Annotated in this window: 44 protein-coding genes (1 of these 44 only partly in view); 23 read left to right on the top strand and 21 right to left on the bottom strand. The window is 44.1% G+C overall.

Annotated features, from left to right (window positions below; all coding sequences use genetic code 11):
- Positions 1-92: 92 nt before the first annotated feature.
- On the bottom strand, positions 93-524 hold the full coding sequence (locus tag AB6F11_RS05325; protein WP_102394241.1) for a PACE efflux transporter: 432 nt from the start codon (positions 522-524) through the stop codon (positions 93-95).
- Positions 525-654: 130 nt separating this feature from the next.
- Between AB6F11_RS05325 and AB6F11_RS05320 the strand changes: the two genes are divergently transcribed.
- Positions 655-1,545 (top strand): LysR family transcriptional regulator, encoded by an 891-nt coding sequence (locus tag AB6F11_RS05320; RefSeq protein WP_102394242.1) that lies wholly within the window; start codon positions 655-657, stop codon positions 1,543-1,545.
- An 89-nt stretch (positions 1,546-1,634) separates the two neighbouring features.
- Here the strand turns inward: AB6F11_RS05320 and arsB are convergent, their stop codons facing one another.
- The 5 genes from arsB to AB6F11_RS05295 all read right to left on the bottom strand — a co-directional run bounded on the left by arsB (position 1,635) and on the right by AB6F11_RS05295 (position 5,595).
- Positions 1,635-2,690: an ACR3 family arsenite efflux transporter gene (gene arsB / locus AB6F11_RS05315; RefSeq protein WP_102398425.1), complete on the bottom strand. Its 1,056-nt coding sequence runs from the start codon at positions 2,688-2,690 to the stop codon at positions 1,635-1,637.
- A 109-nt stretch (positions 2,691-2,799) separates the two neighbouring features.
- A complete protein-coding gene (locus tag AB6F11_RS05310) occupies positions 2,800-3,141 on the bottom strand; it encodes a helix-turn-helix transcriptional regulator (protein ID WP_017064015.1) in 342 nt (113 codons plus the stop codon).
- Between the two features lie 192 nt (positions 3,142-3,333).
- Complete coding sequence (locus tag AB6F11_RS05305) at positions 3,334-3,741, bottom strand: glycine zipper family protein (RefSeq protein ID WP_029235181.1); 408 nt, start codon at positions 3,739-3,741, stop codon at positions 3,334-3,336.
- A gap of 31 nt (positions 3,742-3,772) precedes the next feature.
- Positions 3,773-4,435, bottom strand: a complete 663-nt coding sequence (locus tag AB6F11_RS05300; protein ID WP_065583761.1) for an START domain-containing protein — start codon at positions 4,433-4,435, stop codon at positions 3,773-3,775.
- On the bottom strand, positions 4,432-5,595 hold the full coding sequence (locus AB6F11_RS05295; protein WP_017064013.1) for a glycosyltransferase family 2 protein: 1,164 nt from the start codon (positions 5,593-5,595) through the stop codon (positions 4,432-4,434). The genes AB6F11_RS05300 and AB6F11_RS05295 overlap by 4 nt, the downstream gene beginning before the upstream one ends.
- Before the next feature lie 262 nt (positions 5,596-5,857).
- Here AB6F11_RS05295 and AB6F11_RS05290 point away from each other — a divergent pair, with 262 nt between their 5' ends.
- From AB6F11_RS05290 to AB6F11_RS05280, 3 genes are all read left to right on the top strand, one after another.
- Positions 5,858-6,655: a Cof-type HAD-IIB family hydrolase gene (locus AB6F11_RS05290; protein ID WP_102398424.1), complete on the top strand. Its 798-nt coding sequence runs from the start codon at positions 5,858-5,860 to the stop codon at positions 6,653-6,655.
- A gap of 180 nt (positions 6,656-6,835) precedes the next feature.
- Complete coding sequence (locus AB6F11_RS05285; RefSeq protein ID WP_017060931.1) at positions 6,836-7,483, top strand: DsbA family oxidoreductase; 648 nt, start codon at positions 6,836-6,838, stop codon at positions 7,481-7,483.
- 34 nt (positions 7,484-7,517) lie between these two features.
- Complete coding sequence (locus tag AB6F11_RS05280; protein WP_017072304.1) at positions 7,518-8,726, top strand: winged helix-turn-helix domain-containing protein; 1,209 nt, start codon at positions 7,518-7,520, stop codon at positions 8,724-8,726.
- Positions 8,727-8,754: 28 nt separating this feature from the next.
- On the opposite strand, the gene AB6F11_RS05275 is transcribed toward AB6F11_RS05280, so the two are convergent.
- On the bottom strand, positions 8,755-9,612 hold the full coding sequence (locus tag AB6F11_RS05275) for a LysR substrate-binding domain-containing protein (RefSeq protein ID WP_017069718.1): 858 nt from the start codon (positions 9,610-9,612) through the stop codon (positions 8,755-8,757).
- Between the two features lie 106 nt (positions 9,613-9,718).
- Between AB6F11_RS05275 and AB6F11_RS05270 the strand changes: the two genes are divergently transcribed.
- The 4 genes from AB6F11_RS05270 to AB6F11_RS05255 all read left to right on the top strand — a co-directional run bounded on the left by AB6F11_RS05270 (position 9,719) and on the right by AB6F11_RS05255 (position 14,221).
- Positions 9,719-10,042, top strand: a complete 324-nt coding sequence (locus AB6F11_RS05270) for a putative quinol monooxygenase (protein WP_017060928.1) — start codon at positions 9,719-9,721, stop codon at positions 10,040-10,042.
- A 3-nt stretch (positions 10,043-10,045) separates the two neighbouring features.
- Complete coding sequence (locus AB6F11_RS05265) at positions 10,046-11,020, top strand: Gfo/Idh/MocA family protein (protein ID WP_102398423.1); 975 nt, start codon at positions 10,046-10,048, stop codon at positions 11,018-11,020.
- Positions 11,021-11,219: 199 nt separating this feature from the next.
- Positions 11,220-11,558, top strand: coding sequence for a hypothetical protein (locus AB6F11_RS05260; RefSeq protein ID WP_017060926.1), 339 nt, complete (start codon positions 11,220-11,222; stop codon positions 11,556-11,558).
- 431 nt (positions 11,559-11,989) lie between these two features.
- On the top strand, positions 11,990-14,221 hold the full coding sequence (locus tag AB6F11_RS05255; protein WP_104216190.1) for a hypothetical protein: 2,232 nt from the start codon (positions 11,990-11,992) through the stop codon (positions 14,219-14,221).
- A 43-nt stretch (positions 14,222-14,264) separates the two neighbouring features.
- Here the strand turns inward: AB6F11_RS05255 and AB6F11_RS05250 are convergent, their stop codons facing one another.
- The 4 genes from AB6F11_RS05250 to ulaR all read right to left on the bottom strand — a co-directional run bounded on the left by AB6F11_RS05250 (position 14,265) and on the right by ulaR (position 17,185).
- Positions 14,265-14,726: a hypothetical protein gene (locus AB6F11_RS05250; RefSeq protein ID WP_017069722.1), complete on the bottom strand. Its 462-nt coding sequence runs from the start codon at positions 14,724-14,726 to the stop codon at positions 14,265-14,267.
- A 204-nt stretch (positions 14,727-14,930) separates the two neighbouring features.
- Positions 14,931-15,173 (bottom strand): hypothetical protein, encoded by a 243-nt coding sequence (locus AB6F11_RS05245; protein ID WP_017064006.1) that lies wholly within the window; start codon positions 15,171-15,173, stop codon positions 14,931-14,933.
- Positions 15,174-15,241: 68 nt separating this feature from the next.
- Positions 15,242-16,309 carry an L-ascorbate 6-phosphate lactonase gene (ulaG, locus tag AB6F11_RS05240; protein ID WP_102394249.1) on the bottom strand — a complete coding sequence of 356 codons (1,068 nt, stop codon included), beginning with the start codon at positions 16,307-16,309 and terminating at the stop codon, positions 15,242-15,244.
- Positions 16,310-16,429: 120 nt separating this feature from the next.
- Positions 16,430-17,185, bottom strand: a complete 756-nt coding sequence (gene ulaR / locus AB6F11_RS05235) for an HTH-type transcriptional regulator UlaR (RefSeq protein WP_017064005.1) — start codon at positions 17,183-17,185, stop codon at positions 16,430-16,432.
- A 339-nt stretch (positions 17,186-17,524) separates the two neighbouring features.
- Here ulaR and AB6F11_RS05230 point away from each other — a divergent pair, with 339 nt between their 5' ends.
- The 6 genes from AB6F11_RS05230 (at position 17,525) to AB6F11_RS05205 (ending at position 23,057) form a co-directional block, all read left to right on the top strand.
- Entirely contained in the window at positions 17,525-19,363 is a 1,839-nt protein-coding gene (locus AB6F11_RS05230) for a PTS ascorbate-specific subunit IIBC (RefSeq protein WP_017060920.1), read from the top strand.
- Between the two features lie 66 nt (positions 19,364-19,429).
- Positions 19,430-19,897 carry a PTS sugar transporter subunit IIA gene (locus AB6F11_RS05225; protein ID WP_017064004.1) on the top strand — a complete coding sequence of 156 codons (468 nt, stop codon included), beginning with the start codon at positions 19,430-19,432 and terminating at the stop codon, positions 19,895-19,897.
- Positions 19,898-19,907: 10 nt separating this feature from the next.
- Positions 19,908-20,606 carry an L-ribulose-5-phosphate 4-epimerase gene (locus tag AB6F11_RS05220; protein ID WP_017064003.1) on the top strand — a complete coding sequence of 233 codons (699 nt, stop codon included), beginning with the start codon at positions 19,908-19,910 and terminating at the stop codon, positions 20,604-20,606.
- Between the two features lie 87 nt (positions 20,607-20,693).
- Positions 20,694-21,515 carry a pyridoxal phosphatase gene (locus tag AB6F11_RS05215; protein WP_017064002.1) on the top strand — a complete coding sequence of 274 codons (822 nt, stop codon included), beginning with the start codon at positions 20,694-20,696 and terminating at the stop codon, positions 21,513-21,515.
- A gap of 4 nt (positions 21,516-21,519) precedes the next feature.
- Positions 21,520-22,167 (top strand): 3-keto-L-gulonate-6-phosphate decarboxylase UlaD, encoded by a 648-nt coding sequence (locus AB6F11_RS05210; protein ID WP_102394250.1) that lies wholly within the window; start codon positions 21,520-21,522, stop codon positions 22,165-22,167.
- A gap of 8 nt (positions 22,168-22,175) precedes the next feature.
- Entirely contained in the window at positions 22,176-23,057 is an 882-nt protein-coding gene (locus tag AB6F11_RS05205; RefSeq protein ID WP_017065671.1) for an L-ribulose-5-phosphate 3-epimerase, read from the top strand.
- Between the two features lie 163 nt (positions 23,058-23,220).
- On the opposite strand, the gene AB6F11_RS05200 is transcribed toward AB6F11_RS05205, so the two are convergent.
- Entirely contained in the window at positions 23,221-23,430 is a 210-nt protein-coding gene (locus tag AB6F11_RS05200) for a hypothetical protein (RefSeq protein ID WP_009845895.1), read from the bottom strand.
- A 293-nt stretch (positions 23,431-23,723) separates the two neighbouring features.
- Here AB6F11_RS05200 and AB6F11_RS05195 point away from each other — a divergent pair, with 293 nt between their 5' ends.
- The 3 genes from AB6F11_RS05195 to AB6F11_RS05185 all read left to right on the top strand — a co-directional run bounded on the left by AB6F11_RS05195 (position 23,724) and on the right by AB6F11_RS05185 (position 27,754).
- Positions 23,724-24,926 (top strand): glycerate kinase, encoded by a 1,203-nt coding sequence (locus AB6F11_RS05195; protein ID WP_102398421.1) that lies wholly within the window; start codon positions 23,724-23,726, stop codon positions 24,924-24,926.
- A gap of 286 nt (positions 24,927-25,212) precedes the next feature.
- Positions 25,213-26,664: a catalase gene (locus tag AB6F11_RS05190; RefSeq protein WP_102398420.1), complete on the top strand. Its 1,452-nt coding sequence runs from the start codon at positions 25,213-25,215 to the stop codon at positions 26,662-26,664.
- A 217-nt stretch (positions 26,665-26,881) separates the two neighbouring features.
- Positions 26,882-27,754, top strand: a complete 873-nt coding sequence (locus AB6F11_RS05185) for a patatin family protein (RefSeq protein ID WP_065583767.1) — start codon at positions 26,882-26,884, stop codon at positions 27,752-27,754.
- 120 nt (positions 27,755-27,874) lie between these two features.
- On the opposite strand, the gene AB6F11_RS05180 is transcribed toward AB6F11_RS05185, so the two are convergent.
- Positions 27,875-28,867, bottom strand: coding sequence for a 2-hydroxyacid dehydrogenase (locus tag AB6F11_RS05180; RefSeq protein WP_102398419.1), 993 nt, complete (start codon positions 28,865-28,867; stop codon positions 27,875-27,877).
- 612 nt (positions 28,868-29,479) lie between these two features.
- Entirely contained in the window at positions 29,480-30,280 is an 801-nt protein-coding gene (locus AB6F11_RS05175) for a ferredoxin--NADP reductase (RefSeq protein WP_017058858.1), read from the bottom strand.
- 331 nt (positions 30,281-30,611) lie between these two features.
- Here AB6F11_RS05175 and AB6F11_RS05170 point away from each other — a divergent pair, with 331 nt between their 5' ends.
- Entirely contained in the window at positions 30,612-31,556 is a 945-nt protein-coding gene (locus AB6F11_RS05170) for an acyltransferase (RefSeq protein ID WP_017063993.1), read from the top strand.
- Positions 31,557-31,661: 105 nt separating this feature from the next.
- Here AB6F11_RS05170 and AB6F11_RS05165 read toward each other — a convergent pair whose 3' ends face one another.
- The 3 genes from AB6F11_RS05165 to glgX all read right to left on the bottom strand — a co-directional run bounded on the left by AB6F11_RS05165 (position 31,662) and on the right by glgX (position 36,490).
- Positions 31,662-32,390 (bottom strand): tRNA (adenine(22)-N(1))-methyltransferase TrmK, encoded by a 729-nt coding sequence (locus AB6F11_RS05165; RefSeq protein WP_017069730.1) that lies wholly within the window; start codon positions 32,388-32,390, stop codon positions 31,662-31,664.
- A 131-nt stretch (positions 32,391-32,521) separates the two neighbouring features.
- On the bottom strand, positions 32,522-34,264 hold the full coding sequence (locus AB6F11_RS05160; RefSeq protein WP_102398418.1) for a diguanylate cyclase: 1,743 nt from the start codon (positions 34,262-34,264) through the stop codon (positions 32,522-32,524).
- A gap of 240 nt (positions 34,265-34,504) precedes the next feature.
- Complete coding sequence (glgX, locus tag AB6F11_RS05155; RefSeq protein ID WP_104216189.1) at positions 34,505-36,490, bottom strand: glycogen debranching protein GlgX; 1,986 nt, start codon at positions 36,488-36,490, stop codon at positions 34,505-34,507.
- A gap of 434 nt (positions 36,491-36,924) precedes the next feature.
- On the opposite strand from glgX, the gene lamB reads away from it, so the two are divergent.
- Together lamB and AB6F11_RS05145 are read left to right on the top strand one after the other, a co-directional pair.
- Positions 36,925-38,208 carry a maltoporin LamB gene (gene lamB, locus AB6F11_RS05150; protein ID WP_170964252.1) on the top strand — a complete coding sequence of 428 codons (1,284 nt, stop codon included), beginning with the start codon at positions 36,925-36,927 and terminating at the stop codon, positions 38,206-38,208.
- A gap of 165 nt (positions 38,209-38,373) precedes the next feature.
- Positions 38,374-39,198 carry a MalM family protein gene (locus tag AB6F11_RS05145; protein ID WP_104216187.1) on the top strand — a complete coding sequence of 275 codons (825 nt, stop codon included), beginning with the start codon at positions 38,374-38,376 and terminating at the stop codon, positions 39,196-39,198.
- 102 nt (positions 39,199-39,300) lie between these two features.
- On the opposite strand, the gene AB6F11_RS05140 is transcribed toward AB6F11_RS05145, so the two are convergent.
- The 3 genes from AB6F11_RS05140 to AB6F11_RS05130 form a co-directional block, all read right to left on the bottom strand.
- Positions 39,301-39,630 (bottom strand): hypothetical protein, encoded by a 330-nt coding sequence (locus AB6F11_RS05140; RefSeq protein ID WP_104216186.1) that lies wholly within the window; start codon positions 39,628-39,630, stop codon positions 39,301-39,303.
- A gap of 434 nt (positions 39,631-40,064) precedes the next feature.
- Positions 40,065-43,769 carry a pullulanase-type alpha-1,6-glucosidase gene (gene pulA / locus AB6F11_RS05135; RefSeq protein ID WP_104216185.1) on the bottom strand — a complete coding sequence of 1,235 codons (3,705 nt, stop codon included), beginning with the start codon at positions 43,767-43,769 and terminating at the stop codon, positions 40,065-40,067.
- A 353-nt stretch (positions 43,770-44,122) separates the two neighbouring features.
- Complete coding sequence (locus AB6F11_RS05130) at positions 44,123-45,895, bottom strand: alpha-amylase family glycosyl hydrolase (RefSeq protein WP_102394258.1); 1,773 nt, start codon at positions 45,893-45,895, stop codon at positions 44,123-44,125.
- Between the two features lie 156 nt (positions 45,896-46,051).
- On the opposite strand from AB6F11_RS05130, the gene AB6F11_RS05125 reads away from it, so the two are divergent.
- On the top strand, positions 46,052-46,441 hold the full coding sequence (locus AB6F11_RS05125; RefSeq protein WP_102320678.1) for a DUF1294 domain-containing protein: 390 nt from the start codon (positions 46,052-46,054) through the stop codon (positions 46,439-46,441).
- A 52-nt stretch (positions 46,442-46,493) separates the two neighbouring features.
- Here AB6F11_RS05125 and AB6F11_RS05120 read toward each other — a convergent pair whose 3' ends face one another.
- A complete protein-coding gene (locus tag AB6F11_RS05120; protein WP_102320677.1) occupies positions 46,494-47,078 on the bottom strand; it encodes a LysE family translocator in 585 nt (194 codons plus the stop codon).
- 141 nt (positions 47,079-47,219) lie between these two features.
- Between AB6F11_RS05120 and AB6F11_RS05115 the strand changes: the two genes are divergently transcribed.
- Positions 47,220-47,660: an Lrp/AsnC family transcriptional regulator gene (locus AB6F11_RS05115; protein ID WP_009845852.1), complete on the top strand. Its 441-nt coding sequence runs from the start codon at positions 47,220-47,222 to the stop codon at positions 47,658-47,660.
- A gap of 26 nt (positions 47,661-47,686) precedes the next feature.
- Positions 47,687-48,068, top strand: the 5' end (the start) of a protein-coding gene (locus AB6F11_RS05110; RefSeq protein ID WP_102394259.1) for a LysR family transcriptional regulator. 548 nt of this gene lie beyond the right edge of the window; the window shows 382 of its 930 coding nt (coding positions 1-382); it begins with the start codon at positions 47,687-47,689; its stop codon lies beyond the right edge, outside the window.

Genomic DNA, 48,068 nt, shown 5'->3' with positions numbered 1-48,068 from the left:
GCTTGTACGGTGGTGTGAGAGGACGGAGGCCGTGAGGCCTCCTCCTACTCGATTGGGTGTATGTTCTTGTTATACGAGACGAACTTACCGCTCTAAACCAGAGCTGCCACTTTTCCTTTCGCAACCAATTGATATCGAACCGAGTCATACGCCCAGTTGAACCCAATCGCGTACAAAACAAAGAAAATAACCAAGCCGATATCCATGATCAGAACGGTGAGGAAATCGAGTTGAAGTATCCACATTAATACAGGCAGTGTTACCGTCATCAAACCTAACTCAAAACCAAGCCCGTGTAGCAGCCGTGTTTTCGTGGTTCTTTTGCTTCGGTCTGTTCCGTAAATTTTGTCGTAGCCATAGTTGTAAACGTAGTTCCAAGCCATTGCTATCAATGATATTGCGAGCGCTAAGCCTGCCATTTCACCTGCGCCGTTTCCTGTAATATAGGTTGCAAGCCCTGCCATCAAAACCAAAGCAACCAATTCAAATAGCACCATGTGCAACATGCGTTCTTTATGTGACATTTTTCTAACTCTCTTTACGATTAAATAGCCGCCGATGGGCTAATGACTTGACTAGATAATATCTACTTAAGTGATAATATAAAGATAGTTAGCATCACATATAGTGATAGTAAGTTTTGGGAGACACCGAATGTACAACATTGAACAACTGAAAATGTTTGTGTATGCCGTTGAATTAGGGTCATTTTCTGCCAGTGCTCGTCATTTGGGGAAGGTGCAGTCGGCGGTGAGCCAAGGCATCAGTAATCTTGAAATAGATTTTAATGTTGAGCTTTTTGATCGTTCGACTCGAAAGCCTTCACTAACCAAAGCGGGCGAGCAGTTATTTAAACAGGTGAAAGCGATCGTGCTTCAGGTTGAAGATCTGAATGTGACGGTTAGTGCGATGGGCAGTGGTGAAGAGGGGCTCATCAAAATTGCATTAGATGATTCACTATTGGTCCCGAATCTATCTAAGATCCTTAGTCAGTTCAGTCAACAATTCCCTGCGACTGAAGTGGAACTGGTTGCGTGTACCACGACAGAGGTCAATCCGTTAATTATCGAAGAGAGGGCCGACATTGGATTAATGTTTACTAACTTGGCTTTTGATGTCGGTTCTGAGCCTTGCTTTATCGGTCACTTACCGTTTATTGCTGTGTGTCATCCAAGTCATGCGCTCGCAAAAACAGGTGTGGCGAAACTCTCTGACTTACTCCCGCATCGTCAGTTAATGTTGAGGGGAGACAAAGGTAAGGTGATGGATCCGTTTCCGCTGATTGCCGGAAAGGTATGGTGGTCAAACAGCTTTATCGTCATTAAAGAGATGATTCTTGGTAGCGATATCGGTTGGGCATACTTACCGAAACACCTTGTTGAAGAAGAGCTTATTAAACAGCGCTTGGTAGAGGTGAATGTGTCATTTGACCATAAAACTTGGTCGCCTCCGGTTGATCTTGTTCTGTCTAAAACACGCTCAAAAGGTCCTGCATTACTTTGGCTTGAACAAGCATTGAAAGGCCTATTAGACGAAACTGAATAAAGAAAAGGCTCACCGTTTAACGTGTGAGCCTTTCTGTTCAAAGTGATGCTGCTTTTTGTTAGTTCTAGTTCTAGGTGTAGACGTAGATGCTATACGCTAGGTTTAACCGTCTGACCGTTGTAGTACTTGTCTTTCATCTTAAGCGCCACGTTCACAAGGTAAATCAGCACAGGGACTTCAATCAGTGGACCGATAACGCCTGCAAACGCTTGGTCTGAGTTGATACCGAATACTGAGATAGCCACGGCAATCGCTAGCTCGAAGTTGTTACCTGTTGCTGTAAATGCAATTGATGCGTTCTTGTCGTACTCGATGCCCATCTTTTTACCGATGAAGAAACTGATGAAGAACATCGCAGTGAAGTAGATAGTCAGTGGAACCGCAATTAATAGAACGTCCATTGGCAGTTCAACAATCATTTCACCTTTTAGGCTGAACATCAGAACGATGGTTGCCAGTAGTGCAATCAGTGTGATTGGAGAGATGTGTGGAATAAATACGTCGTTGTACCACTGCTCGCCTTTCATCGACACAAGGATCTTACGGCTTAGGAAGCCCGCTAGGAATGGGATACCTAGGTAGATAATTACACTGTGTGCAATGTCGATCATCGAGATATCAACCAACATGCCTTCGTAACCAAATACTGGTGGAAGAACGCTGATGAACAACCACGCCATAAAGCTGTAGCTCACCACTTGGAATGCACTGTTTAGAGCAACCAATGCCGCGCCGTACTCTTTGTTACCGCCGCCGATGTCGTTCCAAACCAGAACCATCGCCACACAACGAGCAAGACCAATCAGAATCACCCCAACCATGTAACCTGGGTGGTCTCCCAAGAAAGTTAGTGCCAATACAAACATCAGAATTGGACCAACGATCCAGTTCATGATCAAAGAGAGCTTAATGGCTTTCTTATCTTTTACCACAGTGCCTAGCAGGTTGTAGTTAACCTTAGCCAGAGGTGGGTACATCATTAAGATAAGGCCAACCGCAAGCGGAATGTTAGTGGTGCCAACAGACATTGAATCGTTCCACTGTTCGATCTGTGGGAATAGGGTGCCGAGTAGTACACCAAGGCCCATGGCAATAAAAATCCACAGTGTTAAGTAGCGATCTAGAAAACCTAACTTTGGTTTCATGATAATCTCTCTTAGTTGATATCGTAAATCGTCGAAAAACGATTGGTTGTGGCAAAAAAACACGCTTAAAAGTAAAGGCTATCAAAGCCGATCATTCAAGCGTGAACTTCTATTTTAAAATGCTGTTAAATATCGATTCGAAGCGTTGAATATTGTCGCGGTCGATGCGGTAACACATCTTCGGCGGAATCGACTCAGCCGTAATAAAACCTGAGGCTTTCAATATTCTTAAGTGCTCTGATACCGTTGATTGAGCTAAACCCAATTCACTCACCAGATCACTGTTCAAGCAGCCGCCCGATTTTTCTAACGTGGAAAGGATACTCAATATACGTATTCTTGCTGGGTGAGCGAGTGCTTTCGCCAGTGCGGCCATTTGCTTTTCTGCTTTAGCATCACCGTGTTCGATGGGCAGAGAACAGCCACCAGATGTCGAGCAAGTTGAGTTCATATTGACGTCTCACTTTCATTAATCGTTAAAAGACGATTAATGATAAGCCTATTTTAAATAGGGGTCAATGCTCACTGTCTATTTGAACGAACTTTAAGGTGGCGATTCAGGGACTATGGTTGAACTCTGCTTTGACTCAGCTACGCAAAATGGCGTGAACATCGATTAAACGCCATTTTGCTCGGTTATCCGCTAGTTAAGAACGGTATAGCCTCGGTTGATCATACAGTTACGATTCACTTGAAACTTCTGCTGCTCAGATAGCTCGGCGGATTGTCTTTTTTGAGCACCGTGCTTTAAAGCGCCGCTGATAATACCGATGCCAGCACCAATTTTTGCACCATCATGACCACTCCCGCCAGAGACGGCTCCACCAACCGCACCCAGCGCTGCACCCTTAGCGGTTGAACCGACAATATCGCTGCCAAGAGAATCGACCTCTTCAGGCTTCACTTGTTGAGCGTATTGCTCACATTCATACAGATCGGCGTGATACTGTGTTTCATCAACACCTTTAGTATCGACAATAATTTGATTAGCAAATACTGAACTTGATGCTACAAGCAATATCGCTGCGATTGGAGAGAATGGAAATTTCACAATATAGACCTCTAGAGTATTCATTGCATTGTTAAAGTGACGTGTAGTTCTCGATGAAATCAAGGCGACGATCGGTGTACTCACCAGAATCCAACATCTTAGATAACCCGCGAAGCGTGTTGTAAGGCTGAGAAACGGCCACCATGTTAATGAGCCAATACGGAATATCGCCACCTGGATCACTCAATACTCGATAAGAGATATGGGTGGTGTTTTCGTCGATTGGTGTCAGGATCCAACTCGCCTCTAATTCAGCCACTCTGATGATTTTTTTATTATTGTTTGGCAGGTAATCAGGCCTACCATGCTGATCAATGGTGACAACCATCGTCTCTGGATCTTGAGTGATGACGTTCTCTACGATAGCTTCTCGATCGGCAACTGGCCAAGGTGCCTTGGTATAGGTTTTGGTGATCGTGTGCGCCGCACTAAAATGCTCTATTTCTTCCATGTCATCGATGTTTTCTACCCATTGCGTGCCAACAGAGGTATCGATAAAGAGTGCGATAATAGAAGTGAGGGACGCGTTGATGTCGCCTTCTGCTCGAAATTCTTTAAAGTGACTGCCTTCAATTTTACGGTTATAAACCTCGATGCCTTTTTTATCGCGTGCCAGTGACCAGCCATCGGTGTCTGATGCAAACACCGAAACTGAACAAGCAAGAAGAAGCAAAGTAATAATCTTATTCATCATGTTAATGAGCGCCCTTTCCAGCTGATTTTATTGGTTTTAGATAAGCGGTAACTGTTCAGCACGAGTAGGCTTTGAACACAAATACCGAAGGGTACGGTTAACGCAAATTTTGCGGGAACAAACAGTTCCTTAACCAAAATGAAGTAGGTGACGATCGACACCAAGAGCATCACAGAGCTGACAATGAGCGAATAAGCATGAATGGCAGACATGTCACTGATGAAGGCGTTCGCCGATACAAGCATCAAAAGCGGTCCCGCCCATGCGATGATGTTGGCTTTGATGAAGACTTTTAAAGCTTGTGCTTGCGATTGACAATTCACAATAAGATTCATGTTTTTGGAAAAGCCAGCCCAGATTGAGTTGAAGTCTGAATACATGTGCGTACTCATTAGTTTGTCTGCAAATGCCCAGAAAATCTTAAATCCATTGACCTTCATGACTTTTGCAAAGGCGATGTCTTCCGATATCGCGTTTGCTACTGCGGCGTGTCCACCGACTGCGTCGTAGGATTTTCGGGTAAACAACATCGCCTGACCGTTAGCAATCGCTTCTTCCTTAGTCATGTCGTTCGAGTTTTTAAAGTTCATATAAGATGCGATCGATAGAAAGATGCCCGGCAAGGTCGCTTTTTCTGCCACAGACGCAAAAGTTTGTTTTGGATTAAACGATAAGAGATCAGTTTTTTGTTGGATAGCAAAGTCGATAACGCTCTGTAGCATCGCGGGTGCTGAATCGGTATCTGCATCAATGAAATACACATATTCACCGCTCGCGTTGAGTGCGCCAGCCATACATGCATTGCTCTTACCAAGCCATCCGGTCGGTAACGTTCTACCTGAAATACAGCGCGCGTTAACGTCGAACTTACTGATCAATGCTTCTACTTTTGCACGGGTTGAGTCAGTAGAAAAGTCATCAACAACAATGACTTCAAACTTGTCTTTTGGGTAGCTCTGCTTCAATAGAGAGCCAAGGCTGATTTCAATATTGTCTTCTTCATTTCGCGCAGGAATAATGACGGAAACAGTCGGCCACTCAGTTCTTTTGAACGATATTTTAGGTTCAATGTGAATACGATGGCGCTCTAAGTTCGCAAGTGTAATTAGAAACTTGACGGTAACGATGCAAAGCAAGGTCGTAATAATAGCTAAAATCATAATGACTGTGGTCGGAATAAAGTGATGGAGAGACAGGAAAGAATATAGTGGAGTGTGACCTAGCGCACATCTTGTATGTAGGACTTAACCCTTCAAACTGGAATGCGCTTCTGTTAGCGTTTGCCTTGGAAAGATGTGAAACAGTGACTGACAGGCGGTAAAATAAGCATTGTATTCACCAGCGACTCTAGCGATATAATCGAACCCAGAACCGTTACTCAAGATAACGAATGATCATAATCCAATAATAGGTACGCCCGACATGCCCCAACAAAATATCAAATTTATCGCGACTGATATGGATGGCACCTTACTCGATGAGCATGGAAAGCTCGACCCTGAGTTTTTCAATCTTTATGAGCGCTTAGAAGCGCAAGATATTATTTTTGCTGCCGCGTCTGGCCGCCAGTATTACAGCTTGCTAGAAACATTTTCCCCGCTTAAAGATCGCATGATGTTTATTGCTGAAAACGGCACATTAGTGATGCACAAAGGCCAAGAACTTTACAGCTGCTTGCTTGATACTGATGCCATTAAAGAGATCATTAAAGAAGCTCGAGCTATTGAAGGCGCGCATGTGGTGCTATGCGGTAAGAAATCGGCATACATCGAAACCAAAGATGAGCGTGCTCTGGCGGAGATCTCTAAGTACTACCATCGCCGTGAGCAAGTAGAAGACTTGCTGGCGGTAGAAGACGATTTCATCAAGGTTGCTATTTGCCACTTTGATGGTTCACAAGAGAAAGTAAACCCAAGCATCGACGCTAAGTTTGGTGAGAACTACCAAGTGGTTGTCAGTGCGAAAATTTGGTTGGATGTGATGAACGCTGAAGCGTCAAAAGGCGCGGCGATTAAACATCTACAGAACACATTAGGTTTCACTTACGAGCAGACCATGAGTTTTGGTGATTACCTAAATGACTTGGAAATGCTTAAAGAGAGCTACCACTCTTACGCGATGGAAAACGCGCATCCAAAGTTAAAAGAGATCGCGCGTTTTGGCGCGCCAAGTAACGTTGACGCGGGTGTGTTCCAAGTACTTGAGAAGTTGCTAGCGTAACGCTCTTAAGCTAGATTCGATTTTTATCAAAGCCAACTCGTGAAAATGAGTTGGCTTTTTTGTTGGCTGCTGTTGTATTGAGTTAAATTTGAACGAGTGTTCAGCTTGTTGTAGTCTAACCAGAAAGATGGGTATTCACTTTGAATTGGATACGCCTTAGTAACGATATTTGGAATGATTATGAGCAAGAAACTTCAACTTGATATTATTTCTGACGTAATGTGCCCGTGGTGCGTAGTCGGTTACAAAAACTTAGAGCTAGCCGTTGCGGAACTTGGTTTAGAAGACCAGATTGAACTTGAATGGCAGCCGTTTGAGCTTAACCCTGACATGCCGCAAGAGGGCGAAAACCTGCGTGCCCATATCATGAGAAAATACGGTTCTAGCGCAGAAGAGAGCCAACGTTCACGAGAACAGCTTTCGGCTCGCGGCCAAGCGGTTGGTTTCGATTTCAATTTCTATGACAGTATGAGAATGGTCAATTCACGTCATCTACATGTACTTCTCGATTTTGCACTAGCGCACGGCAAACAGACTGAGTTAAAGCTACGCTTCTTTGCTGCTCACTTCACAGAGCAAAAAGACCTGTCCGATCTTGAAGTCATTGCACAAGAGCTTGAAGCGGTTGGCTTAGACTCAACGAAGGCACTGAAGCGCCTAAAGAACACCGACAACTTGAAGCAAATTGAAGCGCAAGAGTTTGAATGGCAACGCATGGGGATCTCTGCGGTTCCTACTGTGGTGTTCAACCGTAAGAGTGCAGTAACGGGCGCGCAGACGGTAGAAACCTACAAGCAGATTCTTCAAGAGCTTATTGCTGAATCATAAACGGATCATTGCTATCAATTAGAGTCTGAATTTCATGGAATCACTGTCACTCGCTCAAGCGCAAAAACTGGTATTGCTTTCGCAAAAGCTGCCGCCTAAGAAGTTGCCACCTAAAAAGCAACGCAATGGGGGCGCTTTGGCGAACACGTTGTCTGCGATTGAAAACCTTGGCTATGTGCAAATTGATACCATCTCTGTGATTCAGCGAGCTCACCACCACACGCTTTGGAATCGCAATCAAGATTACCAACTGAACCATCTTGATAAGCTGTTAGAGCGTCGAGAAGTATTTGAGTATTGGTCGCATGCCGCCGCGTATTTACCCATGCGTGACTTCCGATTCAGCCTACACCGCAAGAATGGCTTTGCGAGCGGTAAGCTCAAGCATTGGTATAAAAAGAATGACGCACTGATGGCTCATGTTCTCAAACGTATTGAGAATGAAGGGCCGTTGATGGCGAAAGATTTTGAAGGGGATAGGCCAAACCCCGGCGGTTGGGGCGGTAAACCGGCCAAGCAAGCATTAGAAACATTGTTCATGCAAGGCGACTTAATGGTGCCAAGCCGAGTTAACTTTCATAAGGTGTATGACCTAACCGAGCGAGTTTTACCGAGCGGAATTGATACCTCTGAGCCGACAGAACAAGAGTACATCGAGCATCTGATAACACGTTATTTAGAGGCTAACGGAGTTGGAATAGCGTCGGAAATGAGCTACCTACTCAAGAACACAAAGCCTTTGATTCAGAGAGCACTCCAACAGATGCTTGAAGATAAGCAGGTTCTGAAAGTAGATATTCAAGGCTCTGATTACTATGTCCTGCCAGGTGCTTTTGAACTGCTGAATCAACCTCTTTCCAGAACCAAGCTTAAGATACTGTCTCCGTTTGATAACCTGCTGATTCAACGAAAGCGAATGCAATCATTGTTCAACTTTGATTACCTCTTAGAATGCTATGTTCCAGAGGCCAAGCGTCAGTTTGGTTATTTTAGCTTACCGATTCTGTGGCAAGGTGAGCTGGTGGCACGAATGGATTGCAAGGTCGACAGGAAGAGTGGTTTGCTCAATATCCGTAACTTGGTTGTGGAAGAGCGAATTAAAAACCATGAGTTGTTGGTTCATGCTTTATGCGATGAACTAAAACACTTCATGGTGTTCAACCAATGTGATGAGATGATCGTCCATAACACCACGCCCTCTGATCTTGGCAAGCGCTTGATGAGCCAATGGCAAACAGTCTAGCGGTCTTTGTTGTTTAGAAAGCGCTTAGTTACTCAGCAAACGCAGCTAACAAGAACTCGACAAAGGTTCTGTTCTTCAACGACAGTTGCTTGGTTTTGTAGAGCAAGTGAATCGGCTTTGGTAACGGCGCCATGCCGGGTAGGATTTCCAACAGCGCTCCACGATCAATCTCTTCTGCGACTAAGATAGTCGGTTGCAACAACACGCCCACACCCTGCAGGGCGGCATACCGCAACACATCACCATTATTCGACATCAAGCGCACACGTTCTTTATTCGGTGTGGCGTGAGGAGCTTGGCTGCTGTAACTGAATCCAAGCGATGGGTGTTGTGCCAAGTCTTCTAATACTCTGATTTCAGCATGTTGGTTTAGGTAAGCGGGCGCCGCGCAATAACACATCTCATAATCCCCTAAATACCTTGCGACCAAGCTTGAATCGGACAGGTCGCCAATTCGCACAATCAGGTCAATGTCGGATGAATAAGGGTCGACAAGGTCATTATTCAACATCAGCTCAACGTTGATGGTTGGGTGATGCGCGAGAAACTTAGCTACGATAGGGGCGAGTACCTTGTTTCCATAGGTGACAGGGCAGTTTATTTTTACCGTGCCTTGTGGTTGATTTTCCAAGGTTTGAATCAGGTTCTCTGCATTGCTGATGTCTTCGAGAATTCGCTTACACTCACGATAGTAAAGTTGTCCTGAATCGGTTAACGATTGCTTACGCGTGGTGCGGTGGATCAGCTGAGACTTCAAACTGGCTTCTAAGGAATGGACATGTTTGCTTATCATGGTCGCCGACAGGTTGAAGTGGTTTGCGGCGCTGCGAAAGCTACCTTGTTCCACCACATAGACGAAGACTTTCATGCTGGTTAACTTATCCATTGAACACTTTTGGTTGATAAACAATAAACAAAACGTGAGTTTATCAATTATTAGGGGTTAATTATATTAATGGCAAACCGATAATTAACTAAAATAAGAGCGTGCAATGCCTCAAACGAATGAAACTATCTTTGTTACTGCCGAACTTAAGATCAAAACCAACATAGAACGAGCAGCTGCGCTCGAAGCTATCGAACAGTTTTGTTTAGACATGCAAAGCGAACGGGGCTGCCTACAAGCAATTGCAACCTATGATCAAAGCCAAAGCGATCGTGTGATCTTGCTTGAGCAATACGTAAACCGCGAGGCGATCAATCAGCACTTTGTGATGCCTCATACCCAAGCGTTTATTGAGCGTGATATTACCGAGTTGGTTCAAGCATTCGAAACGCAACGTGGGCCTATCAAAGCACAAGAGCAGGAGATCTAAGACATGAAATGGGGAATCCTAGGAACCAGCTTTATCTCAGGCGTAATGGCGGATGCGATTAAAGGCGATGCTCAAAGTGAGCTGTATGCTGTTGCTGGACGCACAGAGAAAACACTCAATGAGTTTGCTGCCCAATACCAGCCAACACGAACCTTCAACAACTATGAAGCCTTGATTGAAGATGAGTCGGTCGACATTATCTACATTGCTCTACCAAACCACGTTCATCATGAGTATGTGATTAAAGCGGCTCAAAAAGGCAAAGCGATCTTGTGTGAGAAGTCTTTGTCGGTAGATATGGAAAAAACCGAGCAAGCTTTACTAGCCGTGAAAGAAGCGGGCGTATTCTTTGCTGAAGGTTTGATGTATTTAAACCATCCACTTATCACCAAGCTTCATCAAGAACTGGCAACTGGTGAGATTGGCGAAGTGCGTTCAATTCAAGGTTCCTACGTTGCGGCGATTGATCAGTTCGTGAATCCTGCGAGCAAAGGCGCGCTATACAACCTTGGCTGTTACCCAATGTCGCTGATTCACTCTGTCGCGCAACACCAGTTTGGTGAGAGTGTGTTTGATGACGTGCAGATTTCAGCCATTGGCCGACGTGGTCAAGATGGTAACATCTGCGAGTCATCGGCGATGATGCTTTTCAACGACCGTTTTACCGCGCAAATCCATACTGCAGAAGACCACGGTTTAAAGCATGGCTTTACGATTTTAGGCAGTAAAGGCTGTATCATTCTCGACACCAACCCATGGTTACCGACCGAAGACAACACATTCACGGTTGAGATCTACGAAACATCGACACGTGAAGTAAAAGTCGAAGCGCAAGGCGATGGCTTCCATTATCAAGCGCGCAATATCCGCCAAGCAGTTGAGCGAGGTGACACACAACTTGCAGCACCCATGGCGACTCATCAAGACTCTCGCGTAATCATGAAGTTACTGACGGATTGGGAACAAGCGGCGAGCTAGTTTCTTTGCTAATTCCTGTACACGCCTCATACTTGGTAGCTTCGTAAGCTATCAAGCATGAGGTGTTTCTCTAATCCTTCTCGCCCATTATCCTCAATAAATACTTTGCATTTGAAACCGCCACAGTGTCCAATATCAGGTAGTACGAAACTGACCGAAAAACCTTATTTTTTAAGGTGTTAAATAGGACCTTTGCCGCATGCGTAAATCAGATAAGAAAATCGAGAATCAAATCAGAGACGTGTTAACTGACGTTTGTGAAGACACGCTGAAAGGCTTCGATGGTTTTTTATGGGTGACTCACTCGGTCAACTTCTCATCTTTTCCGCAAAGTTTGAAAATTGTCTGTGTATTCGATACCAATCAGGATAGAACGAACTTCTTAAGTGGCGAAGGTCAACAGAGTGTCTCAGGGGCTATTCAACAAGCGTTCAATCAAGTTGGAATTCAACTGAAGAATATCGATAAGCATGTTAGCTACGATACGCAAGAAAATTGCGATCGCGACCATCAAGGGAAGTGGAACAAGAGGCTTTAAGGAGCGTTGTCATCGTTCTTGTTTAGACAGCCTATCCAAATTGAGTTTCAATAGTGTGGCGCTCAAACTGAGATTCGATACAGCAAATCCAAGTCCTATTCTGAGTTCTAGGCTCTGATAACTTCTCATCTTCCAAACCGTATTATTCTCATTTTGAGAAAATCTGAGCTGATTTCTCGTTAGCCGGAGATACTTGGTTTCCAAATAAAATTAAAATCACAAAAACTTATATTTTCCTTAATGCATTGATTTTGAATCGGCATTTGCTCGTTCTACTTGCCACCGATGAAACAAGACAGACGAGCACTTGAACAATAGAGCCATGTAGTCGATACTTTTTTCGTATTTTGATTCCTAAATTGACACGTAAGTTGGCTGACTTTTCGTTTTGTGATTTAAGGCATGACAGTATCGATTAGGAAATTTGAATCATGAAAACCTACATTTCTGGGCTGCTCGCACTCATACCGTCATGTTTAATCGCTGGTTACGCTTTTGCTGTTGGTACAGCGGTTGTGCTGCCAGGGCAACATGAAGTTGGTGTTGATCTTTTGGGCTCCCCACTATCTACGAATGCCGTCATTGATTGGGAAATTTCCAACAGTGATATTGTGTTCGGAGCTTATGCCGACAAAGCCGACAATGAGCGGGCCACGACAATTGGTTATATGTACAACCAAGTCATGGCGATGAACTCGGGTTGGTTGGAGAACGATCTCCGTAACCAAGCTGAGTTAGAAGGCCTCAATTTCGAAGACTATTTCCTGCACTTTTCTGAAGATACTGTCATTGCCGAAGTTGATAAAACTCATGGCGAAAAGACCCTTTTAAACCGAAAACCTATGATCTTGGGTTATACAGCCAGTGAAGACCATGCTGGTTTTTGGTTGTATCAAGAGCCTCCGTGGGATGCCGATGTGTTTGAGAATTTCGAACAGGGTGGGGCTTTGTATGTCTATCATGCTGAACAGTTCGAACGGCTGACCTTTAAGTTCTCACAGTTTGCTGGCAGCGGTGAATTTTGGATTGAATACCCAACTGCTATTGATTCTCAGGGTAGGGTTTCACAATGGGAAAGGCTTGATGTAAAGAAAGACAAAACGCTCAATATGACCAAAAACCAATCGGTGATCTGGAACCTTCCGGATAACTGGTTAAGAGCCACAACTCATGATGGGAGCGGTGCGAGTTATGGCGGCGGCCAGTATTTTGGTTCAACCTTTTTGAGAGATGGTGGGCGCTTATACGTTGTGAGAGTTCGTTGGCAAAGTGAGAATGCCGACGACAGGCCGCGTTTAAAAGAAGTAAAACTCAAAAACAGTTTTCCAACCGTCAAGTTAACCGATGCTCCGACTTCAACCCCGGACGGCAATGCTATCAGCCAATGGCGAAAAATCCGTGGTTTTGATGTGTCTGCAGATCTAGATGGTGATAACTACTTGTCGCCAAGCGAGTATCGAAATCGAACCAATAAGAACGCGACAGCACGTTTTCGTTGGGAATCAAGAGTGGTGCCATTTGGTCGAATGTGGAGCGCTAACTCATCTTGGTCGCTAACGAACGTCGCAAACGCGGATTATCTATCTGCTATTCATCGCTACTACAAGCAAAGCTGGGCAAGACAAGGTTTGAATGGTGCGTACAACGACGACACAAATAAACTCATTGGCTCGAACCAGTTCTATGTTCACTCTGGCGGGCATGTTCAAGAATTAGGAGCTGTTGCGGGTTCGAATCAAGCGGATGATCTCTACAAGCAACAATTTTCAGCGTTTCTCAAAAATCTTTCTGCTTTAGAAAGTGATGCGTCGATTGGGTTGAATATCGGAACCGCGAACTTACTGGGTCGAAATGGACAGTCTCATCTTAGCGAGGCGGGCTCTCTGTATTTACGCGAGCACTACATTTTTCCGTCTACTGGGTTTAGTGGTTACTCGGGGATCTCAAAATTCTGGGATAATTCTGCGCTCGCCTACAATGGGCAAAGTGTTATTTTTCAGGCGACAACGCGTTATGGGCGAGTTCAGTATCTTGGAAATAGTGAAGATAATTGGAAGCAAGACCAATACTCGACCCTAGCGATCTACCACCTCAATCGACACGCTCAACATAGCTACTTTAATCAGTGGAACAATGGTTACGTCTATGGAAGTGGCAATACGACGGCTGACACTTTCTGGCAAAGTGGTGTCCCTAAAAACATCGCCTACCAACCCAGTTCGTTATTGGCCGTTGACTTGGGAGAGCCGAGTCATCAAATCCCACATGGCTTTGCGCCGATTCCTTTGATGCTTTCGACAACGACACCTCAGCCTGTTGACTACACCATCGTTGGCGATTCCTCGATGAACGAAATGGTGCATGCTGATCTGCCCAATGGTATCACTCACGTTCTACCGACGTTCACGTACTTTATGTATCAATCTGAAAATCAGGTGGTTGCTGGTGGCCCTGAGGACATGGTGTTAGCGAGAGAGTTCAGCAATGGTCGTGTGTTGTATCGCACGGATTTCCACGGTAAGAATCCGAGCTTTTATGACGCGGCAAAACTCACCATCGCGCTGGATGTTCCAATGAAACCTGTTGATGCTAACGGTAACGTTGGTGACTATGTGAGTGAAATAGAAATTGGCGGTTATGAAGGGCTGTTCTTACTTTATTAGAACTAATGCGAGTGAGCACTCTCGAACCAGAGCAGACTAGAGCTTAGGTTCGGGATATGAGCTTATTCTTTTTACACTGCTTAAATTCTTTGGCGATCCACGATTGCTCGTTTAAACCATTGTCGATTAGAGCAAAAAGGTAGCCATCGACTTTGCCTGAAGCCGCAGGATATTCTTGAAAAGCGTGCTTAGGGTAGCCGGGGTAATCCATCTCGTATTGAGCGTCTAACTGCTTACCGAGTTGACGCCATTTTACGAATAACTCAGAAGAAGATGTCTCAACCTTATATTGGCCCAAAATGCGTTGGTGATGGGTTAACGCCACTTTAGCGCAGTGGTTGGTCTGTACGACTTTTTGTATCAATTCAACTTGTTCTTCACTCATGGTTTTCGCCAGTACATTCTCTTGTTCGATGCGCGCCATTCGTTCACCAAACGTTTCAGCATGGGTGGAAAACACAAAAGTAAGCGGTAAAGCCAATACCAAAAGACGCTTGTAGAACATAACCTAACTCTTTGAATGGATTCATGACTATTATGCCGTTGAGTAACAATATTATTAACGAATAAACACGCTTAATTGTAAGAATTATTTTTATCGAGTGGATAAATAGATGATTTTGGAGTTGTGGTATTCAGGCTCTGAATGTTTGGTTATTTTACGAAGCGACACCGATAACAGAATCAACCCAATATCTAACCATCTTGATTATAAATGTTGGATATCAATCGAGTGGTAGGAAAAACCGATTGCTTTAGCGGCGTTCAACAAAGCTTGTTGAGTCTTGAATACCCTGGGTTGCATTTTTCTGTCGGATTCAAGAAAGCTGTTTACTCCCCACTTATGACTTTTGACCATTAAGTAATAACCATTAGCTCCAGGGGACACGACACCAATTGCTGCTTTCAGGTCGCCACGACTGAAATGTTTTTTGAACTCACGTAATACCATATCAACATCCTTATTCGATGATAAAAAAAGGGAGCGCATTGCTCCCTAGTTAGTGCTTTTCTTAATGTTTACAAGAATGCGCGGTATGGCAGTTCTGGGTCATTTGTGAAGATGTCTGCAAAGCCACGGAAGTGCTGGTAGTGCATGCGGCCTTTATCTGTTGGGTATGTGTATTTACCACCAACTTGCCAGAAGAAAGGTGCGAAGCCGTATTGAAGACGTTCTTTCTTCATGTTCCACAGCATTTCGATTTCACGCGGGTCATTTTGGAAGTTAGCCCAAATGTCGTGGTGGAACGGAACAACTACTTCACAGTTCAAAGACTCAGCAGCACGAAGAATGTCTGAAGATGTCATTTTGTCTGTTACGCCACGTGGGTTCTCACCGTAAGAAAGCAGTGCAACGTCGATCTTGTGGTCATTACCGTGTTTAGCATAGTAGTTTGAGTAGTGAGAATCACCAGAGTGGTAAACTGAACCGCCTGTTGTTTCTACTAGGTAGTTCACTGCACGGTCGTCCATTCCGTCTAGAATTTCTTTGTCTAGGGAAGATGTTCCTTCAGGAAGTGTCACTAGAGCTGTACGGTCGAATGCGTCAAGAACCTTGATGTTCACGTCTTTGATTTTGATCTCGTCGCCAACTTTAGCAATAACACACCGATCTTCTGGCACACCCCATTTCATCCATAAATCAACACACGCTTTAGGGCCAATGAATTTAACGTGGTCGCCGCAGTTTTGTAGAACTGCCGCTGCAACGTTGATATCAATGTGGTCGCCGTGGTCATGAGATGCCATAATTGCATCGATCTCTTTGATAGCGAAAGGGTCCAATGGGAAGATCGCGGTACGTAGGTTTGGTTGAAGTGCTTCCACACCGCCCATACGCATCATTTGGTGCTGGTTTTTCATTTTTTGAACGGCTTGTGTTTTTTTACCAGTACCACACCAGAAGTCCATTGATAGGTTTGCACCTTCTTCTGATTTTAGCCAAATACCTGTACAACCCAGCCACCACATAGAAAACGTACCCGGTTGCACAACTGTTTGTTCAATCTCTTCATTTAACCATGTGCCCCACTCAGGGAATGTATTTAGGATCCAAGACTCGCGAGTGATTTCGTTTACATTGCTCATGATAATACCTTTTATTTCAATAATTTGATTAATTTTGGATGTAGGGAGCCGAGCGCCTTAATTTGGATTAAGGCACTGAGCTAAATTTATTATTATTCGTGGGCTAGTTAGCCCTGCGATTTAAACTAGGATGACTTGCGTCCCTTGAGCTTCAATTAGTTTTACGACTTCGGGATTGGCGTCTTTACCGGTGATGACAATGTCTATTTGCTTGGTGCTGCAAAAGAGCATTCCGGTACGTTGTCCAACTTTTGAGCTATCGACCACGACGACAAGCTTATCGACCTGTTCGAGCATTTGTTGTTCGGCTACGGCCGTTAACATGTCGGCTTTGTACAGCCCGGCATCGGTTAAGCCTTTACCTGAGGTGAACATCCAGTTTCCCGCATAGCCGCCTAATGAATTAGGGGCAGGGTTTAGAAAGATGTTCTGCGCTTTGTTGTATTGACCACCAATGATGATGACATCGTCATGATCTTCGTTGATCAAGTAGCTTGCGAGTGGAAAGTAGTTCGTTACGATTTGAACGTCATCGCCACATAATTGCTGACCGAGTAGGAAAGCCGTCGAACCACAGTTGATCACGACTGTATCGCCAGCCTGACAAAGCCCTGCAGCTGCTTGAGCAATCTCTGATTTCTCTTCATAGAACTCAGTGCTGTTGATATTCAGTGGTGACCACTTTCTCTTCTGAGTTTCTACTCGTTCCGCACCATTTCGAATTTTTCTAAGTCGGCCAACTTCATCTAACTTAGCGATATCGCGCCTAGCAGTAGCAGGAGAAACGCTAAATTTATCAATAATATGAGAGACGTTGATTGTCTGCATATCTTCTAACAGCGACAAGATGCCGTTATGTCTTTGTACTTCATTCATATTTATCACTCTTTTTGTCGTTGTGACAATTTAATGATTACTTTTGATTTGTTTTGATTCTAATAATCACCATCATGATTGTCAAACCACATCGCTATAAAAACCAGACATTAATCACAATGTTTTATAAGTGGTTGATTTTATTGTATTTATAATTTTTACGTGTGATCTAAAGCTCAATTAAGCACATTCTGGGTGTGGTTAATTGATATAAATCAAAGTAATCACAAGTGAGCATTGAATGATTACTTTTGATTGGTAAAGTCTAGTTCGTGAGCAAAACTAGAATCATCACATCCTACAAATCATTAAAATTAAAAATCAATCAGGGGTAAAGATATGGAATTCTTATACGATATTTTCTATATTTTTTACAGTCAGGTAATGACCAAAGCACCGTTGCTACTCGGTCTTGTTACTTGTCTCGGCTACATCCTTCTAAAACGTGACGCAACAACTGTTATCTCCGGCTCTATTAAAACCATCGTTGGTTTCATGATAGTGCAGGTAGGTGCAGGAACATTGGTAGCGGGTTTTAAACCGGTTATTGAAAAAATGAGTGAAATACATGGATTAACGGGATCGGTAATTGACCCGTACACCTCCATGATGTCCACCATGGAAACCATGGGCGACAACTACTCTTGGGTTGGGTATGCAGTATTACTGGCTCTTGGGCTAAACATTCTACTTGTTGCCTTCCGACGTATTACGGGTATCAGAACCATCATGCTGACTGGGCATATCATGTTCCAGCAAGCTGGCCTCATTGCTGTTTTCTACTTCGTGCTTGGTGCAGGTATGTGGGAAACCATTATTTATTCAGCAATATTGATGGCGTTGTACTGGGGTATCTCCTCAAACATCATGTTCAAGCCGACTCAAGAAGTCACTGGTGGTGCGGGTTTCTCGATTGGTCACCAACAACAGTTTGCTTCATGGGTAGCCACCAAGGTTGCACCGAAGCTTGGCGACAAGAACGACAGTGTTGACCACATCAAACTGCCTAAGTGGTTACACATTTTCCACGACAGTATCGCTGCAACAACGTTAGTAATGACTGGCTTCTTCGGCATTATTCTTCTTTCGTTCGGTCTTGATAACCTTCAGGACATGGCAGGTAAAACGCACTGGTTTATCTACATTTTTGAAACTGGTTTGAAATTCGCTGTTGCCATTCAAGTCATCGTTACTGGTGTTCGCATGTTCGTTGCGGAACTGTCCGAGGCATTTAACGGTATTTCTCAACGCCTTATTCCTAACGCTGTTTTAGCAATCGATTGTGCTGCTATTTACGCCTACTCTCCTAACGCAATGGTATTTGGTTTCATGTGGGGCGCAGTGGGTCAATTCACCGCTGTTCTTGCAATGCTAGCGTTTGACGCACCAATCATGATCATTCCTGGCTTTATCCCAATGTTCTTCTCGAACGCCACTATCGGTGTGTTTGCTAACCACTTTGGTGGCTGGAAAGCGGTGATGAAGATCTGTTTCGTGATGGGCATCATCGAAGTGGTTGGCTCTGCGTGGGCAATCCATATCTTCGCTCAATCAGGTACTGAGTTTAATGGCTGGATGGGCATGGCTGACTGGGCTCTGGTATTCCCACCAATCATGCAAGGTATCTCAAGCTCTAGCATGTTCTTCTTTGTGATTTTGGCTTTGGCTGGCATCTACATGTACTTCGCTTCTAAGCAACTACGAGCTGAAGAAGACGCAGAAGCTGCTGCTGAAACAATGACCGCAGTAACGCCTGAAGGTATTGAGGTTGAAGTCGCGGTTCCACAACAATCGACAGCAACCGCTGAAGCACCATCTGTTTCAACAACGGCAGCTTCTACAACATCAGAAACTCGAATCTCACCAGCCGCTGACCAGAAACCGGTTCGTGTCTTAGTGTGCTGTGGCTCAGGACAAGGTTCTTCAATGATGTGCTCTAAGAAAATCAAAGAGTATTTGGACAAGAAAGGCATCCCAAGCTCGACCTTTAACAGCGCCATCACTGATTACAAATCACACCTTGGTTCATTCGACATCATCGTTACTTCGGTTGCTCTTGCAGCGAAGATCACGGGTCTGCCGGAAGGTAAGCAACAGTTAGCGGTTAAGAACATGATTATGGTGAAAACTTTCGGCGACGAACTTGTTTCCATCATCGAGAACAACTTCCATAAATAATTAAAAACGGCTCAGTGGTGTCGCACTGCTGAGCCAATAAAAACAATTATATAAGTGAGCAATAACATGAACTTAAAAGAATCTCTTATCAAGAATAACTCTATCCTACTGAACGCAAAAGCAGCTGACTGGAAAGCGGCGATCAAGCTTGGGACTGATGCATTGGTGAAAGCGGGTATTGCAGAAGAGCGTTACTACGACGCGATTACCAAAGCGATTGGTGAAGAAGGCCCTTATATCTGTATTCACGATGCGTTCGCACTGCCACATTGCCGCCCTGAAGACGGTGTTATTCGTACTGGGTTTGCGCTAACCGTGCTTGAAACGCCAATTACGTTTGAAGGTGTTGATGAGCCTGTAGATGTGCTGATAACACTAGCGGGTAAGGACTCAGAAGAGCACATCGAAGGCACCATGCAAGTGGCGAACTTGATTGAATTCGATGAAGACTTCTCAAAACTTCGCGCGTGCAAAAGCCCAGAAGAAGTGGCGCGTTTAATTGATGCTGCATTGCTTCAAGCGGAAGCGGCGTAAGGAGGCAACGATGTCTAAATATAGCCAATTGAAACAACGTGTTTTAGAAGCCAATTTGCAACTTCCGAAATACGGTTTGGTGACATTTACTTGGGGTAATGTCTCTGAGTTTGACCGTGTTAACGGAGTGATAGCGATTAAACCATCAGGTGTCGAATACAGTGATATGACGGCTGAAGACATGGTGGTCGTCGATCTCGAAGGCAAGGTTGTTGAAGGGAAACTCAATCCTTCAAGCGATACCGCAACGCACTTAGAGCTCTATAAAGCTTTCCCTGAAGTGAGTGGCATTGTTCACACGCATTCACGCAGTGCCACCATTTGGGCACAAGCTGGTATCGACATCCCAGCCTTAGGCACCACTCACGCTGATTATTTCTACGGTGACATCCCATGTACACGTCGATTGTCTCACTCTGAAATTTCTGAAGAGTACGAGAAAAATACTGGCTTGGTGATTATTGAAGAGTTCAAGCAACGTCGAATCGATCCAATGGCCGTTCCAAGTGTGATTGTTGCAGGACATGCGCCGTTCTCTTGGGGCAAAGATGCCAACGACGCCGTTCATAACGCGGTGGTATTAGAAGAAGTGTCGGCAATGGCGTTGGCAACGCGCACCTTGAATAGCGGCATCAAAATTCAGCCAGAACTATCCGACAAACACTACTTACGTAAGCACGGTGAAAATGCTTATTACGGCCAACAGTAAATCGGATTTCGTTTAAGTAAGTCGTTTCTATTCGAAGTAGCTTCAATATTGATTAGGCCCGACTTCAGGGAATAAGTAGAGGACTCTATGTATAAAGTGCTGGCGTTAGATCTCGATGGAACCGTGTTAAAGGATGATCACACGATTCATCCAGAAGTAAAAAAGGCGATTCAAGAAGCCAAACAAAGTTGTCACGTCATGATTGTTACTGGCCGACACCACACAGCAGCACGACCTTACTATTACGAATTGGGGCTAGATACTCCAATCATCTGCTGTAACGGCACTTATGTTTATGACTATCAAACTGAAACGGTATTGACTCAAAACGCCATAGAGAAAGATAAGGCACTTACTTTCATTAACATGGCTGACGAGTTTCAGCTCAAGATGGTGATGTATATAACTCATGCCATGACGTACTCACAGTACAACCCATTTGCCTACATGTTGGCATTGGAAAGCTGGGCTGAAACGGCACCAGAGCAACATCGCCCACAAATTTACCAAGTGGAATCATTCATAGAAACAGCTCAACAAGCTGAACACGTTTGGAAGTTTGTGGTAGAGGGGAGCCAAGATTCCGTCGACCGTTTGATGCAACACCCATGGATAGGAGAGAACTTCAACGGTGAGCGTTCTTGGTCAAACCGAATCGACTTTGCTGCAAAAGGTAACAGTAAGGGCCTACGCCTTGCAGAATACATCGCAGAACTCGGTTATCACGCCGATGACGTCATTGCCGTCGGTGATAACCACAACGACATATCCATGATTAAGTACGCCGGATTCGGTGTAGCGATGCTCAATGCTGATGACATCGTCAAATCACACGTTCAACGCGTGTGCTCAACAGATAACAACCATGATGGCTTAGCCCGTCTAATACGTGAACAAATTAAAGGATAACAACATGACTAAACCAATGATTCAGATCGCCCTAGACCAAACAAATCTTCCTGCCGCAATTGAAGTGGCAAACAACGTTGAAAGCTTTGTTGATGTGATTGAAGTGGGCACTATTTTGGCTTTTTCTGAAGGGATGACAGCGGTTTCTACCCTTCGTAAAAACCACCCAGACCATATCCTTGTGTGCGATATGAAAACCACCGATGGCGGCGCAATTTTGGCTCGAATGGCATTCGAAGCGGGTGCTGATTGGATAACCGTTTCTGCGGCTGCACACATCGCAACCATTGGTGCGTGTAAGAAAGTCGCTGACGAATTTAACGGTGAAATACAAATCGAAATTTACGGCAATTGGACAATGGACGATGCTCAATCTTGGGTCGACCTAGGTATCTCTCAAGCTATCTATCACCGTTCTCGTGACGCTGAATTAGCTGGTGTGGGCTGGACTGAAGAAGATCTTGTGAAGATGCGTGCATTGTCTGAAATGGGCATCGAGCTTTCTATCACAGGTGGCATCGTGCCTGAAGACCTTTACCTATTTGAAGGCATTAAAGCGAAAACCTTTATTGCAGGTCGCGCACTTGCGGGTGAAAAAGGTAAAGAAACAGCAGAAGCACTAAAAGCTCAGATCGACCGTTACTGGAATTAGGAGGCGTTATGTACCAAAACTTATTACGCCACCGAGTAGGGCTTTATGAGAAGGCCCTACCTAACGAACTCAGCTGGGAAGACAAACTGGCAACAACCAAAGAGCTCGGCTTTGATTTTCTTGAGATATCGGTAGATGAATCAGACGAGCGCCGTAGCCGTTTGGATTGGAATGACGATGAAGTGTATGTCTTACGTCGCCTGTGTGAAAAGCATGGTGTACCGCTGCAATCCATGTGTTTAAGCGCGCATCGCAAGTTCCCATTTGGATCTGCAGATCCGGTGATTCGTGAACAAGCGGCTATCCATATGGAAAAAGCGATCTCACTCGCTTACAAATTGGGTATTCGTACCATCCAATTGGCTGGGTATGACGTTTACTACGAGCCTGCGGATAAGGTGACTCACCAGAGGTTCATTGAAGGCATGAAGCTTTCTGCGCAGTTGGCGGAAAGGTCGGGCGTTATGCTCGCTGTGGAGATCATGGATACCGATTACTTGAACTCTTTGAGCAAGTTTGAAGTGCTGAGTCGTGAAGTCAATTCACCGTATTTCACGGCGTATCCAGATGTGGGTAATATCTCCGGTTGGAATTACGACATAGTGACGGAACTAAAGTTGAGCAAGCCTCATATCACTCAGATCCACCTCAAAGACACTTATAAAGTGACTGACGAATACAAAGGTCAATTTCGAGACTTAGTGATTGGTGATGGTGAAGTCGACTTTAATGCCATTTTTGAAACGTTGAAAGAGACTGAGTGCGTCGTACCACTCGTGATTGAGATGTGGGCTCAAGATGAACGTTGGAAAGAGAATATACTTACGGCACAAAAACGACTGAATGATGTTTGTGTGCAAACGGGTGTTCCGATGTTGTTTGACCACTAACTCTACTTAGAATTATTAACTAGTTTCTCTTTGAGTTCTCGGTGCTCCTAACGAAAAGAGAAAATGCAGCATATTGCCCCCCAATATGCTGCATTTTTATATCAACATGTCGCTCTAAACTGTTGAAGCTGAGGTTATGTCAATTTCGAAATAGTGGCTGTTCTTAAACAGCAATAGTCACATGATCACGGCCCACTTCAGCCATCTGAATCAGGTAGTCTGTGTGGTACTTCTTTTTGATGACGATTTGGCTACCGATTTCAGCAACAATCTTTACCACTTCCAACGCATCAGAAGGATGCAATGAAGAGTCTTTTGAAATTTCGATATTAACGCCTAAATTTGCCAATTTGATGATGTCGCTAGAATGCATGATGATGTCCAAGATGTTTGATTTTCGTGGACTATACCATCTTCAATTTATGCAACTCTACTCTGCCTATCCTAAAATTTCGGTCGATGCTCTCAATCTATGATTCCAATATGTAAGTAGTAGATCTAACTCACAAATTGCGGGTATCAATAACCTCAATGTGAGGGTGACGTTATGTGCTTAGTATTTACTTTATATACTGCCCCTATTAAGTGATTAGCTTGCTGATCTTCAATAGGGGCATTTTTGGATCGGGCACTCATCAAAATTACTAATCTTTTGGATCTCTCAGTATGAAAATTGTTATTGCACCAGACTCGTTTAAAGAATCTCTATCGGCTGTATCTGTGGCGGCGTGTATTGAAAAGGGCTTTCGTGAAATCTTCCCAGACGCTGAATACGTAACATTGCCTTTGGCTGATGGTGGTGAAGGGACTGTGGATGTATTGCTCCAAGGGCTTTTTGGTGAAAAGCGACATAGCCAAGTCGAAGGGCCGTTAGGGCAACCAGTCAATGCAGAATGGGCAATGCTAGAACCGTCGGATCAGAATCCTAAGAAAACGGCTTTAATTGAGATCGCCGCTGCCTCTGGTTTGGATTTACTTAAATCAGAACAGCGTAACCCGTTAATAGCTTCTTCATTTGGTACAGGGCAATTGATCTTAGAAGCCATTGAACAAGGTGCTGAGAGCATTATTTTAGGATTGGGTGGCAGTGCGACCAACGATGGTGGTGCAGGTATTGTTCAAGCGTTAGGTGGACGCTTGTTAGTTAGTAAAGGGCAAGATGGCAAAGGGCAAGATAGTACTGGACAAGAGCTTGGCCGAGGTGGTGCTGCACTTGCAGAATTAGCATCAATAGATCTTACAGGTTTGGATTCGCGCTATGCAGATGTCGAGTTGATTGTGGCATGCGATGTTGATAATCCATTGTGTGGGGATAACGGTGCCAGCCATGTATTTGGTCCGCAAAAAGGAGCGACACCTGAACAAGTCTTAATGCTTGATAAGGCGCTTGCGAATTTTGCTCAAGTCGCAGAAACGCAAGGTTGTGTAGACGGCGGTGAATCCGTTCAAAAGCGTATGGGTTATGGTGCGGCTGGTGGCTCGCCGATGGGACTTGGTTTGCTATTCAACATGCAAATTAAACCCGGTATCGAGATGGTACTGGACGTTTTGCAAGCCGATGATGTGTTGAAAGGTGCCGACCTTGTGATTACCGGTGAAGGGCAGATGGACAATCAAACTCTGCAAGGAAAAACACCTTATGGCATTGCCAAACGTGCGAGCTTACAGGGCATTCCAACCATAGGAATTGCCGGATCTTTAGGCACCGAAGTAGAAGCGCTTTACGGCGAAATGAGCAGCTTGTTTGGAACTGTAAGATCGCCACAAACTTTAGAAAAAGTATTACAAGAGGCGGAGCTTAACTTAACAAGAACGGCAAGAAATATCGCAGCGACTTTACGGTTAGGTCACAAAATATCTCAAAAATAGTGGCTTCTACGAGGTAGGCTGCGCCTAGCTTTGGTTTTCTGCGTGTTGTAAGTTCATGATTATTATATTGTAAATATTATTGTCAATATTGAATGATTATGATTTAGATCATTAATTTGATAGGTTTTATCCATGATAACGATAAATACAAACGATTATATTTTACTTTAGCCCAGGCGTATTCTATATCCTTAATTACTGCGTGGTTTTGTGTGATGAATAGCCACCATTCAGAAGTAAAGATGCAACAAAGATGGTGCATCTAAAAGGTAATAAGGAATAGATGATGAGTAAAAAATTAACTACAGCTGCGGGTTGTCCTGTTGCTCATAACCAGAATGTTCAAACTGCGGGTAAACGCGGTCCTCAACTTCTTCAAGATGTTTGGTTTTTAGAAAAAATGGCGCATTTTGATCGTGAGGTGATTCCAGAGCGTCGTATGCACGCGAAAGGTTCAGGGGCTTACGGCACTTTCACTGTGACTCACGATATTACTCAATACACCAAAGCTAAACTATTCTCTGAAATCGGTAAAAAGACGGATCTGTTTGCACGATTTACAACGGTAGCTGGCGAACGTGGCGCAGCGGACGCGGAGCGTGATATTCGCGGTTTCGCGTTGAAGTTTTATACTGAAGAAGGCAACTGGGATATGGTGGGTAACAACACGCCAGTATTCTTCCTTCGTGATCCTCTTAAGTTCCCAGACTTAAACCACGCCGTTAAACGTGACCCTCGCACTAACATGCGTAGCGCGAAGAACAACTGGGATTTCTGGACTTCTTTACCTGAAGCACTTCACCAAATTACTATCGTGATGAGTGATCGCGGTATCCCTGCGACTTACCGCCACATGCATGGTTTCGGCAGTCACACGTTCAGCTTCATCAATGCTGACAACGAACGTTTCTGGGTTAAATTCCACTTCAAATCTCAGCAAGGTATTAAGAACTTGTCTGACGCAGAAGCGGCACAAGTGATCGGTGATGATCGCGAAAGCCACCAACGTGATTTGCTAGACAGCATCGATAACCAAGATTTCCCGAAATGGACGTTGAAAGTACAAGTGATGCCAGAAGCGGATGCAGCGAAGGTTCCATACAACCCGTTCGATTTGACTAAGATCTGGCCTCATGCAGATTACCCGTTGATCGAAGTGGGCGAATTTGAGCTAAATCGTAACCCGCAAAACTTCTTCGCAGAAGTAGAGCAGTCAGCATTCAACCCAGCGAACGTAGTTCCAGGTATCAGCTTCTCGCCAGACAAGATGCTGCAAGGTCGTCTGTTTGCTTACGGTGATGCACAACGTTACCGTTTGGGTGTAAACCATCAGCACATTCCAGTGAATGCGCCTCGTTGCCCAGTACACAGCTACCACCGTGATGGCGCGATGCGTGTCGATGGTAACTTCGGTGGCACATTAGGTTATGAGCCAAACAACGAAGGTCAATGGGCTGAGCAACCAGATTTCGCTGAACCAGCACTGAACCTAGATGGCGCAGCAGCACACTGGGATCACCGCGAAGATGAAGATTACTTCTCGCAACCGGGTGACTTGTTCCGCCTAATGACACCAGAGAAGCAAGCGATTCTTTTTGATAACACTGCTCGCAACCTAGGCGGCGTGCCAAAAGAGATTCAATTGCGTCACCTAAGACACTGTTACAAAGCTGACCCTGCATACGGTGAAGGCATTGGTAAACTGCTTGAAATCGACGTGAGCGAATTTAAGTCGTAATCAATCATCTTGATTCGTTAATTGAAAGGCCGTTGAGTGAATCACTCAACGGCCTTTTTTGATCTCGCTGTTTATTAAGCAACCCTAAATCATTGAAAAATTTAATAATCCACATTGATAGTTTTTACCTATCGAATTGATAAATCTATCCCATTATCTTTGTAAGAGTGATGGGATTATTCTACGACTATCAGTTTAGAAAGTAGAGGAGTTTGAGATGAATAAGAGCGCATTAATCGTTGAAGGTGGAGCAATGAGAGGTATTTTTGCTGCTGGAGTTTTAGACGCCTTCATGCAAGACGATTTCCGTCCTTATGATTTTGCCATCGGCGTATCTGCAGGTGTGTCGAATCTGGTTGGCTACTTATCTCATGCACCAAAACGCAGTTATGATGTGATCACCACGATGGCGACGGATAAAACTTTCTTTAATCCTGCTCGCTTTGCCAAAGGCGGTAACTTGGTAGATGTTAAATGGTTATGGAACGAATCCAATCAACGTTATCCGCTCGATTGTGGTGAGTTGTTTTCAAGTATCCCACTCATTGCTGCTGTCACAAATGTCGATACGGGCAGTGCAGACTACTACCATATTAAGCCAGAAAACCTTTCTAATGTTGTTGAAGCAACAACGGCTTTACCTATCGCTTACCGTGAAACTCCGTGTTTCTCTGGTGGCTGTTATACCGATGGCGGTGTAGCCGATTCGATTCCGGTTCGTGAAGCATATCGCCGTGGCGCACGCGATATTACCGTGATTCTGTCTCACCCATTGAGCTACCGAATGAAGCCTCAAAAGCACCAATGGATGCTGAAGAAACTATTAAAGAAATTCCCAAATATTGCTGAATCGATGGCGGTGCGTGCTGAAAACTACAACCAGTCTCTGGAGTTCATTCGTAACCCACCCAAAGATGCGACCATTAAAGTGATAGCGCCGCCAGAAGCGTTCGCAGTAAAGCGTTTAACTATGGATCAAAGTACTCTTAATACAGGTTACGAGATGGGCGTCAAAGCCGGTGAAGAGCACCTTGCTATTAGAAAAGGCGTTTATGGTTTAGACACTGAAGATTGTCATTTCTGCGTCTAGGAACGGTTTTAGAATACTGAATAAACGACGAAGCCACGCTGTTCACTTCAGAATAGCGTGGCTTTGTATCTGTAGACCTAGTTTGTTTTTAACTCAGCCTGCTGTTAACTCAATCTGTTATTAAACGAGTTCGTTGCCGCTGGTGTTGCCAGCAAAGAAAGCATCAACACTGGTGAGTGTTGTGTTCGCGATATTGAACAGAGCATCTTTGGTTAAGAAAGCTTGGTGACCTGTGAACAGCACGTTGTGACAAGCAGATAGACGGCGGAACACATCATCGACAATCACGTCGTTTGATTTGTCTTGGAAGAACAGCTCTTTCTCGTTGTCATACACATCAAGACCAAGTGCGCCAATCTTACTCTGTTTAAGCGCTTCGATAGCAGCTGTGGAATCCAGTAGTTCACCACGGCTGGTGTTGACAATCATCACGCCGTCTTTCATCTTCTCAAACGCAGTCGCATCTAATAGGTGGTAGTTCTCTTTACTCATTGGGCAGTGTAGAGAAATCACATCAGACTCTTGGTAAAGTTCGTCGAGTTCAACGTATTTAGCGCCTAACTCAACAGCTAACGGGTTTGGATATGGGTCATAGCATAGGATATTCATGCCTAAACCCTTCAGAATTCGCATCGTCGCTAGGCCAATCTTACCCGAGCCAATCATACCGACCGTTTTACCGTGGAAGTTAAAGCCAACTAACCCCTCAAGAGAGAAGTTCGCATCACGAGTGCGTTGGTATGCCTTGTGTAGTTTACGGTTCAAACACATCATCATGCCAACCGTGTGTTCTGCTACCGATTCTGGTGAGTAAGCCGGAACGCGAACCACTTGCAGACCAAACTCTTTGGCTGCGTCTAGGTCGACCTTGTCAAAGCCCGCACAGCGCATCGCGATTAACTTGGTGCGGCCTTGAGCAAGAATCTCTAACACGTCTCGCGATAGGTCATCGTTTACAAACGCACAAACCACTTCGTTGTCGTGCGCCATTTTTGCTGTTGTTGTGGTGAGTCGAAAATCGTGAAAATGAAACTCAGCGTTGAGTTCGCCTTTTGCCAGTTCGAATGATTTTTCGTCGTATGATTTTGAGCTAAAAAAAGCAATGTTGAGCATGGCTTCCTCTCTTACCTAAAATATAAATAACCCACTAATTCATTCTCTGAAACGTGATTAAAACAAGGGCATGTTGACCTTTCGCGGTTAAGTTTTGTTCGAGATAAAATCGTTTTAATCGCGACGAGAGGTTTGCCGCCTAGTCATTCTAAGCAAAACCCTCTCAACAAAGAGTAAAACGATTTTAGCCGAACCCTTCGGGCAGTGTTTGTGGTTCCTTTCTACAGCGTTATCGAATTCTCATGTAGGCGAGCTACACGTCGAATTCTCTGCCTTGTATAAATAACCCACAAACGGCTGCAAAAATCAGCTCGATAGGTCAACATGCCCTACAACTCTGTTCAGTGTGCTAGAGTTTTTTTCTCTTGTCTATCACCATTAGTCATTGTAATTGCTATGGTTATTTGATCTTTTGTCTTCACTTATTGAACATTAAAAATCACATTACGAGGTTGCTTGCTTATAAGTTCATCAATATTGAATGAATCTTACTTTCGGGTGTGGAACGTTGAATTTTCCAGTGTGACGGAATACGTAAATGACTCATATAAAACCTCTTCTCTAACTGTTCTTTGAAAGTTGTGCTTCTGTCTAACGAGTGGCGGTTGTTATTTACCAGTAGTTCTCACTGCTGAATTGACCGGGTTTTCTGCGTAAGTGCTTTTCGAAACCTAAGCTAGTTAGCGCTTCGCTTGTGTCACGAACCATTTGCGGATTGCCGCAAAGGTAGAAAAAACTGCGGGTTTGATTGAAAGCGACAGACGCGGCTTGCTCGAGGTCGCCTCCAAGTAACAAATTTGGGATTCGTCCGCGCAAAGTTCCGGTAACTGATTCTCTAGAAATAATTGGCACATATTTAAGTCTCCCTTGAAAGTGATTAACGAGTTGAGTGATACGATCTCGATAAGTCAGGTCTTGCTCTGTTCTTACAGCATGCACTAGAACCAGATTCTTGAATGAAGAGGCTTTGTCTGAAGCCAACTCATTTTGCTGTATCTGCATGCTCTCAAGTATTGAGATAAATGGGCCTACCGCGGTTCCGGTTGAAAGCATCCATAGATCGTCGGCGATCTCTGGGATCTCATCTAAGGTCATAAAGCCACTTGGGTCTTTGCCGACAAAGATGTCATCGCCCATCTTCAACTCATGAAGTTGAGGTGAAAGCTGACCGTTCTGATCCTTAATAATCAAAAATTCCAGATGTTGATGACCTTGTTCGTGCTCTGGCGCGTTCACCATCGAATAGGCGCGTCTTACGAACTCATCCTCACTGTTAAGTAAGCCAAGTTTCGTGAACTGACCTGCCTGATAAGAAGAGACAGGTGCACTAACCTGGAGTGAGAACAATTGATCTGTCCATTCTGTTTTGTTTAGGACTTTGCCTGTAACTAAACCATGAGGAATATCTGTCATATCATCCACCTTTAAGAAGAGAAGTTATCTCATTAAGGATACTCAACTATTTACACTTTAGAGTTGCATGTACCACGCCAATAATGAGAATGCTTATCAATACTGATTAAAGGTTAATTATTGGGTCGGATGTTGTCAAAAAGACAACATACTATTTGAGTCCAAATGACTCGTGCATGTGTTTTGGTTTCGTTTTAATAGACTTTAGCTGGTTGAACATCGTTAACATAGGTTGAGTGGTTTGACCCCTAGGATATTCAATCAATTACTGAAGAGAATAATTTATAGATGCGTATAATGGCGGCTTTCGTTCTCAATATAACTGTGTTTTATGCTTGATAATCTTCGTATGGCCTTGAACGTATTGTTCGTGACCATTAATACTGCATTCACCGCATTGGCTGTGAGCCTGTTTGCCCTAATCAAACTTATTTTGCCAATTTCTGTCGTTCAAAAATCATGCACTCGCTTAGCTAACTTCACATTCTGGTGTTGGGCTTCTCTTAATTTATGGATGTTGAACGCCAATAACGATATCGAATGGCAAGTGGAAGGGGGGGAAGATATTTCGACCAAGCAGTGGTATTTGATGATGTCTAACCACCTAAGCTGGGCAGATATTGTGATTTTGTCTTCAATCCTAAAAGACAAAATGCCGATGACGAAGTACTTCTTGAAACATGAATTGTTGTACGTACCATTTGTTGGCTTGGCCTGCTGGGGCTTAGATATGCCATTCATGAGACGCCACTCTCGTGAGTTCCTATTACGCAACCCAGAACGCCGTAATGATGATTTTAATGCAATCAATAAAGCGTGTACTAAGTTCAAATTAGCACCGACAACATTGGTTAATTTTGTTGAAGGGACTCGTGCAAACCACGAGAAACTGGCGTCAGCAAAGACCCCTTATCGCCACTTATTGAAGCCGAAAACTGGGGGCGTGGCATTTGCTTTATCTGCAATGGGCCCAATTTTGGATGGCATCGTGGATGTGACCTTAGCTTACCCTGAAAACCAAACCTCTCCGTTTGAAGATATGCTGAAGGGCAAAATGACTAAGGTCGTTGTGCGTATTAAATTGCATCCAATGGATGAGAACGTGAACGGTAATTACTTTGAAGATAAGGCTTTTAAACGTCGCTTCCACAATTGGTTGAACAGCACGTGGAAAGAGAAAGACGTCTACCTTGATACGGTTTATGGGGTTGATAAGCCTTCTGAGGTAGAGACAGTTGACGAGCCTGATGTGGCTTATAAGAAACAAGAACAGTAAGCTAAAACTGAATCGATAGCATTAATAAAGCCGATAGCTCATTGAACTATCGGCTTTTTTATTAATTTGACTTTCTTAATATTCAAACCATTAAGTTAGTACTTACTATGGCTTAACCGCCTGGTAAGCATCAATAATATGCTTTACTTGGCTAGGTTTGCCTTGCTTCTCTTGTCCTTGATGGATACGTAAGTAGTGCTGCAATGTTTTGGCTTTGTATTGCTGTGATACCTTCACTTGTTCATCACAACTTGGTGTCCAGATCTTGTCACCGACGTTTGATATCTCGCTAACGGTTTGGCTCTTTTCTGAATCACCGCGACTATTACTCACCAATAAAATCTCGTAGTAACGACGGTTCTCTTCAATCAACACTTCATCAATAAGACCAAAATGGATCGCCTTTAAATGGCTTCTCAACTCGAATTGCTGATGCACCGGACAAAGCAAGAAATCGATCGCTTTGTCTGGGTGTTGACGATGAATATCATCGACGAGCTTTTGAGTAAGATCGCCACCGACGCCCGCAATAATCACCAGGTGTTTGCCAGTATGTTTCTCAAGCGGGATAGCGGCGACATCCATACAGTAGACTTGCCATTGGCTAGTCACTTTCTGTTCTGCTATTGCACCTTGCGGAAAGTAACGCGTAAGTTTGCTTTCCAAATCGCTCATAAGAGACGGGACAATATCGACAAAGTGAAGCTGAGGTGCTTTGTTATCCGACAACAGTTGAACACCCAAGAAGCCGTGATCACAACAACAGTCCCAAATATGTTGGTAGTCATTGCTGACAAGGGAATGGAGAGTTTGCAGTCGGTTACTTAGCTTCATAAGGCTCGTGTCGTTAGAAAAGGGGTATTGTCGTGTTGAACGCGCATTGTAATGACTTTCCATAAAAACAAAAGCACCTAGGGTATGAATCCTAGGTGCTTTGTAGTGGCTACAGAAATGTAAGTATAGGTTTACGATGCTTTGGCAACGGCTCTGATATGGCCTTCCACTCGGTTCTTACCAAGTTGTTGCGCGATAAGTTTCGCTTGTTCCGCCAGCGCTAAAGCTGAGTCTGTTTCACCCTCTATTTGCGAGTATCCCACGCTAACCCCTAGCGATAAGGTGATATCTGGAGTGACGATGGTTTTCTCCGCGATTGCGACTCTGCACTGGTCTAGCTGGAATTTGGCATCTTTCACATCATTGGCTTTGAATAATACTGCGAACTCCTTTCCTCCAACACGAGCCAAGCAAAGTCCCTTTGGCTTGGGGAAGTAACTGCGTATCGATTCTGCAGTCAGCTTGATCATCTTGTCGCCAACCGCTTCACCGTAGGCTCGGTTTACGTGGTCGAAGTTATCGATATCAAGCAGAGCGACATAGGTATCGGGCTCGCTCACGTAGTTTTCGATGGCGATGCTGAAACTGCTCTTATTGTCTAACTGCGTCATCAGATCTTTGCTGCTCAATTGATGTTGAAGCAGTAAGTTAGACAAAGAGACTTCAGTGTAATCACGGATCATTCGTAGAATACTCTGGCTGATCGGTAAGTTTACGTTTACGTACAACACTGCGATCAACTGCTGACGAGAGTGCAAAGGAATACAGTAATGACGTTGGTGTATTTTGAGTTTACACGCCAGTGGATCGGCGTACTTACCACTTCGGTAAGCCATAGTGTCCGGTGTAAATCGCTCTGCAAGGGCTTTGTCACAATGTACCGTGGATTTGTTTCCGTGATAGTCGATGGTACTGAATGCGTGGTTCTCAAGCTGATAGAGACAGAATTGAATGCCTTTTTGGTAGGTGAAACTATCCAGTATGGATTTTAACTCTCGCTTAAAGCTTACAAGGTCATCGACTTTATTCAGTTGCGACAAGGACACGTTCAAACGATAAGCCAGATAGTTGGCACCAATCCACAATAGCAGGAGTGAGCCCAGTACTAAGCCCGTCAACGTAAATTGATGTGAGCTGGTTAAGATGTCATGGCGGTCAGTGCCCGCAATGAACACCCAATTTAAGCTGTTGTCTGCGTCAAATACCGATATTTTGAAGTTATCTTGATAGTAATATTCGTGCTTACCAACGGTTTCACCTTGTGAGAGTTGGTGGCTGATCCCTGCATGGAAGCTGATGGATTTAGAACCGATACGCTGTGGATCCGGGTGGAATACCAGTCGCTCTGTTGCTCTGTCTACAACAAATACATAGCCATTATTAAGCGTTTTTAAATCTCTTAAACCTTGCGTGGTATGCATTAAATCAAACTCAATCCATATTTCTTCGTTGAGCTTTTCTGCAGTGTGTTTAACGGCGAAAACCCATCGTCCATCGGCTTTTTGGTAAACGGAAGAGATGTAAAAATCTTCTACAACACCGTCTATTGAATGCCATTGTATTGTGGCGATTTGTTCATTGGAAAGAGGAAGGCCACGAGTGGAGACATAATGTTGGGAGTTAGGTTGGTATCGAACGATATCGGAGAAATTTGGTGTTCTTCTTAGAATATTATCACTCAATTCTCTGAATTTTTTATCACCGATTGGAGCCGTTTTAGGCAAGCCTAGACTGGTTTCTAAAAAATAGAGTTTGCCGAATGTGGCTTCGATGTTGGAACGAATGGTAGAGCTTGCGATACGAATGTTTGATGATGATTGTTCTGTTGCTGCTGTTTCTACTTTTTCAAGCTGAGTCATAGCAAGATAGAGCATCCCTCCAGTTAATAAAATAATGTATGGTTTAAAAAGCCGAATTAATGTTTTAGGTAAAGCCATGATATCCAAAGACGTTATAGATTCATTTTTATAGTACGGCAATACTAAACAGTTTCATTAACCACATCAATGCAAATGATTCCATATGGATGAATGATTTTTGTGATATTCAGCTAACAAAAAAGCCAGCTGTAAATATAACTGGCTTCTATGGTTTTCGGTGTTTTATTAAGCTGACTAAGCTTTTGCTTTAATCAAATCAGCCTGATCTGGCGAATAGTGCAAAATTGCCATCGAAGTTGGCGACAACAACATTTCACCTTCTGCATGACCGGGTTTAACGTTTCGCGAGTTGGTATCACAGATGGTTACCCAGTTTTGTTCACGGTCATTCGGTAACGAGAAACGTGCTGGCGCATTGGTTTGGTTGATAAGATAAATTAACTCGTCGCCATCTTTACCAATACCTAAATGCAAAGCGACTGAGCTTAAGCGGTTCCAGTCGTCATGCTCCATAAGTGTGCCATCGACACGGCTCCAGAAGATGCGGTTAGAGTTACGCTTTTCGCCACTGAATGCCTTAATAAACGGCACCATGTATTGCTGACGAGCAGAGATCATTTCAGATAACCAAGTCTTGAAGTAAGTCTTGCGCTCTGAATCTTCCCAGTTAAGCCAGCTGGTCACGCCATCTTGGCAATAAGCGTTGTTGTTACCTTTTTGAGTATGAGATAACACATCGGCTGTCAAAATATGAGGAATACCAAACGCAAACAGCAGACTCGCCATGAAGTTGCGCTTCTGCTTTTCACGCGTCGCGATCACTAACAGGTTTTCGGTTTCACCTTCAACACCGTAGTTTTCAGAACGGTTGTCGCCGTGTCCATCGCGGTTGTTCTCACCATTCTCTTCGTTGTGCTTATGCTTGTAAGACACAAGATCCTGCATGGTGAAGCCGTCATGGTAAGTGATGTAGTTGACGGTTAATTTATACGGCCAGTGCGCAGCGCTATAGATGTCACGTGAACCCATCAAGCGAGTCGCAAACTCTTTCAGATAGCCTTGATCACCGCGCCAGAAGCTACGTGTGATGTCTCTTAGTTTGTCATTGCATTCATTCCAACCAAGCGGGAAATTACCCACTTGATAACCATTAGGACCAATATCCCACGGCTCTGCGATTAACTTAGTTTCTTTAAGTACAGGGTCTTGAGCTACGGCTTTAAAGAAAGCAGCCTCAGGGTTGTAGTTGTCACCTTCGCGCCCCAGTGTCGCTGCCAAGTCAAAACGGAAGCCGTCGACTTGGAATTCACTCACCCAGTACCGAAGTGTATCCATCACTAAGTTGAGTGCAGGTTGGTGGGTAAGGTCGACGGTGTTTCCACAGCCAGTGAAGTTCGCGTAATGGCAGCCATGTTTAATGTAGTAGCGGCTATCGAGTGCTTTTAGGTTGAAGGTAGTTCCGCCTTCCCCACCTTCTGCTGTGTGGTTGTACACCACGTCTAGAATGACTTCGATGCCATTGCGGTGCAGTTCGCGAATCGCAGTCTTTAACTCGTTTACGGCATCTTTCTCTGCGTAGCGAGGGTCAGGCACCATAAACAAGTATGGGTTGTAACCCCAATAGTTCACTTTACCCATGTCTAATAGGTGTGGTTCATGCATGCATGCGGCAATGGGCAAAAGCTGTAGAGAGTTGATATTTTGCTGTTTGTAGAACGCAAGCATTTCAGGGCTCACTAACCCTAAGTAGCGTCCTTTAGTATTGGCAGCCACTTCTGGGTGCAGTTGAGATAGACCTTTTACATGCGTTTCAAAAAGAACGGTATCTTCGCGGCTAATGCGTGGCTTTTCTACATCTTGCCAATCGAAGGTGTCATCAACAACGACACATTTCGCCATAGCAAAGCTTTTTTCATTGGTATATGGCGTGACGTAATCGAGCGGTTCGCTTATTGCTTTGGCATACGGGTCTGAAAGCAGGATAGGGCCATTGTCCGTTTCGGCAATGAAGCCGTATTTTTGCCCCGCTTTAATACCATCAATAAAGACATATCTGATATCAGCGTATTCATTTTCCAATTTATAAGTGGTGAATTCGTCGTTCTCGTCAAAAAGAGCGAGTGAAAGAGATTTACAGTCAGGAGAATAAATAGAGAAGTTGCAGCCAGTGTTACCTAGCGTTGCGCCTAGCGGATAAGGGCGAGCGAGCGTTCTAGTCATTGCTTGATTTCTTGTTCGTTTATCGACATCAGTGAACTATAAGTAAAAAGCTTTGTCACAGTAAGGTCAAGCAACTTCACAGATTAATTACGGTAAAAAAAATAATTCATCGATGAAGTTCAAATTATATATTTGAGCTAGATCTCACTTATGTTGAATAATTAGATCTGTGTGCTGTCTACTCCTCCTATATTAAGTGATCTACCTCTTTAAAACACCATTCTGTATATTTTCTACTCCCCTCTAGTCCCCCTTAATTAACTTAGGGGCGGAGGAAGTCAAACTTGTCATCCCCTCTTAATATTGACCCCGTTGAAACGAATCAGGGGAAACCCTAAACCTCTCTATCTTACGACTACCATTACTGCTTTTGGTTGCCGCAAGAGAGCAAAAATATAAAAACCTAAAATAAATCGTCCTTAATGGAGTTAAGAATGAAAAAAGTAAGTTTGATTGCTGTTGCAGTGGCGACTACGCTAGCTGCTGGCTCTGCGTTCGCTGTTGACTTTAATGGTTACATGCGTGCTGGTACTGGTATTAGCGCAAGTGGTTCTGGTGATGTATCTGTTAATAAAAACGGTATTGGTCGTCTAGGTAACGAAAATGACAACTACTCTGAGTTTGGTTTTTCTGAAGAGCTAAAAACAGGTGAGCAAACTTGGCGCCTTGAGTCTATGATCGCTTCTGGTGCTCCTGGAGAGAATGGTTGGGAAGATGCTGACTTCAACGTTGCTCAGTTTGCTGTTAAGGCAAAAGGCCTAATCTCTTCAGATAAAGAAGCAACTATCTGGGCTGGTAAAACATACTACCAACGTAAAGATATCCACATCACTGATTTCTACTTCCTAAACACATCTGGTACTGGTGGCGGTGTTGAGAACCTATCAATTGGCGACCAGAAATTATCTGTTGCATTGATTCAAGATAATGGTTCTCAAACATCTGATACGGACAAGTACGGCTGGGTACCTGGTGCTAACCCAGGTGATGCTCCTACTTGGGGTGTTGTTGATAAAGAATCTGAAGACGTAACTGGCTACATTGCTGATGTTCGTTTAGCTAACATTGGCCTTTGGTCTGACGCTTCTCTAGAAGTTGCGATGGCGTACAACTTCGCTACTTCAACTGATGGTCAATCAGTTAAAGGTGATGACGGTCTACTAGTTACAGGTATTATCCACCAAGGTATGGATAATGGCTTTAACCAAACTGTATTACAGTACGGTACTAACGGCTACGGTGTTCAAGCTGCTAACTTCTGGGGTGCTGGTTCGTACTACGACCGTTCAGGCGACCAAAATGACGCAACAGGTTATCGTTTGATCAACTGGGGTGTAATGAACCTAGGCGAATCATGGGAAATGGGTCACCAATTAGCATACTTAGCTGGTTCTGACATTGGTGCTTCTAAGCAAGATATCGACCAATACTCTATAGTTGCTCGTCCAATGTACAAGTGGAACGACACTATGCGTACAGTATTCGAAGCTGGCTACAACGCGGGTGAGAAAATTAACGGTGCTGGTAATGGTGTCGAAGACTTTGGTAACGCTAAATTTACAGTAGCTCAAGCTTGGGCTATGGGTGACAGCTTCTGGGCTCGTCCTGAAATCCGTGTTTACGGTTCGTACATCCTAGATACTGAAAATGACAATGCATTCGGTACAAACGAAGATACTGAATACGTAGCTGGTATCCAAGTAGAAGCTTGGTGGTAATCACCTAGCGTAACCAATCCTAAACTGTCCTAATTCATAGCCGGCTTGCGTCGGCTATTTTTTTAAGGAATGTACGATTAAGCAGATCGTTCCCTAGGTGAATAGTTTTCTTTGTGGTAATTAAAGTTAGTAAATTTCTTAAAAAAATAACAAGAAGGAAGAGTTATGTATTTTAAAGCTCTAATGTTGAGTGGCTGTGTTGCGTTGGCTGGTTGTCAATCTGCACAAGTAGTTGAGCAAGTGCAAGTGGCACAAGCTGAACAAGTTAACTCTATTGCTGCCCTTCAATTTGCAGCAATGAAACTACCTAGTTCTGTAGTTTTTGATGTAACGCCAGAAAGCCAACACCTAAACTATCAATCTATTAATAGCCCTGTGGTTGCTGTTGAACTTCCAGCAAATCGTGGTGAGTATTCATTAACAATTTCAAGTTTGATTGGAGATACAGCATTTGTCCCACGTGCAGTGATCTTTGATAAAAACGGTAAAGAGTTAGAAAGTTATGGTAAAGATGACTTTGAATATAAGAAACCTAGAATGCATCTGGGTAATCGACTTGTTGCCGAAAAAGAGTTCTTCCCTCCTCGTACTGAAGACTCTGTTTTCTTAATTGTTTATACAGACCAGAAAGATATCGGTGGCTTTACTGATGTGATTCACCCTGCTCGTTTAGATGCAGAAGGGCGTGGTAATTATCTACCTGAAGTTAAAGATATTCCACTTCCAAACGCTAGTGTTGGTAAAGTAGAAGTTACGATTGATAAACCAAGCTTCTTCTCATTTGGTTCAAGCAGTGAATCTAACGCTAAGCCAGCGGCTGCTAAGATAGATACCATTCAACCAGAAACACAAACTTACTACCACAATGCAATTCAAACAGCAGTAAGTGAAGATAATATTCCTAAAGCTCTTAGCTTATTAGATGAAGCAAAAGCCCTTGGTATTGAAGGTGCACAAGAAGCCTTTGTGCGAGCCGTCAACGCCAAGTAATATAGATAAAGGGTTCCTTTAAAAGTGCAATGCTTGTAAGTTAAGCATCGGTTAGCATCTTCTAAGGAACCCTATCGAATACCGCTTTAATGTATATGCTTTTTATTTGCAATGTTCAGCAACTTTCTCGCCTAAAGGGACTTCTGTATTTTCGCATTTTGATACGTGACCAGTAGTCGTTTCCCCTGCTTTATCCATTTCCATATATTGATCAACATTACCGTTGCTTTCAAGTGTTTGCAGTGCCTGTTTGTGCGCGGCATTTTCAGCTTGTATTTGTTGCGTTGTTGCAGTGCTAGGAGTATGTGCCAGGGCGCGAGCAGCGTCGGTAGATTCTACAAGATCAGTGGTATTAGCCAAAGCCATCCCGCCCATCAATGCTGTAGTCACGATGCCCATTTGGATGGTTTTGATGATATGTTTACGGTTCATGGAAGTTTTCCTAATCAAAATTTAACGACACCGCAAACAACTGCGGTGTTTTGCTGTTGATAGAATATTACATCGAGAATTGAGTGTATTTTAATCGTAATTGTAGGGCGTAACCCTTCAAAAAAGGCTGCCAGGATTAATTCTGTTCACTTAAGGGAGAGCGGCATTCCTACTATGATATATCGTTAAGATCTGGTTTTAACGGTTCTAAGGAATATCCTTTCCCTTTAGTTCTAAGTTTTCAGCCATGTAATCGAATGTAGGGGCTATAAAGTATGGTTGGAAATGCCCCGAATTTTAATGGGCGATGCAGTTGTTTATTATTTGCTTAAATCTGCTGGGTTCAATAGTTGTAAAAAAGGGAGACTGACGTCTCCCAAAGGCTAGCTTTCGCTGGTTTTATTATCTTTTTATTAGAATCTAAGCTTTATAGTTTAATTCTTGGTTACTGAAACAACTGGGCCATCTACGTCGTCATCCAGCTCGTGAATCGCATTCAGAGTGAATGTATAGCTACCAGCTTCTGTTACGCTTAGTTGGCAGTTACCATCAGCATCAGTACCTAGGTCGATTGATCCATCAGCAAGTTCAACTGAATCACAACCAAAGTTAGGTGTTTTCCAATCTGCATCTGCAAACTTGAAGCCATAGTCTCCCGCTTCCAAAGTACCCGTTACAGAGTAAACCCCATTAGCAACAAAGCTCATTGCCCAATCATCCGTTGCGCCCCATCCATTCATGTCACCTTTAACGTAAACCGTTGTTTGCCCGTATGGCGGAATGCTAGATACATCTTTATCTGAGTTATCGACTGGCAGACCGACACCTTGCGCATCGCCTTGTGCCTGTACAAATACAGCGGTGGTTAATGCAGGTACTGTGAAGGTTTCAGCGGCGAAGCTTGCTCCTTTTACAATGTCATCTTCAGAATTTTGTTGAACGGTGTGCAGTGCAAAGCCGGTTGCTCCTGTGATTTTGAACGATTGAGGTTTATTGGTTGAGTTTACAACCGCGACAATCGCATCATTTGCAGGGTCAAGATCGTCGCCCGCAGACACGCCATCATCGATCGACATGACAATCAGGCCTTCGACTTGATCTTCGCCAACGTTACGGAAGTCGACACGCTTCATGACTTCGTCAGCTGTATCTAAGCGGAACAGTTCGCTTGAGCTACGGATCTTTAATAGCTCTAGGAATTGCTGCTTAGTCAGCTCAATGTCGTCTGAGTCTGGTTTAGCCGCGCTGTCAGCAATGATTGTTTTGATCAGATCCCAGTTTGCACCATCTTTATCTTCACGAGGTAAGCCAACATTCCAGTTGTTGTCCGTCCCATCAAACATGACGCGGTTGTACCAGTCACCAGAATCGTAAGAATCGCGCTGCATAGACTTAGATCGTAGCAGTTCAGAACCCATATGGATGAATGGTATGCCTTGGCCTAGCATCACGGTAGAAAGCGATACAGACTGCATACGCGCACGCTCTGCAGAGCTAGTACCAGTGGCGATCTTGTAAGCGTTGTTATCCCAAAGTGTTTGGTTATCGTGTTTGGAAACGTAAGAGATGTTCTCGGAAGGCATCTTGGTGTAACCAGCTGGCGCGCCGTTGTAATCAACGTTTTTACCCAGTTTGGTATCGCCTTTGTAATCAATCAGTACGTATTCTGCGAGGTTACCTGCCATACCTAAACGAACAAGGTCTTGGTTATGTAAACGACCATTGATCGAATCTTGATCAACTTTGGTTTCTTCGTTGGCAATCGCTGCGTTACCAAAGCCTTGGTTAAAGCGAAGTGGGTGGTTCCCTTCTGAGTCGACACCACCATCGAATGGGCTACCACCACGAACGGCGTCACGCAAACGGTCTGAGAAGGTACCGATTTCTGTACCTGCCATGTTGATTTGGTTCGCTTGATCGAAGCGGGCGTTGTTGGCGACTTCACCAAAGTCCCAGCCTTCCCCGTAGAACAGAGTATTCGGGTCGATTTTGCGCACTTCTTCCAATGCTTCGACCATTACATCTTTTGGCTGGTGGCCCATCAAGTCAAAACGGAAACCATCCACTTTGTAGTCGTCAGCCCACACCTTAAGTGAGTCGACCATCAATTTACCCATCATCAGGTTTTCGGTCGCAGTGTTGTCACAACAAGTCGAGTTTTCTACGCCACCAGTGTTGACGTTAAGACGGTGGTAGTACCCAGGGACAATCTTATCCAGTACCGACTTATCGTTCACACCAGACGCATTGGTGTGGTTGTATACCACGTCCATGATCAGCTTAAGATCCATGTCGTGCGTAGCTTTGACCATCTGACGGAATTCGAGAATACGCTGAGAACCATTAGGATCGGTCGCGTAACTTCCCTCAGGAACTGTGTAATGGAATGGGTCGTAGCCCCAGTTGAAGCTATCAAGCATACGAAGGTCATTCATTAATGCTTGTGCGTCACCCGTTGAAGGGTCATAACCATCGAGTACGTCTTCGATGACTTTGTTTTCGTCTTCGCTTCCACATAAGGTAGCTGTCGGTTTTACATCACACAGTTTTCCTACGGTGTCGGTGATATCAACACGGCTCGCGGCATCTTCATCGACGGTAGCGATATCAAATGCTGGTAAGATATGCAGCGTAGTTAAACCTGCTTCTTGGAGAGCTTGTAGGTGTTTGACCGACTCACGATCGGCTTCTGTAAGAGCGAGGTACTTGCCATTTAGGCTAGCTGTGCCGAGCTTATCGCTGAAACTAAAGTCACGTAGGTGTGATTCGTAAAGTACGTGGTCTTCGTCTTTCTCTACGGTTGGTCGTTGGTAGTTGTCCCAGTTCGCTGGTTTCAAGGTTGAATCATTCAGGTCAATCACTTGAGAGTATGCTGAGTTCTTTGACAAACTGAGAGAGTATGGGTCTGTCACAAGGCGAGTTTCGATATTGCCTGTGGTTGGGTGATAAACCTTCACTTGGTAACGGTAATAACTGTTCACTGCATTAGACACGGCATCAGTCGCCCAAATGCCTGTCTCAGTGTTTTCCGTCATCGGGATTACTTGTGAACTTAGCAGATCTTCACTGTATAGAACGAGTTCTACATCTTGCGCGGTTGGTGCCCAAAGCTTGAAGGTCGCCGCACTGCCTTCAACAATTGCGCCTAGTTCTTCAGCCATTGCATTACCAGCATCTTCGCTAGCAAATACCGCATCAAGCACACCAGGTTTTTGAACCTCAGTTGAAGAGATAACATCGCCATTGGCATTGTAGGCAACAAAAATTATCTGAGATTTTAAAATAGTGCGAAGTGTGCTGTCGTCAACATCGATAGCTAGGGCAGGTAAGCTTGCAAGGTGTCGGAAACGCTCTTTCAATTCAGAAGATAGTTCTCCGTCTTTGCTTAGTTCAATTGCAGTTCCACCGACAATCTCTTTGTCATCGTTCATTGTGATGCTGTTGTCTAGTGCATAGAAAAGCTTCACAGAGTCTGCATTGCTAGCCGCTTCCCAACCAATTGTGGTTGCATCTAGCCAGTGTGCTTTTTGACCATCAATATTGACTGGTCGCTCTGAAATAGGGTCGTAGTACAACTCGCTGCTGCCATGGAAACCAAATACGCCTTGTGAATCGCCAAGCTTAGTTAACTCGACTTTAGAATTGGCACTGCCAAATGCTTTCTCATCACCATTGTGCAAGATGAAGTTCATGCATTTGTGTGGGTCAGAGGCATCTGGGTCAACTTTCAACACATAATAGGCACCGTAAGTATCGCTGATACCATCATATTCGTAAGGGCTGTTCCAGTCGGTTCCGGTTTCACTTAATCCCATGCCGACTAAATCTGTGCTGGTACAGCCTTCACCATTCCAAAGGTGCAGCCCCCAACCGTCGTAAGTTGAGCCAGATGAGCTGGCAGCGGCAACATCGCGTTTGTAGTAAATAACGACTTCGTTTTCAGCTGCAGGGTATAAACCACTGTTGCCAGGGGCTGTACCGTTGTCGCTATCATTATCACTACCACAACCCGCGATCAAAGTAGCGGTGAAGAGCGGTAACATTGCTTTGGCCAATGTAGAGCGTTTGAAGCTCTTCTTTTTGGTATTGTTGAAGGTATTTCGTAGAGAGATAATTTTATTAATATTTATGTTGTTCACGTTTTGATATCCATATTTCACTTTTTATGAAGATGAATATCCTAGCTTTAACCAAGGTCAACTATTTGTGATGGCTATGTATAAAGTTATTTTTAATATATAAAAATAGGAAACCTAGTGTCAATATCACGCTTTGTATTTGGTTTAAGTTAAATTTATTGGATCAATGACTCATTTGCATAATATCAATAATGTAAGGCGTAGAGGCTAGGCGTAGTTAATAAGGATGAGAGCTCATCCTTATTATTGTGAGTAATATATCGAATTGAGAGAGTGTTAATTTAATGTGGAAATTAAGTTATTTATCAATTAGCTAAAAGCGAGCTGTGCGGTAATTTATATTGATAGGTATATCATCCATTTAAGGATAACACCCAAGCCAAAGACGCCAGCGGTTTCAATTCAATATTAAAACTGCCAACACTGTTCTCAATGTCGAGCACTTGTTGCGCTATGCCTTCAATATATTCATTGAGTATGTAACGACCATCAACTAATTTGAGTTTTTGGATTACATCACTTGGAATCTTAAAGTGAATATTTTCAGTGGTATGTTGGCTGAAATTAGCTGCAACAATGGTTAGCTCTTGGTGGTCAGAGCGCAGAAATGCGTAGACTGAATCACTTAAGTTACAGCACTGGTGTAAGTCTTGGTAATCACCTGTTATCGATGAGTGCTCTAGCGAAAAGTTCATTACCTTTTGATAGAAGTGACGCAGCTGCTTTTCGTTTTCGTCTAATAGCCCGCCATCGAATGCGCCGTGGTTCATCCACTTTTGGTGTTGTGGGACTCCGATGTAGTCAAATATGGAAGTTCGTGAGGGCTGTCCAAAGCCTGCATTCTCCGCGCCCGGTTCGCCGACTTCTTGCCCAAAGTAGATCATGGTTGGAGAACTACTCAATAACGCGCTGACTAGCATTGCAGGCTTCGCTATATTTGGGTCACCTACAAATTCAGGAGACGCGATGCGTTGTTCATCATGGTTATCCAAGAAGTGCAGCATGTGATGTTCAATATCCATCATTTGATGTTGGATTTTGGGGATGATAGCCGTGGAAGTATTGCCTAGCATGATGTCTTTTAGACCGTCGTACAGATCTACTTTGTCATAGAGGTAGTCCATTTTGCCTAAGTGGATATAGTCGCGATATAAGTCCGGTTGGTACACCTCAGCCATTAAAAAGGCATCTTGGTTTTTCATCTTTATAGATGAATTAAGGTAGCTCCAAAATTCGACTGGAACCATCTCAGCCATATCGTAGCGAAACCCATCAACACCTTTATTCAACCAAAACAAGGCGATATCTCGGAATTTAGCCCAAGAGTTAGGCACATAAACAGATTCCCAGAAACGGAAATGATCCATGTAATTGCGTTGAGCATAGTCACTCGGTAGTTCAGGGAAGTCTTTTGAACCGTCTGGTCGCATGCCATAATTGATTTTCACCGTTTCATACCAATCATCGAAACTAGGCTTGGCTAAACGTGAGCCGTTACCTGTCCATTTGGCGGGCGTCTCTATAAACGGGGAGTTTAGGTTGGGATGCTGTTCACCACCTAGCGGCGTAAAGGCGGGCTCTATGTCTGGCAATTCAAAGGTGCTGTTGGGAATGTAGTAGAAGTTATTGTCTTTGTGGTATTCCAGCGTTGTGTCATCTTGAGCGCCGAAGTCACTGACACCTTCTGGGTTGTTTAAGCCTTTATAATGACGCGCAACGTGATTCGGTACGATATCGATAATCACTTTTAAACCATTGTCGTGACTTCTTTTGATTAGTGCCTCGAACTCCTCTAGTCGGCATTCAGGGTTGTCTGCGAGATCTGGGTTTACGGAATAGTAGTCTTTGACGGCATATGGTGATCCCGCACGGCCTTTTACCACGCTAGGGTGATCGTCTGAAATACCAAGGTGCTTGTAGTCATTGATGAGCGCATGATGTGGCACTCCGGTATACCAAATATGAGTCATACCGAGTTTGCGGATTTCAGACAGCGCTTTGTCGGTAAAATCACTGAACTTACCGACGCCATTTTGCTCGATTGTGCCCCATGGAACATGTTGGGTGTTTTTATTGCCAAATAAACGCGTAAAAACTTGGTAGATGGCGTACTTTTGGTTGTACATATTTATAATTCCTTTAACTTCCATCATGTTATGTAGGGATGAAAGGGCTTGTTTATTCTTTGCAGGCTAACCGAATTACAATATGCCTTACTCATCCTTATCAAAATCTACAGGGCGTAATCGCTACAGTATGTGAGCTGTTGCCCAAAAGGAGTCATGTTGTCTTCATCTATTCAAATCGTTATCACCTATTTGGTTCTGGTGGCGGTATCTGTGTTGTTTGCAGAAAGTTCTAAAGCGCTGTTGGTGTGGTATTTGGTTATCGGTGTGGTGACGTTTTTTGTGTACGCGAAGGACAAGCGAGCAGCGATCAATGGCAATTGGCGTGTGCCAGAGAAAACCCTGCATATTTTTTCTGTTGCTGGTGGTTGGCTAGGGGCGTTGATCGCTCAAGATAAGCTGCGTCATAAAACGCAGAAACAGCCGTTCAGAGCGATATATTGGGTGACAGTGGCAGTGAATGTTGCGGCGTTTGTGTGGACACTAACCCCGAGCGGGCAGGCGACGTTTGGACGTTGGCTTAGCGAGGTTATTGGATACTTGTAATGAAATTGATGGCTAGTAATCACTTACTAACCATCATAGGAAAGCTATTTTGTTATAACATCGGAATCGTTGAGGCTAACAGCAAGCCTGCCATACCGTAGTTGAAGCTTTTGATACGGACTGGTGTTGTTAACCAGTGTTGCAGTTGTTTACCTGCCGCTGTCCAGAATGTCACGGATGGTAAGTTGGCGAGCGTGAAGATACCTGCGATGATCGCAAGCTCCCACCATGAACTACCGCTGCTATAAACAGAAATGGCTGTCAGTGCCATTGACCAACCTTTCGGATTAACCCACTGAAAACTTGCCGCGCCAATGAAGGTCATCGGTTTATAAGCTTCAGTGCTTTTAGCTTTTCCACTCTTTGCTATTTTAATCGCTAGGTAAACCAAGTAAGCAAGGCTCAGGTACTTTAATATTTGGTGCGTAACCGGATAAGCGTTGAAAATACCCATTAAACCGAAGCCAACCAGCAGCAACATGGCTGCAAACCCTAGAGCAATGCCAAGCATGTGCGGAATAGTGCGGGCAAAGCCAACATTTGCTCCTGATGTCATAAGCATGATGTTATTTGGACCCGGCGTGAAGGTCGAGACGAACGCAAACAAGGCAAGTGCGCTCAGTTGTTCTAAAGGCATTATGGTTCTCCAGCAAAAAAATGAACGAAGTGACTGACCGGTCATGACTTTCACGTGTTGAGAAACATAGTAGGTGGAAAGTGGGGCAATTATGTGCTTTTATTTCCTCTATTATCACTAAATGCGCAATAATAAGTACTTATGGACAGATTTGACGAAAGGATATTGCAAGAGCTTAAATTGGACGGCAGAATCTCCAACATTGAGCTTTCAGAACGGATTGGCTTGTCGGCTTCTGCGACCTTAAGACGCGTCCAGGATCTTGAGCGTAAAGGCATCATTCAAGGTTACCGTGCGGTTCTGGATAATGGGCTAATGGGGGTCGGTTTTATTGCTTATGTTTCGATTGGGTTATCAAGCCATAGCAAAGCGGCTCAGCTGGAGTTTGAACAGCACGTCAGTATGGAAAAGGAGGTAGTGGAGTGTCACAACATTACCGGTGCCAACGAATACTTGCTAAGGGTAGAAACCAAAGATCTACCGGGCTATAAGAAGTTTCATGCCGATGTGCTTGGGGAATGTGCTCAGGTGCAATCTATTACGACCATGGTTGTGATGGATACACCCAAAGACGAACGCTAGTCGAGTTTTAATTCAGGAGAGGCACAGTGCCAAATACCAATCAGTTGTTATTGTTCTTAGATGTGGTTCAACAAGGGTCGTTTACCAAAGCGGCAACCTTACATGACATGGACAACTCATCACTCTCTAAACAGATCAAAAAGCTCGAGCAAGATTTAGGTGTTCAGCTGCTTAACCGCTCTACACGCTCGTTTTCGTTGACGTCGGCAGGGGAAGATATTTTAGCGCAAACCTATGTGCTGAAAGATACTATCAATCAGATCCAAGGCATTGCTGATTCGTACCAATCTGAACCCAAAGGTGTGCTACGAATTACGTCGCCGATCTATTTTGGTCAGCAATACTTGCAACCTATCATTACTCAGTTCATGAGAAAGTACTCTGATGTTCAGATCGTGCTGTCGTTGG

The sequence above is a fragment of the Vibrio sp. 10N.247.311.14 genome, from assembly GCF_041467715.1.
GTDB classification, from domain to species: Bacteria; Pseudomonadota; Gammaproteobacteria; order Enterobacterales; family Vibrionaceae; genus Vibrio; species Vibrio crassostreae_C.
The sequence above is the reverse complement of the archived record's forward strand: the minus strand, read 5'-3'. Positions and strand labels throughout refer to the sequence as shown.

Bases quoted from the DNA above. Each gene is read 5' to 3' on its own strand.
- AB6F11_RS05160 (WP_102398418.1), bottom strand. From the start codon at position 34,264: ATGCTCTATCTTGCTATGACTCAGCTTGAAAAAGTAGAAACAGCAGCA.
- AB6F11_RS05265 (WP_102398423.1), top strand. From the start codon at position 10,046: ATGAAATGGGGAATCCTAGGAACCAGCTTTATCTCAGGCGTAATGGCG.
- AB6F11_RS05145 (WP_104216187.1), top strand. From the start codon at position 38,374: ATGTATTTTAAAGCTCTAATGTTGAGTGGCTGTGTTGCGTTGGCTGGT.
- AB6F11_RS05190 (WP_102398420.1), top strand. From the start codon at position 25,213: ATGAGTAAAAAATTAACTACAGCTGCGGGTTGTCCTGTTGCTCATAAC.
- AB6F11_RS05275 (WP_017069718.1), bottom strand. From the start codon at position 9,612: ATGGATAAGTTAACCAGCATGAAAGTCTTCGTCTATGTGGTGGAACAA.
- AB6F11_RS05220 (WP_017064003.1), top strand. From the start codon at position 19,908: ATGTCTAAATATAGCCAATTGAAACAACGTGTTTTAGAAGCCAATTTG.
- AB6F11_RS05140 (WP_104216186.1), bottom strand. From the start codon at position 39,630: ATGAACCGTAAACATATCATCAAAACCATCCAAATGGGCATCGTGACT.
- AB6F11_RS05225 (WP_017064004.1), top strand. From the start codon at position 19,430: ATGAACTTAAAAGAATCTCTTATCAAGAATAACTCTATCCTACTGAAC.
- AB6F11_RS05200 (WP_009845895.1), bottom strand. From the start codon at position 23,430: ATGCATTCTAGCGACATCATCAAATTGGCAAATTTAGGCGTTAATATC.
- ulaR (WP_017064005.1), bottom strand. From the start codon at position 17,185: ATGAATGAAGTACAAAGACATAACGGCATCTTGTCGCTGTTAGAAGAT.
- lamB (WP_170964252.1), top strand. From the start codon at position 36,925: ATGAAAAAAGTAAGTTTGATTGCTGTTGCAGTGGCGACTACGCTAGCT.
- AB6F11_RS05295 (WP_017064013.1), bottom strand. From the start codon at position 5,595: ATGATTTTAGCTATTATTACGACCTTGCTTTGCATCGTTACCGTCAAG.
- AB6F11_RS05325 (WP_102394241.1), bottom strand. From the start codon at position 524: ATGTCACATAAAGAACGCATGTTGCACATGGTGCTATTTGAATTGGTT.
- AB6F11_RS05280 (WP_017072304.1), top strand. From the start codon at position 7,518: ATGGAATCACTGTCACTCGCTCAAGCGCAAAAACTGGTATTGCTTTCG.
- ulaG (WP_102394249.1), bottom strand. From the start codon at position 16,309: ATGAGCAATGTAAACGAAATCACTCGCGAGTCTTGGATCCTAAATACA.
- glgX (WP_104216189.1), bottom strand. From the start codon at position 36,490: ATGACTAGAACGCTCGCTCGCCCTTATCCGCTAGGCGCAACGCTAGGT.
- AB6F11_RS05185 (WP_065583767.1), top strand. From the start codon at position 26,882: ATGAATAAGAGCGCATTAATCGTTGAAGGTGGAGCAATGAGAGGTATT.
- AB6F11_RS05210 (WP_102394250.1), top strand. From the start codon at position 21,520: ATGACTAAACCAATGATTCAGATCGCCCTAGACCAAACAAATCTTCCT.
- AB6F11_RS05175 (WP_017058858.1), bottom strand. From the start codon at position 30,280: ATGACAGATATTCCTCATGGTTTAGTTACAGGCAAAGTCCTAAACAAA.
- AB6F11_RS05245 (WP_017064006.1), bottom strand. From the start codon at position 15,173: ATGGTATTACGTGAGTTCAAAAAACATTTCAGTCGTGGCGACCTGAAA.
- AB6F11_RS05270 (WP_017060928.1), top strand. From the start codon at position 9,719: ATGCCTCAAACGAATGAAACTATCTTTGTTACTGCCGAACTTAAGATC.
- AB6F11_RS05250 (WP_017069722.1), bottom strand. From the start codon at position 14,726: ATGTTCTACAAGCGTCTTTTGGTATTGGCTTTACCGCTTACTTTTGTG.
- AB6F11_RS05255 (WP_104216190.1), top strand. From the start codon at position 11,990: ATGAAAACCTACATTTCTGGGCTGCTCGCACTCATACCGTCATGTTTA.
- AB6F11_RS05285 (WP_017060931.1), top strand. From the start codon at position 6,836: ATGAGCAAGAAACTTCAACTTGATATTATTTCTGACGTAATGTGCCCG.
- AB6F11_RS05230 (WP_017060920.1), top strand. From the start codon at position 17,525: ATGGAATTCTTATACGATATTTTCTATATTTTTTACAGTCAGGTAATG.
- AB6F11_RS05130 (WP_102394258.1), bottom strand. From the start codon at position 45,895: ATGTACAACCAAAAGTACGCCATCTACCAAGTTTTTACGCGTTTATTT.
- AB6F11_RS05195 (WP_102398421.1), top strand. From the start codon at position 23,724: ATGAAAATTGTTATTGCACCAGACTCGTTTAAAGAATCTCTATCGGCT.
- AB6F11_RS05260 (WP_017060926.1), top strand. From the start codon at position 11,220: ATGCGTAAATCAGATAAGAAAATCGAGAATCAAATCAGAGACGTGTTA.
- AB6F11_RS05180 (WP_102398419.1), bottom strand. From the start codon at position 28,867: ATGCTCAACATTGCTTTTTTTAGCTCAAAATCATACGACGAAAAATCA.
- AB6F11_RS05320 (WP_102394242.1), top strand. From the start codon at position 655: ATGTACAACATTGAACAACTGAAAATGTTTGTGTATGCCGTTGAATTA.
- AB6F11_RS05215 (WP_017064002.1), top strand. From the start codon at position 20,694: ATGTATAAAGTGCTGGCGTTAGATCTCGATGGAACCGTGTTAAAGGAT.
- AB6F11_RS05300 (WP_065583761.1), bottom strand. From the start codon at position 4,435: ATGATGAATAAGATTATTACTTTGCTTCTTCTTGCTTGTTCAGTTTCG.
- AB6F11_RS05170 (WP_017063993.1), top strand. From the start codon at position 30,612: ATGCTTGATAATCTTCGTATGGCCTTGAACGTATTGTTCGTGACCATT.
- AB6F11_RS05205 (WP_017065671.1), top strand. From the start codon at position 22,176: ATGTACCAAAACTTATTACGCCACCGAGTAGGGCTTTATGAGAAGGCC.
- AB6F11_RS05115 (WP_009845852.1), top strand. From the start codon at position 47,220: ATGGACAGATTTGACGAAAGGATATTGCAAGAGCTTAAATTGGACGGC.
- arsB (WP_102398425.1), bottom strand. From the start codon at position 2,690: ATGAAACCAAAGTTAGGTTTTCTAGATCGCTACTTAACACTGTGGATT.
- AB6F11_RS05310 (WP_017064015.1), bottom strand. From the start codon at position 3,141: ATGAACTCAACTTGCTCGACATCTGGTGGCTGTTCTCTGCCCATCGAA.
- AB6F11_RS05165 (WP_017069730.1), bottom strand. From the start codon at position 32,390: ATGAAGCTAAGTAACCGACTGCAAACTCTCCATTCCCTTGTCAGCAAT.
- AB6F11_RS05125 (WP_102320678.1), top strand. From the start codon at position 46,052: ATGTTGTCTTCATCTATTCAAATCGTTATCACCTATTTGGTTCTGGTG.
- AB6F11_RS05290 (WP_102398424.1), top strand. From the start codon at position 5,858: ATGCCCCAACAAAATATCAAATTTATCGCGACTGATATGGATGGCACC.
- AB6F11_RS05120 (WP_102320677.1), bottom strand. From the start codon at position 47,078: ATGCCTTTAGAACAACTGAGCGCACTTGCCTTGTTTGCGTTCGTCTCG.